We start from the raw sequence: 57,671 nt of genomic DNA, 5'->3' as shown, positions 1-57,671 counted from the left end.
TTCCTAATATTTGCGAAATCTCTCCATGATCATATCCCTCTAACAAAAATAGGGTTAACACAACTCTATATTTTTCTTTTAATTGCTGAATGCAGTTTACAATATCTTGATACGATATAGTAGATGCTACATTCCAATTATCATAATCATCATCTACCAATGTGGTGGTTTCTTCATTTAAAGAAATCAATTCTAGCTTCCTCTTCTTTAAATAATCAATACTCTGATTGATAACAATCCTTTTCAACCAAGCGCCAAACGTTACTTCTTCTTTATACGAATCAATATTTTTAAATGCCTTTATAAAAGCTTCTTGCATTACATCTTCTGCAGTATATGAATCTTTTACATATCGTAAAGCTACTGTATACATAGCTTCACAATACAATTCATACAATTGCATTTGTGCCTTTGCATCGTTTTTTTTACAGGCATCTATAACCGGTTGATGTATCTGTTTGGTTGATTTCATTATTGGTTTCTTACCCTAAAGACGAGTCTTTTTTCGCTCTGTTGCATTTTCCTGCATTTTTATTTCTAAATTTACAGTATTATTCTGTTTTAGCTATACAATGACTGATAAAAACAAATCTGCACTTTCTGAAAAAAGCGGGATTTCTCAACCCGAAACCACTAGCAAATCATCTGCAGAAAACATAAAACGTAGCAGAAGAAAAAATACCTCTACCGAAGAATTTGTAACTCAAATCTTGGCTGGAAATATTCCGTTTTTAAGTAGAGCCATTACCTTGGTAGAAAGTACCAACCCAAAACACCAACAACAAGCGAATGAAATTATAGAAGCTTGTTTACCAAACGCTAATAAATCGGTTAGAATTGGCATTACAGGTGTACCTGGCGTAGGAAAAAGTACTTTTATTGAAGCTTTTGGGAAGCATTTAACTTCGCTAGGTAAAAAAGTTGCAGTCTTAGCAGTAGATCCGAGTAGTTCAATAAACAAAGGAAGTATTTTAGGTGATAAAACCCGTATGGAAGAGTTGGTTACCGATGAAAATGCATTTATCCGCCCTTCTCCTTCTGGAACTTCGTTAGGTGGAGTTGCCCAAAAAACACGTGAAAGTATTATTTTGTGCGAAGCTGCTGGTTTTGATACTATTATTATTGAAACCGTGGGTGTAGGACAATCGGAAACTGCGGTACATTCGATGACCGATTTCTTTTTATTACTGAAGTTAGCAGGTGCTGGTGATGAATTGCAGGGGATTAAGCGTGGAATTATTGAAATGGCAGATGCCATTGTAATTAACAAAGCAGACAGCGGTAACGAGAAAAATGCTAAATTGGCAAAAGTAGAGTTTAACAGAGCCTTACACTTATACCCTGCTAAGGAAAGTGATTGGCAACCTAAAGTTTTATTGGCTAGTGCACTTCATCATCAAGGAATTGATGCTATCTATGCTATGATTGAAGAATACATGAGTTTAGTGAAAAAATCAGGCTACTTTCAACAAAAAAGAAACGAACAGAATAATTATTGGTTGTTAGAAACCATTAATCAGCAACTAAAAAGTAATTTTTATAACAACCCAAAAATTAAAGAATTGTTGCAGCAAGAAATTAGCAAACTAGAAAGCGGAAAAACCACTCCGTTTACCGCTGCAAAACGATTATTAGATAAAAATTATGGATAACAATAACAGTTTAACTTGGAGTGATTTTACAAAAGTAGAAATGCGTATAGGTACGATTATTTCTGCTGAGCTATTTAAAGAAGTAAAAAATCCTGCCTATAAAATGCAGGTAGATTTTGGTGACTACGGAATTAAAAAAACCTCCGCACAAATTACCAAACTATACCAACCTGAAGACTTGATTGGAAAACAAGTCGTTGCTGTAGTGAATTTTCCTAAAAAACAAATTGCGAATATGATGAGCGAATGTTTGGTTTTGGGTGGTTTAGGTGATGATAATGAAGTGACACTTTTAACAGCTGAACGTGCTGTAAAAAATGGGACGAAGGTTGCGTAAGTTTTTACTAAAAGATGTTTTAGTGGCTTTGGTTGAAAGAAACGACAAAACGTTTACCCCTAACGGTTCTACGATTTTAGTAACGGATGATGTACTCACCATACTAGGAGAAACCAAGTCTATTGTAAAACTGTATAAGGGATATATGAGTTATGAAATAGATAAGCTGGATACGGAGGAGACTACTTAATTTTTGGTTTGTTTACTAACTTTTAAAACGATAATTTCGCTATCGGACAATATCAGAAAAATATGATATTGTTTTAAAAAAGCATGAAAATCATTTGCCTCTAGATTTAAACTCTTTTAAGATTACTAAGGCTAAATATTTTGGCTTAAAATGGTATAATGTACTGTGGATTAAATTAAAGAAATATTTTTTGATCAAATTTAAATACCACCTAATGATTTATGATCCCGTTGTTCTATTTGTTACCTTTCAATTATATAAAGCTTTTTATAACTAATTAAACATTGATTATAAATAATATCTAGTTTTTAATATAAATAGAGAATCAATGTCTTACAATACATTAACAAATCATATAAAAACGTATATAGATCTTTCAGAAAAGGAACTCTCTGAGGTTACCTCTTTTTTTTGATTAACAAAACTACTGAATGAAATAATTGATAATTTTAAAAATTAAAAAAATTGAAAGCTGAATTTATTAACCAACCTACTTCTGGTCAATATGAAGAAAAGACCTTTGATTTAGATACTATATGGAAAAGTCAAATTTGGAGCTGGGTTAAGTTTACTACTAATAACGGAATTGATTGGGTTGGAAGTTTTCGAGGAAAACCTAAAAGCGTTGCTGTTGCAGAAAAAATAAATCAAGTTGCGGTTCTTACTAGCGATGGGCTTTTTATTTTAGATATTAATAAAAAAGAAATTCTTTTTTTTGACCCTCAAACGGATATTAAAGATTTAGCAGAAACTCCAACAAAGGATAAATTTATTATAGCCGATTTTGACTCAATCGGAATAGTTGATGTAACCTTCAAAACAGAGTTATTAAATATTGATTATGAAATTGATAATATAAACTTTGGAAGATACTATGGACAAAGGCTAAAAATTAACTTTGAGAAATTACCTAACTATAAAATAATAAATGGATTTTTAAATACTGAAAACTGGAAAATTGAAATGAAGTAATGTCTTAAAACCTCCTCTCCAACCTTTCATAAAATTTCAAATTAACGTATCTTGCAGTCTTATTAAAAGACGCCTATAATGCAAGACAATACTATACGTACTTATATAAAAAATGTGTTAGAAAATATGCCCACTGATTGGCTAAACCTAACCACACACCGACTGGATATTTATGTAGAAGAGCTAGCTAAAACTCAGTTTTTAGAGCAATTTGAAGATTTATATAAAAACAACAATGCAACTGCTACTGTATTGAAGGAATTACCTACTGCATACGATTATATTCGTTTAGGACACCCTTTATCATCTGTATTAGAATGGACGATAGCCAAATTACATAACACAAAAGCAGCAAATGTAATTAGCTTTTCGTCGCAAACTGTTCCTGTATTAGCAGTGTTAAGAGCAAATTTGTTTGCTAACAAAAACACACGAATAGTATACACTAATGAATTACCAAACTCTTTTGATGCAGAAGTAATTAAGAATGTATACGGATATCAATTTGAGTTACAAAAAATTAATAGTACTGAAGATATTACAGAATTTGACGGTAGTACCGTATTGATTGTTGAACAAGAAGCTATTTGCAACTTTACCATTCTACCAAACGTTGATTTTTACATCAACACACACCCAGAATTAGGAAGTATTGTATTCGTAAACGGAGAGCAAAACGATTCTTATATTTCAGACATTCAACATGTAAGAAGAAGAGAAACTATTGCCATGACTCCTGCTAATTCGTTAAAAGCGTTAAAAAGTCTTATCGATGAGCCGTATGAGGTTACGGTTACTGACGTAAAACAAAACAAAGCGAAGGTTGAGAAACTCATCAATGAAATTACCAATACCAGTACAAAAGCGTTAGTAGCATCAAGTGGACTTTCAATACAATACGCCATTTTAATGGGATTGATTGATGATGCTCTTGAAAACCATAAAGGAAAAGCTATTAAAATTGTAGTGCCTCCAAACTGTTATGGTGGTACAAACGACCAAGCAAGACGTGTTGCTGCTTGTTTAGATAATGTAGAAGTAGTTGATTTTGCTGTTGACGGAGACAACAATATGGTAGAAAGTATTGATACGGTGTTAACCAATATTGCAGCACAAGATGCGGTTCCGTATATCATTGCAGAAATTCCGACCAACCCAAGAGTAGAAGTGCCAAACCTTACTGATTTAAGAGATGTTTTAAGTAAAAAACGTACTACTCCAACGGGTGAAACAGCAGTAGGTCCTGTATTTATTTTAGACCAAACTTTCTGTCCGAATGTCCACTTTTTAGGTGATACGGATATGTTAGCTAGCGTTAGAACTATTTCTTTTGCCAGCGGATCTAAATTCCCAAGTGGAGGTAAATGTACTGCTGGGTACTGTGTTGGAAATAAAACAACTAATGCTTTAATCGACAAAATCGAAAAGCACTTACACATTTGTGATAATGAAGCGACTCCGCTTCAATATGAAATATTAGCTGCACAAATGCCTTCGATGACGCAACGAGTTAGTGATGCTTATAAAAATACTCGTGAGTTTGTAAACTTTATCCATGAAGTTTTACCTGATGCTAAAATCAATTTTGTTTCAGAAGAACTAGCAGCACAAGGATTTACGCCATCAGTATTTTCGTTAGATCTTCCTACCAAAGGAAATACTGCGGAAGAAAAAGAAGCCTATAAAAGAATCTTAAACTTGAAGCTTATCAATTTAATGATTACTGAAATTCCTGATGAAAGTAAGTATTGTGTAAGCTACGGACAGTTAAAAGGTTGTTATTGGACAATTCCTGCAACCTCAACACAAGGAACTACCAAAGAAGGTGATAAAGATTATATTGCACGTGTAGCACTTTCTCCTAATATGGACTTAGCGCTTCATAAAAAAGTTTTCCTTGATTTTGTAAATAGTATTTAAGAATAATAAAACGTCATAGCGAGGAGTGATAACGACGTGGCTATCTCACTTTCTACAAAAAGATTACTTCGTTATCACTCATAATGACGACAAAAAACGTCATTTCGAGTGACAACGAGAAATCTCAATAATCAGGGTTACTGTCCTTGGTGAGATTTCTCCCTCCGGTCGAAATGACGTTTTATTTTGTCTTTTCGAACTGAAGTGTAACGAAAGGAGAAATCTTTAAAATAGGAGTCACTCATATTATTAAGACTACTCATATAGTCGAAATGATATTTATTAATCATTTCAGGAAGTTTCTTTCCTTTTCTAAAATCTCCAACACACAATACGTGTTACTTTATTTCCTTGGTGCATAGGAATGATTTTAAATTCTTTCACTCCTAGTTTTTTGCCAGAACTTTGTAAGCTTTCTACGTTTTCTTTTTTAGAAACCAAACTCGTAAACCATTTACTTACTTTCGGATATTTAGAACTCTCGTATAAATAGGTATGTAAAAAAGCTTTTTCTCCACCTATATACCACAACTCATTGGAGTTTCCTGCAAAATTACGTACCGCATTATTTCCTAAGTTTCTCGATTTTCTTCGGTTGGCTCCTCTCGCCTCTTCTGCTGATTTATAAAATGGCGGATTGCACATCGTTACTGTAAATGCGTCACCTTCTTCTATAATTCCTTCTAAGATATGTTCTTCTTTAAACTGTTGTCTTAATTCAACTTTGTCAGTAAAACCATTATCATCTATAATGTCCTGAGCATAATCTAACGAATCTAAATCGATATCGGTTGCTACAAAATTCCAATCGTATACTGCAATTCCCAACAAAGGATAAATACAACTTGCCCCTGTACCAATATCTAACACCGTTACATTTTCCTCACCCGCAACTAAATCGGCTAAATGATGAATATAATCTACTCTTCCCGGTATAGGTGGGCATAAATTATCATCAGAAAAATTCCAATGTTTAATATTATAATGAGCTGCTAATAATGCCTTATTAAACTCTTTTACTGCTATTGGGTCAGAAAAATCAATAGTCTCTTTCTCAAATTTTTCAATGATAAATTCAGAAAGTTTCGGATACTTTTCTACTAATAACGTGAAGTCGTATCCTTGGTTGTGTATGTTTTTAGGATGTAATCCTTTTTTTGTGCTCATTAAAGTGTAATAAGGGTAAACTCTAGTTGTAACGGATGTAAGTTTTCTTTTAGAATTGTAATGAAGTCTGCTCCATACTCTAAATAGAACTCTGAAAAATTACGTTGACGCTCTTCTAAACTTTGATTAGGTAATAATTCGTTTTGCAAAGCTACAATTCTTTCAACCATTTCTTTCTGACGTCGTTTTTCTGCTCGCAACCATCTTTTTTCAAGGTTTTCTAACCCTTTAACCTGTTTTCTTTCTTGTGCATTTACAGCTCCTAAGAAAGAAACATCGGTTTTTTGAGCTAGCTCACGTAAATCATCAAATTGTTGTTGTAAAAACTGTTTTTGCTTAGTAAAATCTACCTTAGTATCACCGTTAGCTAACACTTTTCTTGCTAGTAAGTCGTCTTGTTTTAAAAATAGTTCTTCTTCTGAAACGTTTAGTTTTTCTAACTTACCTAACTGTTTTTCTGAAAATATTTGAGCTGAGTTTCTCAATAATAAAATAGGAAACGGAACATTAACTTTTTCAAAATATGCCTTTAACTCTAACCAGTAGGCTAACTCTCCTCCTCCACCTATGTAACATAAGTTCGGTAAAACTACCTCTTGGTATAGCGGACGCATAATTACATTTGGTGAAAAGCATTCTGGCTCTCTATGTAAATGGTCTAAAATTTCGTCTTTAGTCCAAGAAATATCTGTATTGTTTACTTTGTATGTTCCATTTTCAAGAACAATACGTTCACGAATACTATTAGTAATATAAAACAAGTTTATCTCACGCGGATTTACTTGTATTTTATATGATTGTTCTAGATCTGTAATTGTTTTAGAGACTTCTTTATAAGAAGTTTCGTGTAACAAATCATATTCTACATAAGGCGTTAATGCTCTTTTTAACTCTCTTTCATCAGCATCTAAAATTACCAAACCGTACTTTCCAAAAAGTTTATCGGCTATATATCGAGTCGCATCTGCTAATGTTTGATGTTGTAAGTACCCTTTTTCAAAGAGTTCTTTTATTTGAATGGCATTTTTTGAACTTCCTAAATGTTCAGCAAATACTTCAAAAACATCTTGCAGTCCTTCGGTTAAAAAACGTCCTACAGGTCCTGTTTGATTCGAGTTCCATTGTACTTTTTTCCCTTTAAAGTTAAAGTAATTGATTTCCTCAAAATCATGATCTTCTGTTGCCATCCAATATACAGGTACAAAATTCTCATTAGGAAATTGCATTGCCAAATGCTCGCACATGTTTATGGTTGATATGATTTTATATAAAAAATATAACGGACCAGTAAATAAGTTTAGTTGATGCCCTGTTGTAATCGTAAATGTATTTTCTTCTAGTAAGTTTTCTATATTTTTCTGCGTGTCGAACGACAAATCAATGTCTTTGTATTGTTTTCTCAATACTTCAACTAACCTTTTCCTTTGAGTGCTTGAAATAGGGGTTGCTTTCTTTTCTTCTAACTGTTTTTCAAAGTTTCGTAAACTTGGATAGCGGTTATAAAAAGGTTGAATCTTTTCATCAGCCTTTAAATAGTCATCCATTGTTTTAGAAAAGAATCCTGTATCTCTATAAGGTATATTAGTTACTTTCATTACTTGTTGGCTCTTTGAAATAATGTGTAAACATATGGACGTTCTCCTCCATACGGATTTACAAATGTGTGATTAAAACTATTGACTAAAACAAAATCGTCTCCTAATTTTTCTTGTAACATTTCCGTATTGTAACGTTGTAATTGCAGTCCACAACATTTTTCTGCTCCGTCTAAAGCAAAAACAGCAATAATTACAAATCCATCAACTTTTACAAGCTTCTTTAGTAGATTAAAATAAGCATTTTGTTCTTCGGTTTTTAAAAAAAAGTGTAGTACTGCTCTATCATTCCAAACATCAATTTCTGTAAGTTCTTGTAGTTTTGTTGGAGACACTAAATCATCAGCTATAAAACTCACTTTTGATGCGTCTTCTCCCAATCTATTTTTTACATCGGTTAATGCTTTTTCAGATAAATCATTTGCTATTAAACCTGAATATCCATCGGCTACTAATTCATCAATTAACATAGACGAACCAACACCAACGTTTAAGATTTTAGCGTCTTTTGGTACGTTAGATTCCTTTAATAATTTAATAGTTTCTTTCGAACTTTCTTCGAACCATCCTAGTTTTTCAGTTGGATTTTTTACATAGGCTGCATTCCAGTGTTCTTTATAGTTAATTTCTCCCGGAATGTTACACTCACTCTCTTTTGTAGTCATAGTTCAAAAATAGGAAAATTTAATCCTTTGTCGAAAACTTACTAGACTTCTAACAGATTTTTAACTACATTCTTTTTTTAATCATCTATTTAGGTATTTTTACACTTAGTAAATTATAATTATGCAGTTTAAACATCTTGAGGTTTTATATTTCTTAGCTTTTTTACTTATTCCTATTTTGGTACACTTGTTCCAACTACAGCGATTTGTAAAAGTTCCGTTTACTAATGTAGCTTTTTTACAAAAGCTAGTATTACAAACACGTAAAAGTTCTCGTATAAAAAAATGGCTAATTTTAGCTACTCGTTTACTATTGCTTTCTGCTTTAATTTTTGCCTTTGCACAACCTTATTTCAGTAATCATAAAGCAAATGAAAAGCAACATTTCTTTTTGTATTTAGATAATTCTTTAAGTACAAATGCTATTGGAGAAAAAGGGAATTTACTACAAGTTGCTACGCAAGAAATTATTGAAAATTCAACAGAAAAAACGAGTTATTCATTACTAACAAATAATCACTTTTACGTTAATAAAACAGCTTCTGAACTAAAAGAGATCTTATTAAAGACTACCAGTACTGCTAAAAAAAGAAGTCTTGCTGATGTTTTTTTAAAAATAACCAATGAGCACAAGTCTATAAACTCTTCGACCAAAAATATTATAATTTCTGATTTTCAAAACATCAAAAAAGAAGCAATTGACAATGCTCCCGAAAACACTTCTTTTGTAAAACTAATTCCTGAACAAAAGAGCAATATTTCTATTGATAGTGTTTTTGTAAATGATAATGGTAGTTCTAATTTTAACATACATATTATCGTTAAAAATCAAGGAAAGGCTAAAAACGATATTCCTATTGCTATTTACAACAATAACAAGTTATTGAATAAACAAACCTTTAATATTGAAGAGAATAAGACTACAGAGGTCACTTTTTCTGTTGTAAAAACCCCTGTGTTTTTAGGTAAAATTGATGTTAATTTTAACGACACATACGGTTTTGATAATTCATTTTATTTTACCATAAATGCTAACGAAAAAATTAATGTGTTAGCCATTGGAAAATCAAATGATTTTTTGCAACGAATTTACACGAAAGGGGAGTTTAATTTTACTTCTTCTTCGCTACAAAGCACGAATTATAATTCGATAGATAAGCAACACCTTATTGTATTAAATGAGTTAGAAAATATTCCTGAAACACTTCTTAACAGCTTAAAAAGTTATACTCAAAAAGGTGGAAACCTTGTTGTAATTCCGAGTAAAGAATTAACACTTTCTTCCTATAACATCTTTTTCAATAAACTAAATGTGGGAAAGTTACTTTCACAAAAAAAGGACAGTTTAAAAATTACTACAATTAATTATAATCATCCTCTTTTAAAAAATGTTTTTGAAAAGAAAGTTGCTAACTTTCAATATCCTTTTGTAAAAACTTCCTTTAATGCTACATTTAACAATGCTACTAGTATTGTTTCTTTTGAAAACAAACAAGGTTTTATTAAACAAATTAATTTACCTAATGCTTCTTTGTATTGGATAGCTGCTCCTTTAAAAAAAGACAATAGTAACTTTACGAATTCTCCTTTAATTGTTCCCGTTTTTTACAATATAGGTAAGCAGAGCTTACAACTATCTAAATTGTATTATACAATAGATAAACAAAATACTATTGATATTGATAAGCAACTAGGCAAAGATGAAGTTTTAAGTATTGTTAATTATAAAGAATCTTTTATTCCTTTACAACAAACTTTACAAAACAAAACCCGTATTACAACTAAAGACCAACCTTTGGTAGCTGGGTTTTATGAAGTACAGCAACAAAATAGTGTACTTAAAAATATTGCTTTTAATTATGACAAAAGTGAAAGTTACTTAGAATTTTTAGCTCTTTCAGAAACCAACAACATAACAATATCTACTTCGGTTAAAAACACCTTAGAAAATATTAATAATGAAAATAAAATTCAATGGCTTTGGAAATGGTTTTTGAGCTTAGCTATTGTATCTTTGCTTTTAGAAATTTTGATTTTAAAATTCTTTAAACCATGACAACGCTGCTTAAATCGGCAACAATAATAGATGCTTCTAGTCCTTACCACCAACAAACTAAAGATATTTTAATTACTAATGGTATTATTACCAAAATTGACAACAACATTGCTAGTGAAAAAAGTTATACTATTGTAGAGCTTGATAAGCTTCATGTATCTCCTGGTTGGTTCGATACTAGTGTTTCTTTTGGTGAACCAGGTTATGAAGAACGCGAAACATTACAGCATGGTGTGCAAGTAGCGGCTAAAAGTGGATTTACTCATGTAGCTATCAATCCAAACACAAATCCTATTGTTGATAATAAATCAGCCATAGAGTTTTTAATTAATAAAGTAAGCGGAGCTGCAACTAGTATTTATCCTATTGGAGCTTTAACCCAACAAAGTAAAGGAGTTGAAATGTCTGAAATGTACGACATGCAACAATCTGGAGCTATTGCTTTTGGTGATTATAACAAACCTGTTAGCAATGATAATTTATTGAAAATAGCATTGCTATATGCTCAAAATTTTGACGGATTGGTACTAAGCTTTCCTAAAAACAATTTAATTGCAGGTGAAGGTGTTGCTAACGAAGGAAAAAACAGTACGCTTTTAGGATTAAAAGGAATTCCTGCTCTTGCAGAAGAAATTCAAATTTCTCGCGATTTGTTTTTGTTAGAATATACAGGAGGAAAATTACACATTCCTGCTATCTCAACTGCAAAGTCTGTTCAACTTATTAAAGAAGCTAAAGAAAAAGGGTTAAATGTAACGTGTAGTGTTGCTGTACATAATTTAGTATTGACAGATGATGAGTTACACGGTTTTGAAGCTAATAAAAAAGTAAACCCTCCCCTACGTACAGAAGAGGATAAAAAAGCCTTAATACAAGGATTAAAAGAAGGCGTAATTGATATGATTACTTCAGATCATAATCCTATTGATATTGAACATAAAAAAGTGGAGTTTTCTACTGCAAAAGACGGAACTATTGGTTTAGAAAGTGCTTTTGGAGCTTTAAATACCGTATTAGATTTAGAAACTATTATAAACTGTTTGTCTTGTAACCCAAGGAAACGTTTCGATATTGAATTAGCTTCCATAAAAGAAGATGAAAAAGCGAGTTTATCTATTTTTAATCCTGAAGGAATTTATACCTTCTCTGAACAAAACATTCTTTCTACTTCTAAAAACAGTATCTTTATAGGGAAAAAGCTAGAAGGAAAAGTATATGGTATTTATAATAATAATCAACTCATTTTAAACTCATAAAATTATGGAAAGTCAAACAGTAAACGAAGGTAAAACCGCAGCTATAATTAGTCACTTTACAGTTATAGGACTTATTATTGCTTTTGTTTTAAACATGAATAAAAAAAATTCTTTTGCCAGTTTTTATATTAAACAAATGCTTGGATTAAATATATTGTACATGGCAAATATTTGGTTAGTTTATAAATATTTAGGAAGTACTATTGGCTGGGTTGTTGGAGTACTGATTTTTGTACTTTGGCTAATTAGTTTTTTAGCTGTTTTAAAGGGAGAAAAAAAGACTGTGCCTGTTGTTGGAGATCAATTTCAAAACCTATTTAAAGGAATTTAATACATGTGTTTACATTATATTGTGAGGGAACCTAAAACCTCAAATCCTACCCCTCCTTTATTAATTTTATTACACGGATATGGTAGCAACGAACAAGATTTATTTTCATTTGCTGAAGAATTACCAGACGATTTATTAATTGTAAGTGCTAGAGCTCCTCACGATATGGGCTATGGTGGTTATGCTTGGTATGCTATAAATTTTGATTCCGTTAACGGTAAGTTTTCTGATTTAACACAAGCAGCTGAATCGGTTGATAAAATTGCTTCTTTTATAGATGAAATTAAAGTAAAATACAATACAAACCCTGATAAAACATTTATATTAGGATTTAGTCAAGGAGCTATTTTAAGTTATGCGTTAAGTTTTAAATACCCAAACAAGGTAAAACACGTAGTAGCATTAAGTGGTTATATTAATGAAGAATTATTCCCTGCTGAAATAGATAATTCTATTGTCACAGATTATTACATCTCTCACGGAACTGTAGATCAAGTTCTTCCTGTAGATTGGGCTAGAAAAGCCCCAATTTTACTCAATAACTTTAAGTTAACTAACGTATATTTTGAATATCCTGTAGGACATGGTGTAGCACCACAAAACTTTTATAGTTTTAAGAAATGGATAGAAGAAAGACTATAAACCTGAGTTTAATTAATATTTAGTTAGATTTTTAATAAGATAAATATTGAATTTCAGTTTATTAAGTTAAAAATTTATTTATGATAATATACTCTAGAGTTACAAAAGCATTTTGTTTAGTTGACGAATTTTGTAAAGAATATGATTAAATTGTTGAAAATCATTACTTAGCAACAAATCTAAGCGTTCACCAATAATATCTAAAAGTGAAGTGATGACCATTATGATTATTTTTTCAGCTTAGTGGTTTTAAAACCTTTAAACACTTTTATCTTTTTTCTGTTCAAAAATATATGTAAAGCGAGTTTCCAAATACTGTTTCATATAATCGCTTTACAGAACTTACTCAGCAAAACTTAATACCACTTACTTTATTTTTAAAACCTGTTGTTTAGGTAAATGCTAAGGTATTTCGTTTATCAATTCTACACCAATACGTGTTTGCAAAAACAAGCGTATTTATACTTATAAAGTTTTTAAAAACATTGCTAATACAGGTAAACTCACCATGAGTTAGTTTCTTAGTTTTAAACTTCATATTATCATTAATGAAAAAGGAGAAATATTAAATTTTTGTACACAGGCTAGTGAAGACAATAGAAATCCATTAAAAAAAGAACGCTTTTTAAATAAAATAGTTGGAAAATTTTTACTGATAAAGGTTATATAGGAGAGGAACTAGCATAAATGTTGTTTATTAATGGCGTGCAACTTATAACTCAAATTAAAAACAATATAAAGAATTGTTTAATTACAATATCTAATAAAATACTACTTAGAAAACAATTAGTAATTGAAATGGGTAAACGATGAACTCAAAAATAGTTGTCAAATAGAACATTATAGACATAGAAACTTTGGTAATTTTATAACAAACTTAATCTCCATACTTATTGCATATAGCTTTTTACCTAAAAAAACTTCTATAAAATATCAAACTGTAAATACTCTGCAAATTTATCTCTTTTAATAATCGAGCTCAAGTTATAAGTTTTAACAGTTAGTCTGAGTAGAATTAAATATTTTCGCAACTAAAAAAATAGTATGAGCAACATATTTAATCAAGACACCTTATACTATTGGAGCGCTCCTTTTTTCATTTCGATAATTTTAATCGAAATATACTTTAGCTATCATGCTAGAGCGAGAAATTATGAATTTAAAGATACGGCAACTAACATTTATTTTGCGCTTGCTAATTTGGGATTAGATCTACTAATGAAAGTTACTTCATTTGCTATAATGGGCTTTTGCTACCAGTATAGAGTTATTGACTGGGAAGGTAACATATCATGGACATACTGGTTACTAGCTTTTATTGGTCAAGACTTTCTATACTACATACACCATTATATAGATCACCATTCTAGATTTTTCTGGGCTATACATGTAACGCATCATAACTCAGAATACTACAATATTTCAACAGGTTTCAGATCTCCAGTTTTGCAACCCCTTTTTAGATATATATTCTTCTTACCGCTAGCTTTTCTAGGTATTATGCCTCTACATATTATGTTTGCATATGCTATGAATCAAAACTACGGAACTTTATATCATACCAACTTTATTAAAAGTAAATTAGGATGGTGGGGATATATTTTTGTTACCCCATCACACCATAGAGTTCACCATGCTTCTAACACTAAGTATTTAGATAAAAACATGGGTACGGTATTAATTATTTGGGATCGTATTTTTGGAACTTTTCAAGCAGAAGAAGATGAAACTAAGTATGAAAAATTACGTTATGGTTTAACAAAACCTTTAGAAGATAAAGAACCAATTAACATCATTTTTCATGAATGGAAAGAAGTTTATAAAGACTTTTTCAAACGAAAGAAAGATTTATCATTGGTAACACGCTTAAAGTATGTGTTTATGCCACCAGGGTGGAGTCACGATGGTAGTACAAAAACAAGTAAAGAATTACAAAAGGAATTAAGAACGCTTCACTAAAAGTGATAAAATTATAAAAAGAAAAAATCGAGTACTTACTCGACTTTTTCTTTTTAATAAATATATTCTAATGCTATTATTACTTTAATATTTGATTTGTGTGTTCTTTTGTTTTTACTTTAGTAATCACATCTTCAATCACCCCTTTTTCGTCAATTACAAAAGTAGTACGGTGAATTCCATCATACTCTTTTCCCATAAATTTTTTTGGCCCCCAAACACCAAAAGCATTAATTACATCTTTACTTTCATCAGCTAATAATGGAAAAGGTAATTTATTTTTATTAATAAAGTTTTGCTGACGTTTAGCTGAGTCTGCACTTACCCCTAAAACATCATAGCCTTTTGCTAAAAAAGTTTTGTAATTATCACGTAAATCACATGCTTCCGCAGTACAACCAGGGGTACTTGCTTTAGGGTAAAAAAATAATACTAGTTTTTTACCTTCATAATCAGAAAGCTTTACAGTATTTCCTTTCTCGTCTACTGATTCAAAATTTGGCGCCTTATCTCCTATTTTTAGTGTTGTCATATTATTTTGTTTCAAAGTTATAATGTCAAAGTTACAAAGTTGATTTTGATTATCTATAAAACATACAAAGCTTCTTTGTACCTTTGATTTTATTAAACAATATAAAGCGATGACTAAAGCAGAAAAAGTTCAATTTGTAATCGATACTTTAGAAGAGTTATATCCTGAAACTCCAATCCCTTTAGATCATAAAGATCCGTACACATTGTTAATTGCAGTATTAATGTCTGCTCAAAGCACTGATGCCCGAGTAAATACAATTACTCCTTTGTTATTTGAAAAAGCCGACAATCCCTATGATATGGTGAAGCTTACAGTTGATGAAATAAGAGAAATTATTAAACCTGTTGGTTTATCTCCAATGAAATCAAAAGGAATACATGGTTTGTCAAAAATCTTAATTGAAAAACATAATGGAAAGGTTCCTATTGACATGGAGGCCCTTGAGGAGTTACCTGCAGTAGGCCACAAAACTGCCAGTGTGGTAATGTCGCAAGCTTTTAACATTCCTGCCTTTCCTGTAGATACACATATTCATAGATTAATGTATCGTTGGAACTTATCAAACGGAAAGAATGTTACCCAAACTGAAAAAGATGCAAAGCGTTTATTTCCAAAAGAATTATGGAATAAATTACACTTGCAAATTATTTATTATGGGCGTGAGTATTCTCCTGCTCGTGGCTGGAGGTTAGAAAATGACATTATCACTAAAATAGTTGGAAGAAAATCTATTTTAAAATAACTTCTTAATATTTAATCTTTTATAACTTTTTTTTTATATTTGGGCTTTTAATAAATTTTTAATAAAAACCCTTTCACAATGAAAAAATTATTTTTAAAACCTGCCATGTTTACTTTGGCTTTAACAGTATTAAGCTCTTGTAGCAACAACGAGCAAGAGAATTTAAATGAAATTCAAAACTCAAAAGAAATTCCTCAAGAAGTAATTCAAAAAATGAAGGAAATCAATCTTAACACAGATTATGTTAAGGCAGTTTCATTCAAAAACCTAAATGGAGTAGTTGAAAATATCTACGAAGTTGAAAGTGATGTTACCATTTCTCATGAAGAACTAATGAAAACAGGTAATCAAGATTCTAATAAAGCTGGTAAACAATATAGAACTTACAACCTAGTAAGCTCTCCTTCTAGTATTAGAGTTGTTGGATATACTGGTGGTTATAATGCACTTAGCACAACAGCTCAAAGAAGTTTAAGATATGCTGTTGACAATTACAATTCGTTAAACTCAACAATTAACATGAACTTAGTTTTTGGAACTCAATTTAACGATAGTGATATTGTAGTATACAAAACAAACCCTTCTGATGTTCCTGCAGATGGTATTAGAGGTAGAGCGGAATTTCCTAGAAGTAATGGATTACCTGGACATTGGGTAAGAATTAATGAAGGTGCTAATAACTCTAGTGATGACCAAATAGTTGAAGGATTAATAACACATGAAATTGGACATGCAATGGGGCTAAGACATACAGATTGGGACACAAGACAATCTTGCCGCCAAAGTGGTGAAACTGCTGGCTCTATTGGTGCTGTTTACATTCCTGGTACAGCAGGTGCTAGTAATGATCCTGCGTCTATTATGAATTCATGCTTTCCTGGTTGGGTACAAGGAGAATTAAGCAATTATGATAAAATAGCTTTAGAATACCTATACTAGAAAACGATAAAACATCTGAGTCGTCCTAAAATAGGTTGACTGTTTTATAAACAAATATTTAAACCTTTGAGGCTAAGCTTCAAAGGTTTTTTGTTATGTACAAAATTAGATGTTTTATAATTATGACTCAAATGTGTCTTTTGATATGTTTTCACATAAGTTAAGTGTTGTTCAGACCTTGTTGGTTTCAACTCTTTTTATAAATTAGGGTGTTTCTTAGCTAATGTGTAGAATGTGCTGTTCTAGTGTAATTCTTCTTGGGTTTTATAAGCATTGATTCTCTTCTTAGGTAATAATCCTATGTTCAGATTGACATATAGCTTGTTTAGTAACCTCAAACAATCGACAACAAGCTAAACTTTACTCTTTGCTTTTGTTAGATGCACGTGATGGTTTGGGTGAAAACTCTTTTCTGATTGAGAAGTGCCATATTACTTGTCTGAGATATCGATTATCGTGTAGAGAATTTGATTCTTGAGTTTCTTATCTTTAAGCTCTCACTCTAACGGGTGTTTCTTTAGATTTTGGTATAGAATGGGTTAAAGCGTCATTCCAGCCTAAGTTACCATGTTTTCGTAACCAAACCAAAACGGTACTTCTTCCTTGGATACCATAAGCCTTTTGTGCTTGTTTATGGTTTAAACTTCCTTTTTTCTACCTGAGAAACAACGGCTAATTTAAAGCCTAAGTTATAATCTCGTTGAGTCTGTTTTTTTCTTTTATTTTCTGAGTCATTTATAAATAAGTCGATTTTGTGTCAACTTATTTCAGGACGGACTAAATTATAAAAAAAGCTTCAACAATGTTGAAGCTTTTTCCACTCTTAATTCAAATTCAATTCAATGAGATAGTTTGATTTGGTTTTAACTACTGTTAGCGATTTAGAAAAATTAATCAAATATTGAATTGTTTCTTGTTCTGGTTCCATTTTAGAGTCAGGAGACTTTTTCGAGTAAATTTGCATCATATATAATCCCTTAATTATTACTTACAATCAATGATTTAACGATGCTTTTTTTCAAATATTGTTTAACCTACTAAAATAATTTTATTTTTCTCAATTATTTTTCTCAAGTTAATTAAAGCGTAACGCATTCTACCAAGTGCTGTATTAATACTTACTCCTGTATTTTCAGATATTTCATTAAAACTCATATCGTTATAAATACGCATCTTCAAAACTTCTTTTTGTTCTTTAGGTAGTTCTTCAACTAACTCTTTAACATCGTTTAAAATTTGTTCTTTTATTATTTTACTTTCTGCATTTAACGTCGCATCACTTATAACTGAAAAGATATCAAACTCTTCAGAGTTATTAAATGTAGGTATACGATTATTTTTTCTAAAATAATCTATAATTAAATTATGCGCAATTCGCATAACCCAAGGTAAAAACTTACCTTCTTCATTATAATTTCCTTTTTTTAGCGTCCTTATTACCTTTATAAAGGTATCTTGAAATATATCTTCTGTAGTGTCTCGGTTTTGTACTTTGCTGTAAATAAAACTATACAGCCTCTGTTGGTGACGTTTAATCAATAATTCTAAAGCATATTCATTGCCTTTAATGTAGTTTTTTACTAATACACTGTCATCTACTATGTTTCTCATAATAATTACTTTTTTGAAAACAACTTACTAGCTATTTTCTTGTTAAGGGGATATTAAGTTATAAAAGTAATTATTGTACTATAGGCTTTAAATATTGATTAATAACAAGTTACAAATATTATGCTTTTTATATAGAAATACAAATAATATTTAATTTTTTTATCTAATTTATTGTTTTAATATAAGATATTAATTTATAACATCTCTTTATTTTAATGATTCTGTTTAGCTAAAAGTATTCTTAATTTATAATTCGCTTTATAAAAACTTTAAAACTATGGCTCTAAAAAGCTTAAAACAAAGTTATTATATATCCTCTAGGTATTGATTTACCAATAGAAAATATAACAAAGGTTAAGCATGCTGATAAAATAACCTTTAAAAATACTTTTAATCTGAGTTCGATTATTAAATAAACTACCTTCTCTTGTTTCTTTGCTTAACTATAAAATCGTATTTTTATAGCTTATTTTTTCGAGCATATGAAGACTGATATTTCAACTGTTAATCCTAAAGAAAATATTATAATAAAAGGAGCCAAACTACACAATTTAAAAAACATTGATGTAGTTATTCCTCGCAGTAAATTAGTGGTAATTACTGGGCTTTCTGGTTCAGGAAAGTCTTCTTTAGCTTTTGACACTTTGTACGCCGAAGGGCAACGTAGGTATGTTGAAAGTTTAAGTTCGTATGCACGTCAATTTTTAGGAAAACTACACAAACCTAAAGTAGATTATATCAAAGGAATTGCGCCCGCCATTGCTATTGAGCAAAAAGTAAACTCTACCAATCCACGCTCAACCGTGGGTACTTCTACTGAAGTTTACGATTATATCAAATTACTATTTGCTCGTATTGGTAAAACCTTCTCTCCTATTTCAGGTAATGAAGTAAAAAAACATACCGTTTCTGATGTTATTAGGCATGTAAAAACTTTTGAAGAACGTACTAAGTTATTATTACTCGCTCCTATACATATTAATAAAGACAGGGATATAAAAACTGTGTTACAAGTACTAACACAACAAGGATATGCTCGTTTAAAATATCAAGATACTGTATATAGAATTGATGAATTCCCTATAAAAGATTTCAAAGGAGATGAATTGCAATTAGTTGTAGACAGAATTATTGTAAAAGATGAAGAAGATTTTTACAATCGTTTAGGAGATGCCCTACAAACAGCTTTTTTTGAAGGAAAAGGAATTTGCTTTATTGAAAACATATCAGATAATAGCACTAGTGAGTTCAGTAACAAATTTGAGTTAGACGGAATTTCATTCTTAGAACCAAACACACATTTATTCAGCTTTAATAACCCTTACGGAGCTTGCCCTACTTGTGAAGGCTATGGAAATGTTATTGGTATTGATGAAGATTTGGTAATCCCTAATACAGGACTTTCTATCTACGAAAATGCTATTTTCCCTTTTAAAACAGACAGTTACAAAAAATATAAAAATGATTTAATTTTAAATGCAGAAGAATTCGGAATTTCTATTCATAAACCATGGTTCGAACTTTCTGATGAACAAAAGAACTTAGTTTGGAATGGAACTAAAAAATTCAAAGGAATTAATCATTTATTCAAAAAACTTGAAGAAAAAAGTTACAAAATTCAAAACCGTGTAATGTTGTCTCGCTATCGCGGAAAAACAAAATGTACCGAATGTAACGGAAAGCGTTTGCGTAAAGAAGCCAACTATGTTCAAGTATATGGTAAAACTATTGATGAATTAGTAACCTTACCTTTGGATGAATTGGCAGTATTTTTCAACAACATTCAATTAAACAAATATGAAGAAAAAATTGGTAAACGTTTACTTACCGAAATTAATAATCGCTTACAGTTTTTAACAGATGTCGGTTTAAACTATCTAACTTTAAATAGAACATCTAATACGCTATCAGGAGGAGAAAGTCAACGAATTAATTTAGCCACTTCATTAGGTAGTTCGTTAGTAGGTTCTATGTATATTTTAGATGAACCTAGTATTGGTTTGCATCCAAAAGATACTGAGCGCTTGATTGGTGTGTTAAAAAATCTACGTGATTTAGGTAATACTGTAATTGTGGTAGAACATGATGAAGATATCATGAAAGAGGCCGATTATATTATTGATATTGGCCCTGAAGCAGGAACTTACGGTGGAAATGTAGTTGCAGAAGGAACTTTTGAAGATATTTTAAACTCTAAATCATTAACAGCTAAATACCTATCTTCAACATTAAAAATTGAAGTTCCTACAAGTCGGAGAACTTCAAAAAACTCTATCGATATTATTGGAGCCCGTGAAAACAATTTAAAAAATATTGATGTTTCTTTCCCTCTTAATAATCTCACCGTTATTACTGGAGTATCTGGTAGTGGTAAAAGCACCCTAGTTAAAAAAATTTTATACCCTGCTATGCAAAAAAAACTAGTTGGATATGGTGAAAAACTAGGGCAACATACAAATGTTACTGGAAGCTTTGACTTGTTAAAACATGTGGAGTTTATCGATCAAAACCCTATTGGTCGTTCTTCTCGATCTAACCCTGTAACTTACATCAAAGCATATGATGATATTCGTAAATTATTAGCTAGCCAAAAATTATCTAAAATAAGAAACTATCAACCCAAACATTTTTCTTTTAATGTTGATGGTGGACGTTGCGAGGTTTGTAAAGGTGAAGGAGAAGTTACGATTGAAATGCAGTTTATGGCAGATGTGCATTTAGAGTGTGAAACCTGTGGTGGTAAACGCTTTAAAAAAGAAGTACTAGAAGTAACTTTTGAAGGAAAATCTATTGATGATATTTTAAATTCTACAATTGATGATGCTGTTGCTTTTTTTACAGAACATAAACAAACCAAAATAGCCAGAAAGTTAAAACCTTTGCAAGACGTTGGATTAGGTTATGTACAATTAGGACAATCGTCTTCTACCCTTTCTGGTGGTGAAGCACAGCGTATAAAACTAGCTTCCTTTTTAGTAAAAGGAAACACCAAAGACAAAGCTTTGTTTATTTTTGATGAACCTACTACCGGATTGCATTTTCATGACATTAAAAAGTTATTAGCTTCTTTTAATGCGCTCATTGAAAGAGGACATTCTATTGTTGTTATTGAACATAATATAGAGCTTATTAAATGTGCTGATTATATTATTGACCTTGGTTTGGAGGGTGGTAAAAAAGGTGGAAACTTAATTTTTGCAGGTACCCCAGAAGATTTAGCTAAAAACAAAAAATCATATACTTCTAAATATTTAAAAGAGAAGTTGAGTTTTTAAATGTTCAATTTTCTATTAATAACTCCTTATTCACAAAAATTAAGGGGTCTTTTTATAATTTATAACGAATTCTAATTTATCTACTACGAATTCTAATTAACTCCATATTTACCTGTACATCTGTGGTAATTTTGATCATATAAAAACAACAATTATGTGGTCTAACAACAATTATTCATCAGTATTAAAAATGTATTTGGAAAAATACACAAGCTTAAAATTACAAATAAACACAAGCGGATTCATCGCTTCTGTTGAAAAACAAGAAAACGGTCAGTGGATTAACGACCGAAACCTTCCTAACATTTTAAATAAACTATCATCTAGTATGAGTTTAGGAAAGGATGTGACCATCATTTTACAACAATAACAGTAACTATATTAACCTTAAAACCAAAAAACTATGAAACAAAACATTTTAAAAGTAGGTACAGTAATGGGATTACTACTACTAATCGGAGTATTTTTTAATTGTAACAATACAAAAAGTGATAACAAAAGCCAAGAACTGGGAAACATTGCTACCACAAAGGAAACTATTGATAAGCCAGTTGTAGAATACAGAAAGCCTGTGGTGTTTATTACAGGAAACGACAAAGGGAATAGTCATTTTTACGACAGTGCTAGAGTATATTTTAAAGAAAAAAACTACCAAATAATCAATGGTAAATATTCAATAGAAGAAATTATTTCTTGGATGAATAAAAATGCTACTGAAAATCCTTACGGAGAGATTCATATTGTAAATAACAACAACCCTTTTCGAGCAATGAATTTAGAAACCGTAGTTAACGGTAACAAAGTAACTGCTCAAACTTTACAAGAAACAATTACCAAAGGAAAGCTTCCCTCAGTAAAAAGCAAAGCTATTGAAAGTGATACAAGAATAATTTTTCATACTAATCAGTTAGCAACAAACACAAACCTAGTAAATACCTTAAAAAGTGCTTTTATAACTGAAAATAAAGTTCCACAGGTAGTTACTTCACCATACTATAATATATTTGGAGGAGCGTTTTCTAATCACTATTTAGCACAACCATACTATGTGTTTTATCCAACAGCAAACTCACCTGGAAAAGTAGATTTATCAAAAGAAATTGCTAAAAAATATCCAGAAGAAAAAGAGATATCTTGGTACGATGCATTAAATAATGAAAAAGAACGTTATGTTGGAGAACCTTATACAATTCAATACACTATTCCTATAAATCTAGAATTGGATTACCACAACTCCGACAATGAAATCCCGCATTTTGTAATGCAAGAAGAAATCATGGATTTTATTGCTAGTGAAGAAGGATTAATGAAGGAGGTTGAAAAAACAACTATTCCTGTAGAGAAATTTAGATGGACGTATGTTGTAAAAAACAGTCAGTTAATTATAAAAGGAAAAGCTTCAGCCTTATGTGTTTTAAAACCTTTAACTAAACCTTATGGAGAGTTAGAACATGTAAAACCAGATACTAACAACAAACGTTTATACGCTATGAAGTAACTAATAATTGTTGAGTAAACGTCATTACGAACTTAGGAATCTCCTACTCTTCATAGTGACGTTTAATTAAAGTATGTTTGTTATAATGAATTTTCTAAACCATATATGTATTTTACAAACCAGTTTTGTATCGAGAACTCTAAAACACTCGATACAAAACTTTGTTTTTTTATTACTATACTACTTTTGTTATGGAGTAACCAGTATCTCTGCTCAAAACCAAGCATTAAAAAGCTATACTAAGAATAGCGGATTACCGAGTTTACACATAAACAATACTACTCAAGATAGTACTGGTTATGTATGGCTATCTTCTACCAACGGATTAATTAGATTTGACGGGAATAAATTTACGACCTTTACTGTAAAAGATGGATTAATTTCAAATAACACCAATGTTGTTACTACAAAAGGAAACTCTATTTTTATAGGTACTAACAAAGGTTTTAGCATTAAAAACCATCAAGGTTTTACCAATTTTGAAGGAGATAATATTAACTGTATAGTAACAACTAAAAATTATACTTTTTTAGGTACTAATAAAGGAATAGTTCGTGTTCGTGAAGACTACCTTTCTCCCCTTCGTACCAATTTTCAAATTGATTTAAACCGTGTAAATGACATATTGTTTGATGGTAATTTTTACTGGGTAGCTACAAACAAAGCTTTATGGAAAATTGATAAACTTCTAAATCCTACAATTTTAAAAAGGATTGATATAGCTAATTACACCTCTCTTCTCATACATAAAAAAACCATCATCGCAACTACTTATAACAATGGTATTAAGTTAATTACGACTGATGAAATAAAAACACTTACTACTTCCATACACAAAATTATAGACATTACTAAAATTAACACTCAGTTTTGGATTGTTTCAGAAGATGAAGGCATTGAAGTACTCGATTCTAATTTTAATTTTGTTAAAAACATAAATAAATACAACACGCTATCCACCAATAAAATTACTAATGTTTTCCAAGACAACGAGAAAAACACTTGGATTTCAACAAAAGACAAAGGAGTTTATTTTATTAAAAGTGATAAATCTGTACAAAAAAAACCAACTATTTCTTTTGAAAAAATTGAGGTTGTTTTTACTCCGCTAGACAGTATTAATATAAACAACTACAATAAAACGTTACAATTACCTGCTGATAAAAACCATATTTCGTTTTATTACAAAACAATTAACATTAACAATTCTAACACCTTAGAATATCGGTATAAACTCAACAATAAAACAAGCCCTTGGAGTACTAAAAGCACTATTGATTTGGCATATTTATCTCCTGGTAATTATACATTCTCAACCCAATCAAGAGTAGGAAAAATAGAAAGTGAACCTATTAATTTTCGTTTTTTTATTGATACACCTATTTATAGAAAAGATTGGTTCATTTGGTCTAGTATTGGATTAATCTGTTTGATTTTAACACTCATTATTTGGTTGTATATTCGTAGAATTCAAAACAAAAATAAAGTTAAAGTAGCTAAGCTAGAGTTAGAAAATCATTTAATATCGTTAGAGCAAAAAGCCTTACAGTTACAAATGAATCCTCATTTTATTTTTAATGTTTTAAATGGAATTAAAGCACTAGGTAACTCAGGGAAGTCAGCAGAATTAAATGCCACAATTAGTAAGTTTTCAACACTTTTGCGTGGTATTTTACATAATTCTAGACAAGAAGAAATTAGTTTAGCTGAAGAAATTACTACACTAAAAAATTATATTGAACTAGAGCAGCAAATGAATTCAAATACCTTTGAATATTCAATAACTACAAATCTAACTATTGATACTGAAGAGATTTTAATTCCACCTATGCTTATACAACCTTTTGTTGAGAACAGTATAAAACATGGAATTCCTTCCGTAGAAAATGGAAAAATAGAAATTAATTTCTCTTCAAAAAACAACCTTTTACATTGTGAAATAGTAGATAATGGTGTTGGAATTCAACAATCTAAAAAATTTAAAAAAGTAAGCTCACATAAGTCAGTAGCTTTAAAAGTAACACAAGAGCGAATTCAAAACTTATCAAAAAAAAGTACTTTTTCTATTAGTGAATTATATAATAAAAGAAAAATACCAGGAACAAAAGTCTCCTTTAAAATCCCATTAAAAACTGATTTTTAAAAAATGAAAAAACTTTCTGCAATTTTAGTAGACGATATGGTAACAGCTTTAGAGATGTTACAAAACGACCTTACACAGTTTCATCCAGAAATTGAGATTATTGGCACTGCTAAAAGTGTAGTTGAGGCATCAAAGGTTTTACGAAAACAGCAACCAGATATTTTATTTTTAGATATTATGCTAGGAGACGGCACTGGTTTTGATGTTTTAGAGATTCACCCAAACATATCTTCTAAAATTATTTTTGTAACGGCAAGTGACGAATATGCTATTAAAGCTTTTAAGTTTGCTGCTATTGATTATGTGCTAAAGCCATATTCAAATGAAGATTTAACAAATGCTATTAACAAAGCCAAAGATCAAATAAAACCAGATAAAGAACAACTAACCGTACTACAACAGTCCATTACAAAACCGAATCAACGTCCTAAAAAAATATCATTAAATACTTCTAACAAGATAATGGTTGTAAATTTAGATGATATTGTCCGTTGCCAATCAGATAATAATTACACTGAGTTTTTCATGAATGACGGACAAAAAATATTGGTTGGAAAGACTTTAAAGCACTTTGCCGACATGTTAAAAGAATATGATTTTTTACGAGTACATCAAAGCCATCTAATTAATATTCAATTCATTAAAGAGTTTATAAAATCAGACGGAGGCTACTTGGTTTTAAAAGACAAAACAACAATTCCTATTTCGGTACGGAAAAAAAATGAAGTTATTAACGTTTTAGAGAAAATGTAAAACTATATTTTTTTTCCTGTTTTTACTGGTGTTTTAACATTTTTGTTAAAGTTTTATTAATTTTTTACTTACTTTAGTGTTTATAAACTAAAAAAACATGGTTGAACTTAAACTGGAAAAAGGTAGGTTATTAATTGCTGAACCAGCAATTTTAAATGATAGTTCTTTTAAAAGAGCCATCATTTTACTTACTGAGCATAACGAAAAAAGTTCAGTAGGCTTTATTTTAAACAGGCCTTTAAATCATGTACTTAATGATTTAATTCCTGAAATAGATTGTGATTTTAAAGTATATCAAGGTGGCCCTGTAGAGCAAGATAATTTGTATTTTATACATAAAGTCCCACATTTACTTCCTAATAGTATCGAAGTAGCAAATGGTATTTATTGGGGAGGTAATTTTGATCTCTTAAAAGAGTTACTAAACAATAAGCAATTAAAAGCTTCTGATATCCGTTTCTTTTTAGGGTATTCTGGCTGGGGAGCAAGCCAACTACAAGAAGAACTTTTGATAAACTCTTGGTTTATTGCTGAAAATGACTACGAAAATATTTTAACCACAGATGATCGAAGTTTTTGGAAAGAAAAACTATTACAAAGAGGTGGTAAGTATAAAATTTGGGCAAATGCTCCTGGCGACATTCAAATGAACTAGGTTTAACTAGTTACTGTCGCTAGTTTTAAACTACTTTTTATTTTATTAGTTATATCTTTTGAAAATTCTTTTTTACGATAATTAGTAACTGGTTGAATTCCAACAATAGCGTTCGTTATAAAAACTTCGTCTGCTTTTTGGATTTCAAAAGGAGAAATAGTTGTTTCTTCTATAATATACTCTGGGTGTTTTTCTATAATCTCAATTACTTTTTTTCTTATGATTCCTTTAATACACCCCTCAGTTAAAGCTGGAGTTTTTATTGTGCTTCCTTTTACAATAAAAATATTACCATTAATAGTTTCAACAACACCTTTACGTTCATTTAGTAAAATGCAATTATCTAAATCATTTTCTTTGGCAAAAACAGCAGCTAATGTATTCAATATTCTGTTTGTTGTTTTTATTGTTGAAAGCAATCCTGAATAATTATAAAAATCTTTAAAAACATCCATCCTGTACACTTCTTTTTCTGTGTGTACTAATGGAGTTCCTTCTATAATATAATCTATCTCATTTGTAAGCGGCTCATATAAACCTCCATCTTTTCTATAAACAGTTAAACGTACTCTATAAGTAGAAGATTCTGGTAGTTCTTTTAGTGCTTTTAGTATTTCTTCTTGAAAAAACTCTAACGTAAACTTCATGGGTATTTTCATACGAAGCATTCGCATTGATGCCATCAACCTAAAATAGTGATCTTCAACAAAAACAACTTTACCATTTAACACTTTAATTGTTTCAAAAATAGCATCACCGTACTTAAAGGCTCTATTCTTTGTTGAAATTTGTACTTCGTTATCAGAAATTAAAGTTCCATTAAAGTTTACCATTTCTTAAAAATTTTAATTGCAAACTTACAATTTAGGTAAATATTAGCCACAAAAAAACTCGACAAAATTGTCGAGTGTTTCTTTTGGTTCTTTTCTCTTTATGTGTTAAGCTCCTATTGTATGCTTTAATTCTTCTATTTGGTTTTGCCAAAGCATTTTTGCTTCTTCCGCATCATCTTCATCATCGGCAAAATCTGTAACAATTACAGCAACATCTTTTGTTAATGGATCTACCTGTATTTTAAATTCAAAATAACTATCATCACCTTCACTTTCAGTCCATTTAAACTTAATACGTTCGTCTGCTTTTTTGGTAATTATCTTTGCTTCTTCTTCAGAGTCATCCCACATAAAAGTAATAAGCTTTCCTCGTGAATTTACTCTATCTGCAAACCATTCTTCTAAACCTGCTGGTGTTGCAAAATATTGATATAACATGCTTGGAGATGCATGAATAGGAAACTCTAATTCAAATTTAACTTTGCTCATCTATTTTTTTGTTTAAGTGCCAATATAGATAATTATTTTTTAAAAAAAAATTTAAATGTTTGTTGCCTTAAACCAAAAAGTAATTATATTTGCACCCGCAATCAGGCGAGGTAGCTCAGTTGGTTAGAGCGCAGGATTCATAACCCTGAGGTCGGCAGTTCAAATCTGCTCCTCGCTACAAAACCCAAATCTTTCGATTTGGGTTTTTATTTTTACTTCATTTTCAAACTTTTATATATCGCTTCTTTTACTTTTTCTTCTGTTATCCAGCCATTATAACTTTTATAGTTTTCTGTTATTGTAAGGTTATTTTTAACATCTTCTAAACTTACTCCTTTTTTTATTTCTGATGCAATAGTGTTTTTTAAGTTTTCAAGCATCTTTATATATACTTTCAATTCTTTTTTTGATGATACACTTCCATGCCCTGGAATTATTTGAGTATTGTCATCAGCTATCATCATCATTTTTTGAATTCCCTCAATATACCCATCAATAGAGCCCCCAGATTCTATATCTATGTATGGAAATTTTCCTTGAAAATAGGCATCTCCAACATGCAACACATTACTATTTCCAAAATATACTAATGCATCACCATCGGTATGTGCATTATGAATATGGGTAATCATAATGGGTTCATCATTAACATAAAACTGTATGTCTTCTGAAAATGTAATAATTGGCAATGCTTCTTTTGGTGATGCAGGCTTTTTCTTTCCTCTAATAAACTGTTCTGTACTCATCCGTTTATGCACATTTTTATGAGACACTATTACTGCTCCTTCTTTTTGAAAGTTCGCATTTCCTCCTGTATGATCACCGTGCCAATGCGTATTAAATAAATAAGTTATGGGTTTGTTTGTAATTGTTTTAATTGTTTCTCGTATTTTTTCACTCAAAGAGGCAAATTGATCATCAATCATAAATACACCATCTTCTCCTACAAAAAGTCCAATATTTCCTCCTTGTCCTTTTAAAACATATATATTTTCGGTTAATTTTTCAGAAATAATTTTTACTTCTTTTTGCTGTGAAAAGACACTAAGTGATAAGAATACATATAAAATAAGTAATAATGATGAAGTTTTCATTATATGGCGTTTTAATTTTAGATAGTGGTCGACAAACAAACTACTAGTTTACAATATAATACATTTTATAATGAGGTCCCACTTTTTGAACTTCAAACTCCTCTCCTATAATTATAAAGCCTAAACTTTCATAAAACCCAGTAGCTTCTTTTCTAGCATTACACCATAAAATATCTATATTTTTAGTTTTTAAAATGTTTTTCGCTTCTTCTAACAATAACCTTCCAGCTCCCATTCCTCTAACCTCTGGTAAAGTAGCCATTCCTCTTAACTGGTATTGCTCTCCTTTAATAGCTTCTGTTTTATTCTGAATAAAAGATGCTATACCTACCAATTTATTATTGTAAAAGGCTCCTAAATGAAAAGTATTATCATGTTCATCTTCCTTAAACTTATAAGGTAAATTAATGTTATTTCGTAAAACAGCTAATCGAATATCATAGGTTTCTTGAGCTGATATATTTTTTATTTTTATCATCTGAAATTTCTCTAACTCAAAAATACAGAATGAATATAAATTTTAACCTGATTAGTAAAGAAGATATTCTTATAATTTTTCCTCTTTTACATAAAGCCAATACTACAACACCAAAAGATATTTTAAAAGCTAGAGTTTTAGAAATGGCAGCATACCCTAACTATGAATGCATAGGTGCTTTTGATGATGATAAACTAATAGGTATTTGTGGACTTTGGTACAGTACTAGACACTATATTGGTAAGAGTGTAGAACCTGACCATGTAATTGTTGATGAAAATTATAGAGGTAATAATATTGGCAAACAACTTTTTAAATGGGTGTATGATTATACAAAATCTAAAGGATTTGAAGCTGTTGAACTAAACACTTACACTGCCAACAGGAAATCTCATAAGTTTTATTACAATGAAGGTTTTGAAATCTATGGTTTTCATTTTCTAAAAATTATAAGAGATGAAAAATCTTTCTTTTAAGAATAATAAAACTTCCTAAAAATAATGTAAAACCTTACATACATTATGGTTAATTTTTAAATAGTTTACTTTAAATAATCTAAGTTTGAGAAACTTAAAATTTTTATTATGGTAAAAAATATTTCAAACTTAGGAATTAGTTTAAGCAAAAAGGAACAACAATCTATTAATGGTGGTAAAGCGCAATGTTTATTACCTAACAATACCTGTTCTCGAATTTGGTTTGGTTGTGCAGAACCTCAATGTCAACCTCAGCCCTTTTAAAATACTAAGCGGGTTTTCACGCTTTTTTCTCTTTCATTAACACTTCACTTCAATCATACCAATCTGTACTTTATTATTAGTACTACAAATCAAAAAGATTTGTTTTTTATGGTTAAACCTTACTTATTTTATGCTTTTTTATGCTTTTTTTATTTAAAATATAAGTATATTTGTATCACTTAAGAGACGTCTTAAGTTCTTTTTCATAGCAATTTTCCCACTCATTTTTTTGAGTGGGTTCTTTTTTTTAACTCAGATTCTTTTTTTATAAATTAATTTTGTATATTTATTACACAGTATCTTTTTTAACGGGATGATAGATTAAAAATAATAGTTGGTTTAACATCCCCTTAATAATGCCCACTAATGTGGGTATTATTATTTCAGCTAAAAACAAAGCTATGTTTATTGAGTTAAACTCTATCTTATAGATTGTTCCACCTTTAATTTTTATTGCTTTATATTTCTTTTTAAAAAAGAAATATGTTTAGGTTTTTCAATGCCTTCGACTCGAGTGGTTAGTCACTTAAAACAAACCATTGAAGTTTATGGTAAACCACTAAAAGTACGTGTTGATAATGGTCAAAATTTCTATTTAAGATACTTGTTGAGTTCTGTACTGTTGAGAGTATTGAAATAAACTATGCCTAACTAGAAAAACCATCACAAAATGTGATATGTAGAACAGTTTAATAAAACCTTTAAGAAAGAGATTCTTTTACGCCTATTTATTCAGAAACTTCAAAGAGGTAAGATCACAGTCTGAAATTTTTAGAGAAGATTACAACAAATATAACCCACATAAATCTTTGGGTAGAAAAAGTCTAAACGAAGTTTTGTAAGTGTTCATATTAATATCATATTTTTATTTAAAGACTCAGGGTTCATATTACACAAAGTTAATTATATTTTAGACTAAACATAGATCAATAAAAAAAGCAAAAGAAACATTCATTTCTTTTGCTAATTTCTAGCGAAAAACTTTACCCCATAAAAAGTTAACCTCTAGAAAAATTAAAAAGTATTTAAATTATTATTAAGTTCTTCAATACAAATCATTCTTTATCTTCTAAGTATGTAAAAATTAGAACGTCTATTTAATGAATGCTCTTTTTCACTACATTTTTTTAAATTTTCATTATTACAATGATTTAATAATCTTTCTTCTCCATATCCAATAGCACTAGCAATTCTTTTCTTATTAATCCCCCTAGAAATGAGATAATCTCTGGTAGATTTAGCTCTTTTATTGGATAAAACCTTATTAAATACATCATCTCCTCTGCTATCTGTATGAGACTCTATTTTTATTATCATTTTTGGATTATCTTGCATTACTTGAACAACTTTTTCAAGTTCATATTCTGTTTCTGATTGAATCTCATAACTATTATAATCAAAATAAATTGGATTTAACACTATCTCATTATTAACTATTAACGGGTTTAATTCTAAATCTATATGAAAATCAATAATCTCATTTTTATTAAATTTCACATCTTTTTTTATTGATTCAAAGTTTTCTCTACTTGCTTTTAAAAAGTAGTTCTTATCACAATCTACCTTATAAAAACTAAATTCTCCTAAAGAATCAGATTTAGTTTCTTTTACTACTTTACCTTTTTCATTAATCAACTTTACATTCACTCTTGAAAGGAAAAGACCATTTCTTTTATTTTTGATATTTCCTAAAATATTATTCAGACATTCGTTTTCTTGAAAATAAAAACTATAAATATCATCATCCCCTTTTCCTTTTAATCTATTAGACGAAAAAAATCCAAATTTACATTCTGAGTTAATGTAAAAAGCAAAATCATCTTTATTACTATTAAAAGGTGGTCCTAAATTTTTTATATCAATAAAATCTCCTTCCGAGTTCATCTTTACCTCATAAATATCAAGTAAACCAAACCCTAAATGACCATCAGAAGAAAAATACAATGAGTTATTACCTACAAAGGGAAAAGTTTCTCTTCCAGAAGTATTGATTGTTTCTCCTAAATTTTGAGGAATACCAAAATTATCATCCGCATAGATTTTAACTTTATAAATATCAGTCAAACCAAACCCTCCAGGCATGTCTGAAGAGAAATACAATGTCTTTTCGTCTAAACTTAATGCTGGATGCCCTACAGAATAGTCATCACTATTAAAAGGAAGTTCTGTTATCTTTGACCAAATACCATTAACAAGTTTTGCTCTATAAATTTTAAGGTTTACAACCCTATTTATGTCTTTACCTATTCGTTTACCATTAAAATTATTTCTTGTAAAATACATTGTTTTACCATCATTAGAAAAGATTGGTTTACCTTCATGAAACTTTGTAGTAACAGGAGGTTCAAGTATTTTTGCATCATGCAATACCAATATAGAATCTTTTTCATTCCATTTTAAAGGTTCAATGCTCATTTTTGCCTTGTAAATATTTAAAAAGGGTTGATTATTCCGATTATATATTTGTTGTTGTTTTCCTCTAACTAGAGCAGATGAAGAATAATACACTTTACCGTTAATGATATAACCTCCATAATCAGAGAATTCAGAATTAATATATAAATTATTGATATTTACTTTCTTCCTTTCATCCTTTAGTACCTCTAACATATAATCAGTTCTTTTATCATTGCTATTTAACTTTCTTTTTAAAGATTCTGATAATAATAATATAGAGTCAGATTTTTTATACTTTTTGTTACTTCTCAAAATTTGAATATACTTAAACAAATAATCATCAGAAACATTGTAATCATCAATAAGCCTTTCAAACCAAATTTCGGCATCCTCTGTATTTCCATTATTATAATACGAGTCCACTAATCTTTCTAAAATGTATTTAGAATCCTCTTTTCCACTAAAATATAATGCTTTATAAAACTCCGCCGATTTGGCGTAAGAAAATTCTTCAAAATATCTATCAGCTAATTTTATATTTTGCGAGTATGACAACGAACAAAAAAAAGCTAAAAACACTGATAAACAAGCTATTATACTACATTTCCTCATAAGTAAATTTATTAGAAAAATCTAGGCGATCTATATTTAAGTTTTTCAAAAACCTCATACCTCAGCATTATTTCGTGAGTTCCTGTATTGGTAACATTATAATTAGACGTGGTTAAGTCATAAGCATAGCCAATTAGTAAAGAATCACTCACCTGAAACCCTAAAAGTGCACTCATTGAATCGCCCCATCTCCAAGCCAATCCTGCACGAAACTTATTATTAAACAAAACATTTGCCGAAATGTCTAAAGAAAGAGGTGCGCCCGAAACTACTTTAATCAAAGTAGCTGGTTTAAATCGTATGCTTTCGGTAATATCAAAAACATATCCAGCTATAAGGAAAAAGTGCATTCTTTCAACTGCAGTCGTTTTAATAGACTCTAGATCACCATCGTAATGCTCTGTTCTGATAAAGTTTGGTACAGAAAGACCTACATACCACTTAGGAGTGTGATAATATACTCCTGCTCCCACAGAAGGTAGAAACTTACCGTTTATATTATTTGCAAATAATGATTCATCATCTACTCTGGTTCCTTTACTCCAATCTATATTTAGTAATCTCCCTCCTAACTTAAGTCCAAAAGCTAAATAATTTTCTGTTCCTGTTTCAATAGTATAAGACAAATTTCCATCAAAATAAACTTCATGTGATGGACCAATTTTATCGTTAACTAAATTTAATCCAAGTCCTAGTCCAGAAAACCCTAACGGTGTATCAAAACTTAAATTTTGCGTATCAGGTGCACCTTTAAACCCAACCCATTGAGTTCTTCCTAGTGCTGTTATAACTGTATGACCTTTTGATCCAGCATATGCTGGATTAACACTCATAGTATTAAACATATATTGTGTGTATTGTGGGTCTTGCTGGGCTTTTAATTCAAAAAAACTACACATACTAAGGAGTAAACATATTCTTAATATTATTTTCATATCACTTATTAGATTTGACAATACTTCCTTTTTTAATACTATTATCTATTTAAGTATAACCAGCCTTTTATTAAGTCAGTATCATTTCCTAAATCAATAACATAAAAATATGTTCCAACAGGTAATTTCTTATTTATATTTACTCTGCCTTCTGATATTCCTTTGAAAGAAACATTGTTGTTATTATAGCCTTCAACTTTATATACTGTATTACCCCATCTATTAAATATTTCAACATTATTATTAGGGTAATTTTCAATACAATTTATCTTGAAGAATTCGTTAACACCATCTCCATTCGGACTAAATTCATTAAATACATATAAACAAGGGTTTAAAATTAAAACTGTTGGATCATCTGTTGGATCTGTTCCAATATCTGGACCATCAACAGTTAATGGATCTATGATTTCATTTCCATTTTCATCGGTTCCTGCATCTGACATTATTGTTACATCATTTGTTCCTGTGGTACTATCTCCAGTTGCCGTAGCAGAGTTACTATAACTCTCACCATCAATATCTGACTGAGTTAACGTATAACTCGCCATCACTGTAGCTGATTCTCCTACTGCTAGACTAGCAATAGGGTTTCCTGATGTAATTGTTGCTCCTGAATCAATTACTTCAATATTAGTTAAGGTAATTGTACCTGTATTAGTAACGATTAACTCATAAGTTAGTGTAGAACCCACCGTGTATGGACCATTAGAAGTAACACTTTTAATTAACACCATACTTGGACTTTGTCCACTTGACAAATCTATATCTGTTGAATCGTTTGTTGGGTCAGTATCAGCATCTGGGCCATCAACAGTTAATGGATCTATGATTTCATTTCCATTCGAATCTGTTCCAGCATCTGAAGTCGATATTACGTCATCTGTTCCATTAGGGCTATCTCCTGTAACGGTTGCTGTATTACTATAACTACCATTATCAATATCTGCTTGTGTCAATGTATAGCTTGCAGTTACTATAGCAGATTCTCCAACTGCTAAATTAGCTATAGGATTACCTGATATAATTGTAGCTCCTGAGTCGGTTATTTCAATATTAGTAATTTGTTCATTTCCTGAATTGGTAACTTCAATTTCATAATTAATTACAGTACCAACAGAAAATTCAGATGGTAAACTAACTACTGATTTAATAACTTCTAGTGCTGCTCCTGATGTATATGTAAAGAAACTTGTGTTTCCAGATGCATTGGTAGTTGTACCTAGTGCTGTAACATTTGCATTAAAACCATTAAAGCTATTACCTTGTGAAGAGTTTTGAGTAACCACAATAGGGAAACTGATTTCTTCGTAAAGATCTGCTGGGATATTTTCTTTTTGAACAAATTCAAGAATATTCTGACTTGTTGAATATGTTATAGTAAATAATGATAACACATCTACATCATTTGACGTTCCAGTAATTAGCGTTATATCAGCATTTTTTAAAGCGATATAATCTCCTAAGTCAATAGTTACTGTAACATTAGGCTGACCTCCAAAGACAAATGAATCGATATCTGTTCCCGAGGTTTCCTGTATTTTAAAACTTGCTACTCCTTCTCCTGAATTCTCAACGGTTCCCAATGGTGCAGGGTTAATAAAACCATCCTGCAAACTAATAGATTGAGAAAAACCAATCTGAGAACACATCAATAATAGAAAAGTACATAACTTAACTATCTCCCTCATATTCATTGTATTTATTTTTTTTGTCTCCTTACTTAAATAAAACTCCGTTATTAAAAGAGTGATTTTTTGTCCTCTCAATCTTTTAATAACGCCAGCGCTAGCTTTAAACTAGCACCAGCGTTTCTTGGGGAATCTATTGATTATTACTATAACTTATAGTATCAGAATCATTATCGTTTCCTCTAAATACCTGTCCTCCAGAGTCACCTCTAATGGTAGCTTTTAATGGTCTCTCTCCTCTTGAATTAGCAGGTGAAATAAACTTCGCCTTAATTCCTACTCTTGAGAAAGTGTTCCCTTTAAATATTCCACTATTTCCTACATAGGTAAACTTATGAAGTCCTCTATCTAGCTGATAAGTCCAATCTGAATTGAAAACTGTTTGACCATTCAATGTTGTTAATGTATTATCAAAAGTGAATTCGAAATTATCACTATCTGAAATTCTGAATTCTACGGTATCTAAACCATTTGCGTCGAATCCATTTCCTTCACCTACAAACACTACAAAGTCAATATTTCCTTCAGCACCTACAACATTAGTTTCTCTAGTAATTACAGAAACTGTATAATCTGGGGCCATGAATTTCTTCACTAAAAGAATTACTGTAGCAGTATCACATGCTTGAGGTATTCCATTATCACAAACTTGGTAAGTGAAGCTGTCTTGACCTGTGAATCCTACATTCGGCTGATAGCTAAATGTACCATCAGCATTCAATGTTAAACTACCATTACTTACATTACTTACTGGTGTTGTATTTACTGTTTGAGTATCTCCTTCTGGATCAAAATCATTTGCCAATACATTACCAGTTATATTATTATTAGCTGTATCTGCTATTGTATCAAATGCATCATCATTGGCTACTGTAATGTTTCCTGAATCTTCATTAACATGAATTTCAACGGTAGCAGTATCACATAATGGAGTTGGACTTGCGTCGTCACAAACTTCATATGTAAAGCTATCAGTTCCTGTAAATCCAGCGTCTGGAACATAGCTAAATGTACCGTCAGCATTTAATGTTAAAGTACCATTACTTACATCACTTACTGGTGTTGTATTAACTGTTAATGGATCTCCATCTGGATCAAAGTCATTGCTTGCTACATTTCCTGTCACTGTTGTTCCTTCTTCTGTTATTACAGTATCAGGGTTAGCAATTGGAGCATTGTTCGATGAAGTTGCATCTGGTAATACTTCTATAAATACTGTAGCTGTATCACATGCTTGAGGCGTTCCATCATCACAAACTTGATAAGTAAAACTATCTTCTCCTGTGAATCCTGCATTTGGTGTATAAGTATAGCTACCATCATCATTTAAGGTTAAGATACCATTGCTTACACCACTCACTGGAGTCGTATTAACCGTTTGAGTGTCTCCTTCTATATCGTAATCATTTGTTAAAACATTTCCTGCTAACGTAGTTCCTTCGTTTGTATTTCCTATGTCATTAACAGCGATTGTTGAATTCACTAATCCTCCAACTGTAATTACAACTGTACCTTCGTCACATACTTGAGGTGTACCGCTATCACATACTTGATACGTAAAACTATCAGTTCCTGTGAACCCTGCATTTGGAACATAGGTAAATGTACCATCAGCATTTAACGTTAATGTACCATTGCTAACATTACTTACTGGAGTCGTATTAACTGTTTGTGTATCTCCTTCTGGATCAAAATCATTCGCTAAAACATTTCCTCCTGTTATTGTTACATCTATTCTAGTTGTATATGCGTCATCATTTGCAACTGTAGTGTTTCCATTATCTCCAACTACCATGATCTCTACTAATGCTGTATCACAAGCTGGTGTTGGTGTTGCATTATCACATACTTGGTATGTGAAGCTATCAGTTCCTGTGAATCCTGCATTTGGAACATAGGTAAATGTACCGTCAGCATTTAATGTTAATGTACCATTAGTAACACCTGTTACTGGAGTCGTATTCACGGTTAATGGATCTCCATCTGGATCGAAGTCATTGCTTGCTACATTTCCAGTTAAGGTTGTTCCTTCTTCAGTAATTGCTGTATCAGCATTTGCAATTGGTGCTTCGTTAGCAGCTGTACCAGAATCTAATACCTCAATAAATACTTGTCCTTCATCACATGCTTGTGGGTTTCCATCATCACAAACTTGGTAAGTGAAACTATCTTGACCTACAAACCCTATTTTTGGAATATATGAATAACTACCATCAGCGTTTAATGTTAATGTACCATTACTAACGTTGATTACTGGTGTTGTATTTACGCTTTGAGCATCTCCCTCTAAATCATAATCATTCGTTAATACATTTCCGTTTACTGCTATATCTTCATAGGTATTGTTAATATCATTAACAGCTACCGTCGTATTCGCTAATCCTCCAACTGTTAATACTACAGTTGCCTCATCACATGCTTGAGGTGTACCGCTATCACATACTTGATACGTAAAACTATCAGTTCCTGTGAACCCTGCATTTGGAACATAGGTAAATGTACCATCAGCATTTAACGTTAATGTACCATTGCTAACATTACTTACTGGAGTCGTATTAACTGTTTGTGTATCTCCTTCTGGATCAAAATCATTCGCTAAAACATTTCCTCCTGTTAATGTTAAACCTGGCGTTGTGGTAAATGCATCGTCATTGGCTACTGTTATGTTTCCAGTATCTTCATTTACATGGATTTCAACGGTAGCAGTATCACATAATGGAGTTGGACTTGCGTCGTCACAAACTTCATATGTAAAGCTATCTGTTCCTGTGAATCCTGCATTTGGAACATAAGTAAATGTACCGTCAGGGTTTAATGTTAACGTACCATTAGTAACACCTGTTACTGGAGTCGTATTCACGGTTAATGGATCTCCATCTGGATCAAAGTCATTGCTTGCTACATTTCCTGTCACTGTTGTTCCTTCTTCAGTAGTTACAGTATCAGCATTTGCAATTGGGGCTTCATTTGCTACAGAACCATTTGGTAATACCTCAATGAATACAATTCCTTCATCACATGCTGCTGGACTAGCATCATCACAAACCTGATAAGTAAAACTATCTTCACCTGTAAATCCTGCATTCGGTGTATATGTATAACTACCATCGGCATTTAATATTAACGTACCATTACTAACGTTGATTACTGGTGTTGTATTTACGCTTTGAGCATCTCCCTCTAAATCATAATCGTTTGTTAATACATTTCCGTTTACTGCTATATCTTCATAGGTATTACTAATATCGTTAACAGCAATTGTAGTATTAACTAAACCTCCTACTGTTACCACAGCTGTTGCTTCATCACATGCTTGAGGTGTACCGCTATCACATACTTGATACGTAAAACTATCAGTTCCTGTGAATCCTGCATTTGGAACATAGGTAAATGTACCATCAGCATTTAACGTTAATGTACCATTGCTAACATTACTTACTGGAGTCGTATTAACTGTTTGTGTATCTCCTTCTGGATCAAAATCATTCGCTAAAACATTTCCTCCTGTTAATGTTAAACCTGGCGTTGTGGTAAATGCATCGTCATTGGCTACTGTTATGTTTCCAGTATCTTCATTTACATGGATTTCAACGGTAGCAGTATCACATAATGGAGTTGGACTTGCGTCGTCACAAACTTCATATGTAAAGCTATCTGTTCCTGTAAATCCTGCATTTGGAACATAGGTAAATGTACCGTCAGGGTTTAATGTTAACGTACCATTGGTAACACCTGTTACTGGAGTCGTATTCACGGTTAATCGATCTCCATCTGGATCAAAGTCATTGCTTGCTACATTTCCTGTCACTGTTGTTCCTTCTTCAGTAGTTACAGTATCAGCATTTGCAATTGGATTTTCATTTGCAGCAGTTCCTTCTGGAATTACTTCAATAAATACCTGAGCTTCATCACATGCTTGTGGATTTCCATCATCACAAACTTGGTATGTAAAACTATCTTCACCTGTAAATCCAGCATTTGGAGTATATAAGTAACTACCATCAGCATTTAACGTTAATGTACCATTACTTACGTTACTTACTGGTGTTGTATTTATGCTTTGAGTATCTCCCTCTAAATCATAATCATTCGTTAACACATTTCCACCAACTGCTGTATCTATGTAAGTGTTATTAATATCATTTTCAGCAATAGTAGTATTTGCAACACCTCCAACAGTAAGAGTTACAGTTGCCTCATCACATGCTTGAGGTGTACCGTTGTCACATACTTGATACGTAAAACTATCAGTTCCTGTGAACCCTGCATTTGGAACATAGGTAAATGTACCATCAGCGTTTAATGTTAATGTACCATTACTTACGCTGCTTACTGGAGTCGTATTAACTGTTTGTGTATCTCCTTCTGGATCAAAATCGTTTGCTAATACATTACCTCCTGTTAATGTTAAATCTGGCGTTGTGGTAAATGCATCGTCATTGGCTACTGTTATGTTTCCAGTATCTGGATTCACATTAATTTCTACGGTAGCTGTATCACATAATGGAATTGGACTTGCGTCATCACAAACCTCATAAGTAAAGGTATCAGTTCCTGTGAATCCTGCATTTGGAACATAGGTAAATGTACCGTCAGGATTTAATGTTAGCGTACCATTAGTAACATCTGTTACTGGAGTCGTATTCACCGTTAATGGATCTCCATCTGGATCAAAGTCATTGCTTGCTACATTTCCAGTTACTGTTGTTCCTTCTTCAGTTAAAACGGTATCAGCATTAGCTATTGGAGCTTCATTTGCTACAGAACCATTTGGTAATACCTCAATGAATACTGTTCCTTCATCACAAGCTGCTGGACTAACATCATCACAAACCTGATAAGTAAAACTATCTTCACCTGTAAATCCAATATTCGGTGTGTATGTATAGCTACCATCTGCATTTAAAGTTAGTATACCATTGCTAACATTAGTTACAGGAGAAATACTTACTGTTTGCGTATCTCCCTCTAAATCGAAGTCATTTGTAGAAACATTACCACTTACAGCAACTCCTTCATAAGTATTGTTAATATCATTAACTGCTGTAGTTGTATTTGTTGTCCAGGTAAAGAATGCTGCATTTCCTTCAGCATTAGTATCAGAACCTAATGCTGCAATATTCGCATTGAATCCATTACTTACCTCTGATTCACTTGAGTTTTGAATTACTTTAATGGGGAAAGTAAATTTTATGTTTGCATCAGCAGGAATATCATTATTCGTCTGCTCAAACTTTAAAATTCTACTTACTCCATCATAACTTATTGTGAATAAACTACTCATATCAGTTCCATCAAAGGAGTCTGCTATGGTAATATCACTTAAAGAAGCTACTCCGTTTGGTAAATCAATATAATCACCCAAATCAACCGTAATTGTAATATTTGGCAAAGAACCAAATACTGGTGATGAAACTGGGCTCCCCGAAGTTTCTTGGAGTCTAAATTCAGCTGAACCAGAACCGTTTGCTTGCGCTGAAGGTAGTGGAGCTGGAAAAATTAATGCGTCTGTTAAGTTTACAGACTGGCTATATCCTAAATAAATACAGCTCAAAAACATTATTAAAAATGTAATTTTTTGTTTCATAAGAAAGGTTTTGATTTATTGTTAAAAAGATTACTCTACTCTAAATAATATGTTAGTTAATAAAAAAGTGGTATGCTAATATTTACCAATGTTGTTATATTCTATGATGTCTTCATCATTATCGTTTTTTATATTTATTTGCCCCCCTGAATCATATTTAACAGTAACTTTCAATGGTAATTTACCCTTTGCATTTTCTGGGGAGTTAAATACTGCCTTTATTCCAATCTTTGAAAATGTATTACCTGTAAACACTCCTCCATTCCCTATATAGGTAAACTTATGTAAACCAAGCTCTTTTTTATATGACCATAATGAATTATCGATATCTACTCCATTTATGGTCACTAAACTTGGAACAAACTCCATTTTTAACCTATCACTGTCAGGAATCCTAACTTCTACAGGTATTGACTCATCAGAATCACTGCCTTTTGCTTCTCCAACGATAATGTAAAAATCAATCGAAGCACTCCTCCCTATTACCAGTGTTTTACCTGTAAAAAGCGTAGGATAAAAATCAGGAAACACTGGATTACATATGGAGGAATTAAAATCTCTATCTATTACTTTTTCTACATCTCCAGTATCATATAATGCAGCAATTACTCTTCCATCACTATCTACTCCATTAGTTATAGTAAGTGGTTCTATCAAATCATTTGGGTTATAATATTGATTCCCTATTCCATCTGAATTAACATTTTTATAAGCTTCATTTGCATCACTACAACCATCATTATCACTATCAGAGCTTAAATAATCCATAACACCACTAATTGTTTCCCTAGGAGTTGTTCCTGTATCATTCCCATTTATTGTTTCTACTGAATCTGCTAGCCCATCTTCATCAACATCTAGATTTACGGTATTATTATCCATATTATCAATTCGACCATCATTGTTTGCATCTAAATATGATGTTCCTACTTCAACTATGTCATAAATCCCATCATTATCACTATCTAAGTCTAGAGAGTTAGGAACCCCATCTTCATCAAAGTCATTAGAACCTTCAACAACATCTAATATTCCATCATTATCATCGTCCAAATCAATTAAATCCTCAACTCCATCTCCATCAGTATCTTTTTCTAAGACATTTAATACTTCTACCTCAACATTTTGAACATCGCACAACCCTCCTTGATCACATAGTGATACAGTTAAATGATAAACATTATTTAAGTCATCATCTGTAGGAGCCTCAAAGTCTGGAGAAGTTTTAAAAGTTATTTCACCTGTATAAGGATCAATATTAAATACATCTGCATCTACCCCTCCAACTATACTAGAAGTTAAAACTGCACCTAAATCTTCGTCAACCCCTTCAACTTTCAACACAACTTCAGTTGAATTTTCAAAATACTTAACGCTTGATGATGAAGTTATTAAAGGTCTGATATTACATTGCCCAATTCCTTGATCACTTACCTTTAAGCATTGTTTTGAACTACCAAATGCAAACTGTATTCCTACATTACGTAAAACACCAAAATTTGTTGAATACAAACATGGGTCAGGTACATTTGTAACCGCATTACAACGTAATCGAATCCAACCTCCAACCGCACCAAATCTTAAGTCTGGACCATTTATTGAAATTGTTCTCGAATTTAGTCTTGTTACAGACCCAGAATAAGGAAAGTTAAATGTTTCCCAGTATACTAAGGGATTAAGAGGCCACTCTAAACCAATAGGCAATATTACTGTATGCTCAAAAGTTCCTCCATTTGCTCCCCCATCATCATTCTTATAATTAATTTCAAAAATTAACTCCCCATAATCCCCATAGGGGGCATCGGGTGGAACACATAAGTTCGGGGAACTTTGAGTTATATAATTTATAAACAGCCCTTGTCCTTTAACCTCAAGAGATATAAAAATAAGCAAACAAAAAAACAAGATTAGTTTTGAGTTAAGTATATTCATGATTTTTGAACACTTTTGTTTTGTTAATTGAAAACACTTTTTCGATTTCTTTTCTTAACCAAAAAAATTAGATGCATAAACCTATTACATCTTCAAACACAAAAACAAAAAAATGATATCATAAAAAATAATATTACATCTCATTAAGTATCTCAACAAAGCTACAAGTCACTAAAAAAGGGCTTTATCTTTAAATAGTTGTTACCCCTTTTTAATAAAAACTAACCCTTATTTATACCCAAAACTCATAAAAATGTAATAATTATTAAAGCAATAATTTTTAAAAATGAAACTAAAAAATATTTTTATTATCCTTTTAATAATAAATCAAGCATTCTTTACAAAAAATATAGATTTAACGATTTTAAAAGCTTCCTGTTTTTCGTACAGTTTAAAATCAATTATTTTTAGATTATGAAAAATAGGGAAGCCTTCAAGAAGGTTACTACCAATATCACCCACATAAATCTTTGGTAGAAAAGAGATAAGTATTCAAATCTTATAAACTAGCCCCAAAACCTACTATTGAAAGATTTAATAATCTGTTTTTCTTTCTATAAACGTTTGTCAACTCTATTTTTATAACCTGGGTTCAATTATTAAAAGAGACCAATTTGCTGAGTACTTACAGTTTGATTTTTTTATGGGAGGTTTTTTTAGGTAAAAAGCTATATGTAATAAATCTGGAAATTAAGTTTGTTATATAATTACCAAAGCTTTTACGTCTAGAATTTTATCATTAAACAATTCTTCATATTCTTTTTAACTTGAGTTATAAGTTGCACGCCATCAATAAACAGCATTTGTACTAGTTCCTTTCCTATATAACCCTTATCAGCAAAAAGTTTTCCAACTATTTTATCTAAAGAAGCGTTCTTTTTTTAACAGACTTCTATCATCTTCACTAGCCTGTGTTATACAAAAAATTAATATTTATCCTTTATCATTAAGGACATTATGGAGTTTAACACATGGTAGATTTATCTGTATTAGCAATATCTTTAAAAACTTTATGAGGATAAATACGCTTGTTTTTGCAAACACGTATTGGTGTAGAATTGATAAACGAAATACCTGAGCATTTACCTAAACAACATTTTTTAAAAATAAGTGGTATTGAATTTTGCTAAGTAAGTTCTGTAAAGCAATTATATGAAACAGTATTTGGAAACTCGTTTTACATATGTTTTTGAACAGAAAAAAGATGTTTGCTAATTGTAAGTTGGTTATAATCTTTAATTTAAAGGGTTCGTTGTATCCTCTAATTACTTTGTCGTTTTTTATACATAATTAATAAAATTATGTAGCTTTTATTCAGGGCGGAACAAAAACGTAGTTACGTATGTAAATTTATAATTATTAATTTAGCGTTAATATTATAAATAAATCAAAATCTCATTTTTTTTAACTCTTCTATCATCCCCAAAGTACTCATATGTTTTAAACCTATTTTATTTCTTATAACTGATCTGTTATTATTTATTGTTAAATGAGAAATATTCAAAATACTTGCTATCTTCTTCGATGAATATCCTTTACTTAAATAAAATAAAATTTCTCTCTCCTTGTCTGAAAGAAAATTGTTTGGGTATGTTTTATTTAATAATAAGGTAAACTCTTCTAATTTAAATTCTAAATCTTTCTCTTCTTTTTTATCAAAAACATTTATTTCTTCCTCTTCTAGTATTTCTTCCTCTTCTAGTTTATTTGAATTATATAGCGGTAAACTTATTAATTCTTTAGTATTAGTAGTTAACCTCTTGTTATTAAACATCGCCATGAAATAAATAAAAAAAGTCATTATTACAACAAAAGCTAAAAAGATTAACTTATCATAATAAGCAACCTTTTCTTTTAGCAAAGCCATTTTTTCAACCGTATTCTTATTTTTAAATTCAATATTTAACACCTCATAAGACAGTTTTCTGTTCTCATTTATTAAACTATCTCTCAACACTTCACATTCCTTGAAATACAATTGTCTTTTTTTTACATTATTTACTGTATTATAAAAAGTATATAATTCCTTATAAAATTCCACTTTATGTTCTAGCCAAATATCGTTATCTAATAAAGACAATCCTTCTATCAAAACTTTTTCAGCAGAAATATAATCTTTATAGTAAAGTTTAACTTTTGACTCTAAGACACAAATATCTATTAATAAACAACTTGAATAGTGGTCATTTAAAACTAAGGGTTTTAATTCACTAAGCATCTTTTTTCCTAAAGCATAATTATTATTTAAAAGAATTTCAGCTTTTATAATTAAAAATTCGTTTTCATTAATAATAGTGGGGAAATTTACTTTTTTAAACTTATCTCTTGCTTTTTTTAAAAAATGGATTGACTTCTCATAGTTTCCTTTCATTAAATATGCTTCACCTAAACATAGGTTAAAGACTCCTAAATTGTAATTAGAATCCTTTGCTTTTCTTCCATTTTCTAAAGATAATTTATAATACTTAATAGACTCTTCAAACAACTTTTTTCTTAGAGATATACTCCCCATTAAATTGTAAGCATTTGCCTTTAGTGAATATGACTCTCCAAACCTAATTGTTTCTCTTAATTTTTCTAAAGCTAAATCATGTTGATTAACTTTAACATAAATATCTGCAATATCACAATTAATATTCAAAATTAAATCCCTACTAGTTTCAAATGGTAATAACTTTAAAAGATTTTGTGCTTTTATATAGTTAATGAATGCTTTTTTATCATCTCCTTTATCTCTATAGTAATTTGCTTTTATAACAAATGGTTTATAACTCTTTAACTGAACTCTAGGAAACTCTTCATAGTTTAGTATTGACTTATTTAGATAATACATTCCTTTAATTGTATCTCCTTTTTGCAAAAAGCAATACCCTAAATTACATAGAGCTTCACTTTCAATCTCTCTATTCTTATACTTACTAGAAAGCGATAGGACTTTCTTAGTATATTTTTTACAAAGTTCTATATTGTTTCCTACATAATGATTTGACAATTTAAAACTAATTTCAAATGCCTCTAAATCTTTAATCTCATTTGAAACTAGCTTATTTTCTAACTCTAAAAGTTTTTCTTCAGAAAGCATTTGTCCATTCAAATTTGCTCCAAAAAATAAAAAAACAAAAAAGAAACAAATTCCAACTTGGTATTTAAAAGAATTAATAATCATCCCCCGATTTTTCAATTACCTTAAAGTAACAAAAAAAAATTAAAAAGAACTATATGAAATAATCATTAATTATATTTTATTAAAATAATTTTTAAAAGCAGTACTACTGGTATTTTTTAGCCCTAACTTTTTTCTGATTGAATAACGATAGTTATTCACTGTTAAGTAAGAGATACTCAGTATATTTGCTATTTCTTTAGATGAATACCCTAACCTCAAATAAAATACAACTTTTTTCTCTGTATCACTTAACCTATTGTTAGGTATTTTTTCATTTAACCTTTCAATAAAATCTGTTAAATGATTTTCTTCATTTATTAACATTCCATAAACCCTATTATTATCAATGTTTTTAACAGATAAACTCTCCTCTCCTTCCTTTTTTGTACTGTTAAATAATTTCATCACATCAGAAATAACATTTCTCTTTCTATTGAGTTCTCTTAATTCCTCTTCCCTTTTTCTAACAAAAAAATAAATCATAGCAATGAGTATTACTACAACAATAAATGAGATTATGAAAACTTTTTTTAGTAATCTATAATTCTTTAAATTCTCATTTTTTAAACTATCTACCCTTTCTTGATAAAAACTAATTTCATCTAAATACTTTTTTTTGTTTAGTTCTATTTCAAGTAAACCTGTTGTGTTTTTTTTACTAACTAAAGCCAAACTGTCCTTTAGTTTATCATATTTTTTTAAAAAGAACTCTTGCTTTTCTGAACCTTTTAGTTCATAAAGGTTAATGAGCTCCTGATATAAAGATAATTTTGTGCTCTCCTTTACACCTTTTTTATCTATCATTTGCAAGCTTTGTATCAAATGTTTTTCTGCCAACTCTATTTCTCCTAACCTTTTATTAATAATAGCTTGAAGTATTATTGATCCGACAATTACATTTGAGTACGCTAATTTATCTTCTATATTGTCTCTTAACTGAACCAATTCAACTACTTGTTTAGGATTTGCTCCTTCTAATTCTAAATCTATCTTTATTTTAAATAAGTGTGCGTCATAAATACCATCCAAGTAATTTATCTCTTGCCAATATGCCAATGATTTATCAAAAAAATGAGAGCTCTTATTAAATAATTTTTTCTTAAAATAAATTCTTGCAATACCGAAGTTATAAATTCCCAAATTAATTTTCCTTTCATTTCCTTTTTGGGCAAACTCTAACGATTTAATAGCCAACTGCAATGCTTTTTCTAAATCATTTTGTTCTTCATATATACTCGCCATCAATTTATAAGCACTAGCCTTTGCTGTTAATGAAGTACTAAACCTAATAGCTTCAGATAATTTTTGATGAGCTAAATTATACTCGCCAACCATTATATAAATATCAGCTATATCGCAATTCAACCACATTATAAGATTTATATCTCCTCCAACAAGCTTTAAATACTCTTGTGCCTTAACATAATTTTCGAGAGCCTTTAAGTTTTCCCCTTCTTTTGCATAATATCTTCCTAAGGTTGCATAAGGCTTAAACCCCATAGGGTTAACCTCTAACTCCCTTTTAAATGCTTTTATTGATTCATTAAGGTAAAACAATCCTTTTGTTTTATCACCACCAGTTACGTTAATAAAGCCTAGTATATAATAAGCTTCACCTAAATTATCATTTATATTACTCTTTCTACTTTCGTCTAATATCTCAATAGCCAGTTTTTCTGCCCTTTTGTTATCGCTTCCCAAAAAATGGTTTGCCATTTTAATTTTCAAGCTAATTATTTCTGAAACTTTAAGCTCTTCCTCATTAATTCTTTTTTGTATGTGTAAAACTTCTGGTTCTGTCAAAACTTGACTTTGAATAATTGTAAGGTTTAAAAAACAAAAGAATAAAATTAATTTTTTCATAATATTTATAATTATTTAATCTTTAAGAGATACTAAGATAATAAGCTATTAAACATGATGTGATACAATATTATAATAATACCTAATCACATTTAATCATATTTAATAATATTTAATAATACTTAATTGAAATTATATATAATTACATGCATACAAATCAACTTAGACATAATATTATTACCATAAAACATAATTAAGCGCAGATAAAACAAATATTAATAATAAATTGAATACATCAGCTAATCTTAAAATATATGAATATGTTTAATAAATTAAAAAAAATTCTTCTTGTAGGTCTTATTATTTACTCTAACAATCATTTTTCTAATACAGTTAACAAAATTAAGGATGATTCATATCAGGTAAAGGTTATGACGTATAATGTACATTTAGATTTACCTCTTAAAGAGAAAGACGATGAATTGCGTGTAACAGAAATAAGTAAGAAAATTAACATGGATAGCTCTGAATTTGATATAATTATTTTTTCAGAAGTATGGACAAACAGCTATGCTAAACTTATTATTGAGAGTACTAAAAAAAAGTTTCCTTATAATATGTATAGCAATATGTATTCAGCTAAAATTGGTGATGGTTTATTAATTATTTCAAAAATCCCTTTAGCTCAATCTACATTTTATCCTTTCGATTCTTATTCTTCATTATTTCAATCTACCGATTACTTTGCAAATAAAGGTTTTTGGGTTGTACAATGCTTATTTGAACATAAATATGAATTTTATGTTATAGCCACCCATGCACAATCAGATGAATCTTCTAAATATAAAGAAGAATATAAAAGGATAAGAAAAGAACAGTTTACTCAAATTAAAAATGTAACAAAGGGTATTTCTTCTCCTGTAATTATAGCTGGTGATTTTAATATTATTGGAGATAGTGATGAATATAATACACTAAAAGAAGAAGTTTTAATTAATTACAAAGATTCTTATCACATGTCGAAACCTGATGATTTTGGGTATACTTTTAACAATTTAGATAATACGTTAGCTAATTATTATTATAATAATAAAGAAAGTCAATACAAGCAACGACTTGACTATATTTTTCACTCTAATAATATTACAACTGTTGAATCTAAAGTTTTAAAAGAATTCAAATATTACAACAAAGAAGTCAATGAGTATTGGGACGCTTCTGATCATTATCCTGTACTTTCTACGTTGTTGATTACTGATAAGGTTATAGGTGTAAATAAAAATATTTTAAATAATATTGATGAAGCCAAAGCTAGGCTTGAATCTTTAAAAAATGGCTATGGTACAGGGGTTTCGGCTAAAATAATAATTTCTAATAATTCATCTAAAACTTTATATTTTAAAAGTAAAGATTGTTGGTATTATAGCATATTTTATAGTCTACCTCCGTCAATAATACCTTCAGGAAAAGTAGGTGTAGCCTTTGCTGTTCAGAAAAAAGGAGAATCAACAGGTGTTTTTAATAGAATTTCTTATGATGTTTCAAACGACTCGAGTTTAACTTTTAGCTTTGGTTCATATATTCCTTGGTCTTTTTGGTACACAAACAATATTTTAATTAGTGATTCAGAATTCTCTCTTAATGATTTAAATAAAAAGAGTTCTAAGTCTTCTGAGAAAACTTTTGAAAACTATAAAATTTCAGCAAAAATAGATTCTGGTACTTCTCCATATGTTTTTTTTACTATTAATGATATAGAATAACGTAATAAAGCAAAAGCAATATGAAAACAAAAACAATTAACAATATTAAACTAACTTTATTAGTTCCTTTTCTGCTTTTGTCTTTAAAAATATATTCACAAGCCAAATTTACTTTAGAATATGACTTTAGAAACAATCGGTTTATTTGGCTTAAATATAATTCAACTCAAAAAAATTACATTGAACTAGAAGAAGATCCTTTTATTCCAATAGGAGAAGAGGTTGATATAAGAATTTCAAATATTAACCCTCTATTTTTTCAATCAAATATATCTGTTAAAGAGTCTAACTCTAATAATAGTAATAGTAAACAGCCCATTGTACAAAATATTAAATCTATTTTAAATCCTTTAAAAAGCCTAAACCTAAGCACGTTTACTCAAAATATTACAGGTATGAATAGCAAAGGGGCACGATCTAATATGCTGCTTAAAGAGATAAAAGAGTATAATGTCATTTCAGATTTAAACAAAAAAACATATATAAACCTTAACTCTAATGTGAACAATATTTATAAAAGTAAAAAAGACATAATTAATGCTTTTATTGAAGATATAAAACAATATAAACATTTTCTTATTTCTGATAAAATTAACAGAAACAACCTCTCCTTGTCTTTATTTGACTTAAAACGAATACTTAGTTATCATAAAAATACAATAATAGGAATACAAAAAAACAATTCTAGCTCTATGGACTATGATACCTCTACATTTAAGCTAGCAATTGATGATATTGAAGAAAATGAAAGAATTATAGAAAACATTTCACAATTAATTTCTAAGGTTAGTTCTATACATGAGAATAATGTTTATACAACAGTTATAAATAATAACTCCATGATTGTAGATATTGAAATAATACCAAATCAAAATAACAACATTAATAATAATGAAAAAGAAAATACGAAAATTAATAACTTTTCTAAAAAAATAAAGACTAAGGAATTTATAATTGACACTGGAATTGCTATAACCTTTAATTCATATGGAGATAAATCAAAGTCTTTTTTTGTGGCAAGAAATAATTCAACAATTAATTTCGACGTAAATAAATCATTTACACCAAACCTAGCAACTACAATTCGGTTTAGGTTTTCAAATTCAAATACCATTCATATAGGCGGAAATTTCGGAATTTCGATACCTATTAATGGTAGTTTTTCTGATGTTTCCTTTCTTTTTGGTCCGTCTATAAGTTATGGAAAAAAACAAAATATTACTTTACTAGGGGGAGTTTCCGTTGGTCCTGTTTACCAATTATCTAATGGTTTACAAGTAGGAGATAAAGTTGATTTTTTTGATTTATCTCCTTACCTAAATAAAACTTACGCCTTAGGTGCATTTTTTGGAATATCCTTTGACTTATTTAAACTCAATTAAAAATGAAAACATATTCTAATTATTACGGTATAGTTTTACTTTTTATCATTTGGGGAGGTTTACCTTTTGATGTTTTTTCACAAAATCAACTAAATAAAGAAATAAAGGTTTGGGAAGAAGTTAACCAAAAAGCTGAAAAAGCTCTAGAAGAAATTAATTTTACAAAAGCTAACAATTTATACAAAAAAGCTGAACAATATGCTTTAAACCTTTTAAATGATTCTATATTACACTTGTCATACATAAACCTGTGTAAGAGTTACCATTATAGTATATTACCTGAAAAGTCTAACCTTTATGCAAAAAAAATATTACATAAAGAGCCTTATAATTTCGAAATAATACTAACTCTAGTTGAAAACTTAATAATTGAGCAAAAATACGAAATAGCCTATAAAACAGTTGATAAAACAGTTGAGATTTTAGAGCTAGAAAAAGTGAACAAAGAAATTTATTGGAAATTTCTTTGTGTTAAATTACGTTTGATGTCGATTCTTAGTTCTCAAGAAGAACATGCTTTAACTCTTTTTGAAAAGCTAAATAAAAAGTTTTCCAATAAAAATAGACCCGCTTATTATATAGAAGCATTGATTAATTTTTCATCCTCCTATCAAAATGATATGGCTTTAATAAAAAAATATATTAAGGAGCTCTATCAAATTCGAAAAAATAAAATTCATTATACTAACTACTATAGGTGTATAAAAACATTTTTAATATATGCCCAATATACTGATCAGCAAGATGATTTCGAGTCAATAGTTAAAGAAGTTGAAAAAATGACTCTTTTAGCATTCGGTAATAATCAAAAATTAAGCTTACTAATAAATAACTCAATTGGTCTAATATATCTTCATAAAGATCTCTATAATAAAGCAATCACATACTTCTTGTATGAGGAGAAAGTTAAATCTGAAAATTACTTTAATTTTTATTTAGCTGAATGTTATATACAAATTAATGACTTAAAACGCTTTAACGCTCTAATTGACAAATACGTAAGCTATTTAATTAAAGAGTATGAAACTAAATTTAATTCTACAACTGAGCAAGAAGTTATTACACTAATTCAAAAAGAGAAGTTAGCTATAGATTACTTGCTAACTAATCATAAAAAACTTCAAAATGATATATTTAAAAAAGTGATAGAACTAAAGCTTAATATAAAATACACAAATTTAAGAATACAAAAGCTTCTTAAAAGTCAGAAGCAAAACATGGACAGGAGAATTTCTAGAATTAATAACTTTTTAGAATCTTCAGTTAAGAAAAAGATAAATACTGATTCTCTACTACAAATTAAAAAACAATTGGAAAGACTGCAAACTAAAAGTTTTAAAGGAGTGGGATACATTAGTATGAAAGAAATTATGAAAAAAATTAAAAAAGATGAGTGCTTATTAATATTCAGCGAATACATAGACAAAATGAACTTTCTCAACAATCAACAATCATATTGTTTAATAATTACAAATAATGATGTTAAAATAGTATTGTTAAACCTCAATAGTATTAATACGTTATCAGAAGACAAAAAACTGTCAACTACAGAAACTACAGAAACTAGAGGCACTTCAATAAACAAAAATATGGATAGACATAATTTATACCTAAAAATTTGGTTACCTCTCGAGCCTTATTTAAAAGAAATGAAAACCATAAATTATATTACCGATGGTTCCTTTAACAACTATAATTTTGATTCTTTTAAAATTAACAATTCAAAGTATGTTATTGACTTATATAATTTAAACAAAAAACATTCAATTTATAGCCCATTCAAAGAAATAAAGATGAAAAAATTAAATAATTTAAACTTTTGTTTAATTGGTAATATTTTTTATTCATCTGATAAAAGTGATAGACTAGATTCGGAAATCTTACCTAACCTTCCTTTTTCCAAAAAAGAAATCTATTCCGTTAAAAAAATTCTTTCTAAAAAGAATATTAAAGCTGAAATTTTTGAAGGTAAAGTAACTGATAGTCTTTTAAAAAACCATGTGCTTCTTAAAAATGATGTTATCCATATTGCTGCTCATAGTTATATTGGTGAAACTTCAAAAAGTAATCAAAGCACAACCGTTTCAAATTCAGGAATTATTCTATCTCTAACAAATAATATCGATGAAAAATATAACAAATTAGAATACTCTGAAATAAAAAATTCAGTATTCAAAGAAAAAGAATTGGTTATCCTTAACAGCTGCTTATCAGGAAAAGGAGACCAAATACCTGGTGAAGGTTTAACAGGACTTCAATATGCTTTTTTTGCCTCTGGAGCTAAAAGACTAATAGTTACAAATACATCTGTAAAAGATAATTTTGCTTATGAGTTTATAAAATTATTTTATCAGAATTGGATAACTGAAAAAAACAGCATACGAAAAGCTTATAAAAAGGCTAAACTAAAAATGAGGGTAAAGTACCCTGATAACCCAGAAAATTGGGAAAGCTACATGCTAATAAACTAATTAAAAAAACACAATGAAAAAATTCCTCCCCTATTTATGCTTTATTATTTGTTTTTATAGTTTTTCTTTTGAAAAACATGCCTTAATAATTGCTGTAGGAGATTATCCTACATATTCAGGGTACCAAAAACTACATTCTGAAAATGATGCAATTTTGTTAAAAAAAACGCTTTTAACCATAGGTTTTAAAGAATCCAATATAACAGTCCTATTAAATGAAAATGCAGACAAAACTGGAATATTAAAAGCTTTTGAAAAAATTCTAAGCCTGATAAAGCCTGATGATATACTATTTCTTCACTTTTCAGGTCATGGACAACAAGTTCAAGATACTAACAACGATGAAGCCGACTATTTAGATGAAGCTTTTGTTCCTTTTGGAACATTACTAAATGAAAGTAGTTCTTATAAAGGAGAAAATCATCTTATCGACGATGAGGTTGGTTTTTGGATTCATGAGTTTCGTTTAAAATTAGGGAAAAATGGGCATTTATTTTTTTTGATTGACACTTGCTTTTCAGGCTCCATAAACAGAGGCGAAAACCTTATTAGCAGAGGTGGGTATCCACACGTTAAAATATCAAAACCAAGTAACTCAAAAACTTTACACACTACCAACACATTAAATAGTAACTTATCTAATTATGTTACTATCAGTGCTAGTAAAGGAAATGAACTTGCCTATGAATATAATGAATTTGGGGCATTAACCTATGCCTTTACAGAAACTTTAAAAAGCTTAAATGGATCTATTAACATCTCGTACGGTTTTTTAATAGAAAGAATTAGAGAAACCATTCGGAAAATAAGCCCCAAGCAAACTCCTTTATTAATTGGTAATGAAGAAACAATCTTTCTCAAAAACTTTGATCATGAAAGTTATTTACATTACCCATTCTACCAAAAAAAACTAGAAAACACATATCTAATTCCAGCTGGTAGTCTTAATGGGATTAATGAACACACAGATGTTGAGATAATTAACTCAAACCCTAAAAACCAACCAGAAACAATAAAAGTTAACTTAGATGAAATAAATCTTGTTTCTTCTACTTTCTCTCATAAAAACGAGTTAAACACAAAAGATTTGATAGTGCGAGTAAGTAAGGATAATCTATTTAAAAAACTTAATAAAGTATTTATTGACAGCTCTGCTCAAAGCGTTATAAATATAGTTACTTTAGGCAAAAAAATTCCAACTCTAAATTTTGTTAACGATAGGTTTAATGCAGATTTTATTATAAAAAAGAACAATAATCATCTTCAATTACATTATTTAAAATCAAATAAAACTTCGTTTTTGCCTATTAAAAACAATGCTAATATTATTAGTTTTTTAAAAACACAAATAGTAAATTATAATAAAGCTATTGCATTTATAGAAGTTCCTAACTCTTTAAAAAAAGATAGCCTTTTAAAAATTAAACTTTTAAAAAAAGAAATCAGCCTAAACAATATTTTGGATCTTCAGAATAAGGCAACAGTAACCCCTGATTTCAACTATGAATTGGAAATTATTAATTTAAGTTTATCACCAATTTATCTTCAAATTTTTGAAATTGATAGTAACTATAATATTAAAAGACTTGTTCCAAACGTTGATTATAACGATTACTATAGTTTACAAGAAACATTTGTGGAAAAAAATAAAAGTTTTATTTTACCTTTAAGCTTCTCCCCTCCCTTTGAAAATATAACATTAAAAGTAATTGGTTTATCTGAACCTATCTCTATTCCTTTATCCAATAATATGTCACGAGGAACCAAAGTTTCTTCTAACTCGTTTCATAATGTTTTAGAACATGTAAATACGCTTAACCTTAGTATAAAAAAAGTAGAATAATTTTTTTATAAGCTCAAAATAATTGACTTTTAAACTGTATGAAAAACAGGGAAGCCTACAGCATAACAGGTGTAAATTATTATGTTCTAAAACACATCCAAGATAATACTGACATTAAAAAAACTGGAATTATAGCAATGGACTTTCCTGGAGATAAATTAATTAATGAAATAATTAATGTAAATAAAAGGTGAAAGTAACATCAAAAAAACTATCTAAATAGAAAATGAGGTGGGGTTTGAACCCCACCTCATTTTTTTGTACAATTTTAAAATACCTTTTCTTATGAAAAAAAAGATTAAAACACTTATCTAAGATTACAGCCTTAAAGAGGTATACACACTAAACAAACCTGTATAAAACTCATAAAAAGCTTCCTAAAAGGAAAGATAATCTCTTTCTAAAAAATTAAAATTTTAAAAGTCTACTCAAAAAAAGTAGCCCTTTTTTATATAAAAACAAAAACTTAATAAAACCTATTTTAAGATTAACCATAAATAACATGAGAATTAATGATAATTAATAGTATTAAAAAGGAGATAGCATTAAACTACAAACACAGAACATCTTAATACATTTAATATCAACAACTTAAAACACAAACAAAATGAAAAAAATGACTTTATTAAAATTGGCGAAAATATATTTTTTCCTTTTTACCTTTCTTTTAACCTCTTTATCTTTTTCACAAGATAAAACAATTGATTATTACAATTCTTCAACAAGTACCAGTAACGAAAATGCTGATTGGATGAAATCATTAAGTAATAGTAAGACTGTAACTACTCTATCAATTCCAGGCACACATGATTCGGGGGCACTTTATGGAGGAGATTTAGCAATTTGTCAAACATTAAGCGTACTCGAACAATTAAAGGCAGGAATAAGGTACTTTGATATTAGATTAAGCTATTATCCAAATGAAAAAAAATTTTATGTTTACCATGGAATAACATATCAACATTTAACACTAAAAGATGTTTTAGATAATATTAAAAGCTTTTTAGATGATCATCCTAGTGAAGCTGTATTTGTAAGAATAAAAAGAGAGAGTGATAGTAATACTGACGATGTATTTGTAACTGGTTTTAAAGAAGTTATGAACTCCTATGGAATAAATTATTTTTATACTAAAAGTAGTGTGCCTATTAAACTTGGAGATATTAGAAAAAAAATTGTTATTATAGAAAACGTTTCTGGATTACCAGGTATTAAATGGGGGGCAATTCCTAAACAAGACGAATACTATGTATCAGCCATTTGGAATAGATGGTGGAAATTTGAACAGGTTAGAAATTTCATAGATAAATACAAAACAGACACTTCAAAATTAGTCTTAAATCACTCAAGTGGAAGTTCATCTGGATGTTACCCATATACTACTGCTAAATATGTAAACTATTATGTTCTAAGATACATCCAAGATAATACTGACATTAAAAAAACTGGAATTATAGCAATGGACTTTCCTGGAGATAAATTAATTAATGAAATAATTAATGTAAATAAAAGGTGAAAGTAACATCAAAAAAACTATCTAAATAGAAAATGAGGTGGGGTTT

Annotated in this window: 45 protein-coding genes, 1 tRNA gene and 3 pseudogenes (1 of these 49 running past the window's edge); 30 read left to right on the top strand and 19 right to left on the bottom strand. The window is 30.0% G+C overall.

The window, feature by feature from the left end; genetic code table 11:
• Positions 1-472, bottom strand: partial view of an RNA polymerase sigma factor gene (locus ACKTSW_RS09905; RefSeq protein ID WP_408025098.1) — the 5' portion only. Its footprint begins 83 nt before the window's first position; only the first 472 of its 555 coding nucleotides appear in the window; its start codon is at positions 470-472; its stop codon lies off the left edge, out of view.
• A 100-nt stretch (positions 473-572) separates the two neighbouring features.
• Between ACKTSW_RS09905 and meaB the strand changes: the two genes are divergently transcribed.
• The 6 genes from meaB to ACKTSW_RS09875 all read left to right on the top strand — a co-directional run bounded on the left by meaB (position 573) and on the right by ACKTSW_RS09875 (position 5,071).
• Positions 573-1,652 (top strand): methylmalonyl Co-A mutase-associated GTPase MeaB, encoded by a 1,080-nt coding sequence (meaB, locus tag ACKTSW_RS09900; RefSeq protein WP_408025097.1) that lies wholly within the window; start codon positions 573-575, stop codon positions 1,650-1,652.
• Positions 1,645-1,989, top strand: coding sequence for a tRNA-binding protein (locus ACKTSW_RS09895; RefSeq protein ID WP_408025096.1), 345 nt, complete (start codon positions 1,645-1,647; stop codon positions 1,987-1,989). Before meaB ends, ACKTSW_RS09895 begins: the two co-directional genes overlap by 8 nt.
• The gene (locus tag ACKTSW_RS09890; protein WP_408025095.1) at positions 1,970-2,179 is read left to right on the top strand and encodes a TrkA C-terminal domain-containing protein; all 210 of its coding nucleotides are present in this window, start codon (positions 1,970-1,972) and stop codon (positions 2,177-2,179) included. Before ACKTSW_RS09895 ends, ACKTSW_RS09890 begins: the two co-directional genes overlap by 20 nt.
• Before the next feature lie 49 nt (positions 2,180-2,228).
• Positions 2,229-2,456: a hypothetical protein gene (locus ACKTSW_RS09885; RefSeq protein ID WP_408025206.1), complete on the top strand. Its 228-nt coding sequence runs from the start codon at positions 2,229-2,231 to the stop codon at positions 2,454-2,456.
• Positions 2,457-2,644: 188 nt separating this feature from the next.
• On the top strand, positions 2,645-3,151 hold the full coding sequence (locus ACKTSW_RS09880; protein ID WP_408025094.1) for a hypothetical protein: 507 nt from the start codon (positions 2,645-2,647) through the stop codon (positions 3,149-3,151).
• Between the two features lie 78 nt (positions 3,152-3,229).
• Positions 3,230-5,071: a PLP-dependent aminotransferase family protein gene (locus ACKTSW_RS09875; RefSeq protein ID WP_408025093.1), complete on the top strand. Its 1,842-nt coding sequence runs from the start codon at positions 3,230-3,232 to the stop codon at positions 5,069-5,071.
• Positions 5,072-5,383: 312 nt separating this feature from the next.
• On the opposite strand, the gene rlmF is transcribed toward ACKTSW_RS09875, so the two are convergent.
• From rlmF to ACKTSW_RS09860, 3 genes are read right to left on the bottom strand one after another with little or no spacing between them, the layout of a single operon-like run.
• Positions 5,384-6,238 (bottom strand): 23S rRNA (adenine(1618)-N(6))-methyltransferase RlmF, encoded by an 855-nt coding sequence (gene rlmF, locus ACKTSW_RS09870; RefSeq protein ID WP_408025092.1) that lies wholly within the window; start codon positions 6,236-6,238, stop codon positions 5,384-5,386.
• A complete protein-coding gene (gene bshC / locus ACKTSW_RS09865; protein ID WP_408025091.1) occupies positions 6,238-7,833 on the bottom strand; it encodes a bacillithiol biosynthesis cysteine-adding enzyme BshC in 1,596 nt (531 codons plus the stop codon). Before bshC ends, rlmF begins: the two co-directional genes overlap by 1 nt.
• Positions 7,833-8,498 carry a class I SAM-dependent methyltransferase gene (locus ACKTSW_RS09860; RefSeq protein WP_408025090.1) on the bottom strand — a complete coding sequence of 222 codons (666 nt, stop codon included), beginning with the start codon at positions 8,496-8,498 and terminating at the stop codon, positions 7,833-7,835. The genes bshC and ACKTSW_RS09860 overlap by 1 nt, the downstream gene beginning before the upstream one ends.
• Positions 8,499-8,619: 121 nt before the next feature.
• On the opposite strand from ACKTSW_RS09860, the gene ACKTSW_RS09855 reads away from it, so the two are divergent.
• From ACKTSW_RS09855 to ACKTSW_RS09825, 6 genes and pseudogenes are all read left to right on the top strand, one after another.
• Positions 8,620-10,554, top strand: a complete 1,935-nt coding sequence (locus ACKTSW_RS09855) for a BatA domain-containing protein (RefSeq protein ID WP_408025089.1) — start codon at positions 8,620-8,622, stop codon at positions 10,552-10,554.
• The gene (locus tag ACKTSW_RS09850) at positions 10,551-11,810 is read left to right on the top strand and encodes a dihydroorotase (RefSeq protein WP_408025088.1); all 1,260 of its coding nucleotides are present in this window, start codon (positions 10,551-10,553) and stop codon (positions 11,808-11,810) included. Before ACKTSW_RS09855 ends, ACKTSW_RS09850 begins: the two co-directional genes overlap by 4 nt.
• Before the next feature lie 4 nt (positions 11,811-11,814).
• On the top strand, positions 11,815-12,141 hold the full coding sequence (locus ACKTSW_RS09845) for a hypothetical protein (protein ID WP_408025087.1): 327 nt from the start codon (positions 11,815-11,817) through the stop codon (positions 12,139-12,141).
• A 3-nt stretch (positions 12,142-12,144) separates the two neighbouring features.
• Positions 12,145-12,783 carry an alpha/beta hydrolase gene (locus ACKTSW_RS09840; RefSeq protein ID WP_408025086.1) on the top strand — a complete coding sequence of 213 codons (639 nt, stop codon included), beginning with the start codon at positions 12,145-12,147 and terminating at the stop codon, positions 12,781-12,783.
• A gap of 80 nt (positions 12,784-12,863) precedes the next feature.
• Positions 12,864-13,753: pseudogene (locus tag ACKTSW_RS14335) on the top strand (IS982 family transposase).
• A 74-nt stretch (positions 13,754-13,827) separates the two neighbouring features.
• Positions 13,828-14,742, top strand: a complete 915-nt coding sequence (locus ACKTSW_RS09825) for a sterol desaturase family protein (RefSeq protein ID WP_408025084.1) — start codon at positions 13,828-13,830, stop codon at positions 14,740-14,742.
• 79 nt (positions 14,743-14,821) lie between these two features.
• Here the strand turns inward: ACKTSW_RS09825 and bcp are convergent, their stop codons facing one another.
• On the bottom strand, positions 14,822-15,274 hold the full coding sequence (gene bcp, locus ACKTSW_RS09820) for a thioredoxin-dependent thiol peroxidase (RefSeq protein ID WP_408025083.1): 453 nt from the start codon (positions 15,272-15,274) through the stop codon (positions 14,822-14,824).
• A 109-nt stretch (positions 15,275-15,383) separates the two neighbouring features.
• Between bcp and ACKTSW_RS09815 the strand changes: the two genes are divergently transcribed.
• Entirely contained in the window at positions 15,384-16,019 is a 636-nt protein-coding gene (locus ACKTSW_RS09815; RefSeq protein WP_408025082.1) for an endonuclease III domain-containing protein, read from the top strand.
• Positions 16,020-16,097: 78 nt separating this feature from the next.
• Positions 16,098-16,958 carry a M57 family metalloprotease gene (locus ACKTSW_RS09810; RefSeq protein WP_408025081.1) on the top strand — a complete coding sequence of 287 codons (861 nt, stop codon included), beginning with the start codon at positions 16,098-16,100 and terminating at the stop codon, positions 16,956-16,958.
• A gap of 540 nt (positions 16,959-17,498) precedes the next feature.
• Here the strand turns inward: ACKTSW_RS09810 and ACKTSW_RS09805 are convergent.
• Positions 17,499-17,697: pseudogene (locus ACKTSW_RS09805) on the bottom strand (IS3 family transposase); the annotation flags it as partial.
• Between the two features lie 290 nt (positions 17,698-17,987).
• Entirely contained in the window at positions 17,988-18,569 is a 582-nt protein-coding gene (locus ACKTSW_RS09800; RefSeq protein WP_408025080.1) for an RNA polymerase sigma factor, read from the bottom strand.
• Positions 18,570-19,051: 482 nt separating this feature from the next.
• Between ACKTSW_RS09800 and uvrA the strand changes: the two genes are divergently transcribed.
• The 6 genes from uvrA (at position 19,052) to ACKTSW_RS09770 (ending at position 26,893) form a co-directional block, all read left to right on the top strand.
• On the top strand, positions 19,052-21,844 hold the full coding sequence (gene uvrA / locus ACKTSW_RS09795; RefSeq protein ID WP_408025079.1) for an excinuclease ABC subunit UvrA: 2,793 nt from the start codon (positions 19,052-19,054) through the stop codon (positions 21,842-21,844).
• A gap of 154 nt (positions 21,845-21,998) precedes the next feature.
• Positions 21,999-22,214 carry a hypothetical protein gene (locus ACKTSW_RS09790; protein WP_408025078.1) on the top strand — a complete coding sequence of 72 codons (216 nt, stop codon included), beginning with the start codon at positions 21,999-22,001 and terminating at the stop codon, positions 22,212-22,214.
• Positions 22,215-22,247: 33 nt separating this feature from the next.
• Positions 22,248-23,342 carry a hypothetical protein gene (locus tag ACKTSW_RS09785; RefSeq protein ID WP_408025077.1) on the top strand — a complete coding sequence of 365 codons (1,095 nt, stop codon included), beginning with the start codon at positions 22,248-22,250 and terminating at the stop codon, positions 23,340-23,342.
• A gap of 85 nt (positions 23,343-23,427) precedes the next feature.
• On the top strand, positions 23,428-25,485 hold the full coding sequence (locus tag ACKTSW_RS09780; RefSeq protein ID WP_408025076.1) for a sensor histidine kinase: 2,058 nt from the start codon (positions 23,428-23,430) through the stop codon (positions 25,483-25,485).
• A gap of 3 nt (positions 25,486-25,488) precedes the next feature.
• Positions 25,489-26,238 (top strand): LytR/AlgR family response regulator transcription factor, encoded by a 750-nt coding sequence (locus tag ACKTSW_RS09775; protein ID WP_408025075.1) that lies wholly within the window; start codon positions 25,489-25,491, stop codon positions 26,236-26,238.
• A gap of 97 nt (positions 26,239-26,335) precedes the next feature.
• Complete coding sequence (locus tag ACKTSW_RS09770; RefSeq protein ID WP_408025074.1) at positions 26,336-26,893, top strand: YqgE/AlgH family protein; 558 nt, start codon at positions 26,336-26,338, stop codon at positions 26,891-26,893.
• 2 nt (positions 26,894-26,895) lie between these two features.
• Here ACKTSW_RS09770 and ACKTSW_RS09765 read toward each other — a convergent pair whose 3' ends face one another.
• Entirely contained in the window at positions 26,896-27,726 is an 831-nt protein-coding gene (locus ACKTSW_RS09765; RefSeq protein WP_408025073.1) for an aminotransferase class IV, read from the bottom strand.
• A gap of 105 nt (positions 27,727-27,831) precedes the next feature.
• On the bottom strand, positions 27,832-28,215 hold the full coding sequence (locus ACKTSW_RS09760; protein WP_408025072.1) for an START-like domain-containing protein: 384 nt from the start codon (positions 28,213-28,215) through the stop codon (positions 27,832-27,834).
• Positions 28,216-28,319: 104 nt separating this feature from the next.
• Between ACKTSW_RS09760 and ACKTSW_RS09755 the strand changes: the two genes are divergently transcribed.
• Positions 28,320-28,393, top strand: a tRNA-Met gene (locus tag ACKTSW_RS09755).
• 34 nt (positions 28,394-28,427) lie between these two features.
• On the opposite strand, the gene ACKTSW_RS09750 is transcribed toward ACKTSW_RS09755, so the two are convergent.
• Positions 28,428-29,309: an MBL fold metallo-hydrolase gene (locus ACKTSW_RS09750; RefSeq protein ID WP_408025071.1), complete on the bottom strand. Its 882-nt coding sequence runs from the start codon at positions 29,307-29,309 to the stop codon at positions 28,428-28,430.
• A 43-nt stretch (positions 29,310-29,352) separates the two neighbouring features.
• Complete coding sequence (locus ACKTSW_RS09745) at positions 29,353-29,787, bottom strand: GNAT family N-acetyltransferase (protein ID WP_408025070.1); 435 nt, start codon at positions 29,785-29,787, stop codon at positions 29,353-29,355.
• A gap of 29 nt (positions 29,788-29,816) precedes the next feature.
• Here ACKTSW_RS09745 and ACKTSW_RS09740 point away from each other — a divergent pair, with 29 nt between their 5' ends.
• From ACKTSW_RS09740 to ACKTSW_RS09730, 3 genes are all read left to right on the top strand, one after another.
• The gene (locus ACKTSW_RS09740) at positions 29,817-30,263 is read left to right on the top strand and encodes a GNAT family N-acetyltransferase (protein ID WP_408025069.1); all 447 of its coding nucleotides are present in this window, start codon (positions 29,817-29,819) and stop codon (positions 30,261-30,263) included.
• A 108-nt stretch (positions 30,264-30,371) separates the two neighbouring features.
• Positions 30,372-30,527, top strand: coding sequence for a hypothetical protein (locus ACKTSW_RS09735; RefSeq protein ID WP_408025068.1), 156 nt, complete (start codon positions 30,372-30,374; stop codon positions 30,525-30,527).
• A 692-nt stretch (positions 30,528-31,219) separates the two neighbouring features.
• Positions 31,220-31,369 (top strand): integrase core domain-containing protein, encoded by a 150-nt coding sequence (locus ACKTSW_RS09730; RefSeq protein ID WP_408025205.1) that lies wholly within the window; start codon positions 31,220-31,222, stop codon positions 31,367-31,369.
• A 220-nt stretch (positions 31,370-31,589) separates the two neighbouring features.
• On the opposite strand, the gene ACKTSW_RS09725 is transcribed toward ACKTSW_RS09730, so the two are convergent.
• The 8 genes and pseudogenes from ACKTSW_RS09725 to ACKTSW_RS09685 form a co-directional block, all read right to left on the bottom strand.
• Positions 31,590-33,536, bottom strand: coding sequence for an OmpA family protein (locus tag ACKTSW_RS09725; protein WP_408025067.1), 1,947 nt, complete (start codon positions 33,534-33,536; stop codon positions 31,590-31,592).
• An 11-nt stretch (positions 33,537-33,547) separates the two neighbouring features.
• Complete coding sequence (locus tag ACKTSW_RS09720; protein WP_408025066.1) at positions 33,548-34,471, bottom strand: PorP/SprF family type IX secretion system membrane protein; 924 nt, start codon at positions 34,469-34,471, stop codon at positions 33,548-33,550.
• Between the two features lie 41 nt (positions 34,472-34,512).
• Positions 34,513-36,162, bottom strand: coding sequence for a DUF7507 domain-containing protein (locus ACKTSW_RS09715; RefSeq protein WP_408025065.1), 1,650 nt, complete (start codon positions 36,160-36,162; stop codon positions 34,513-34,515).
• 133 nt (positions 36,163-36,295) lie between these two features.
• Positions 36,296-41,749, bottom strand: coding sequence for an Ig-like domain-containing protein (locus ACKTSW_RS09710; protein ID WP_408025064.1), 5,454 nt, complete (start codon positions 41,747-41,749; stop codon positions 36,296-36,298).
• A 75-nt stretch (positions 41,750-41,824) separates the two neighbouring features.
• The gene (locus ACKTSW_RS09705; RefSeq protein WP_408025063.1) at positions 41,825-43,681 is read right to left on the bottom strand and encodes a cadherin repeat domain-containing protein; all 1,857 of its coding nucleotides are present in this window, start codon (positions 43,679-43,681) and stop codon (positions 41,825-41,827) included.
• Between the two features lie 599 nt (positions 43,682-44,280).
• A pseudogene (locus ACKTSW_RS14330) lies at positions 44,281-44,888 on the bottom strand (transposase); the annotation flags it as partial.
• Positions 44,889-45,068: 180 nt separating this feature from the next.
• Positions 45,069-46,847, bottom strand: a complete 1,779-nt coding sequence (locus ACKTSW_RS09690; RefSeq protein WP_408025062.1) for a LuxR C-terminal-related transcriptional regulator — start codon at positions 46,845-46,847, stop codon at positions 45,069-45,071.
• 69 nt (positions 46,848-46,916) lie between these two features.
• Positions 46,917-48,710 (bottom strand): tetratricopeptide repeat protein, encoded by a 1,794-nt coding sequence (locus tag ACKTSW_RS09685; protein ID WP_408025061.1) that lies wholly within the window; start codon positions 48,708-48,710, stop codon positions 46,917-46,919.
• Between the two features lie 260 nt (positions 48,711-48,970).
• Between ACKTSW_RS09685 and ACKTSW_RS09680 the strand changes: the two genes are divergently transcribed.
• From ACKTSW_RS09680 to ACKTSW_RS09655, 6 genes are all read left to right on the top strand, one after another.
• Positions 48,971-50,413 (top strand): endonuclease/exonuclease/phosphatase family protein, encoded by a 1,443-nt coding sequence (locus ACKTSW_RS09680; protein WP_408025060.1) that lies wholly within the window; start codon positions 48,971-48,973, stop codon positions 50,411-50,413.
• Between the two features lie 20 nt (positions 50,414-50,433).
• Positions 50,434-51,795 (top strand): hypothetical protein, encoded by a 1,362-nt coding sequence (locus ACKTSW_RS09675; protein ID WP_408025059.1) that lies wholly within the window; start codon positions 50,434-50,436, stop codon positions 51,793-51,795.
• A 233-nt stretch (positions 51,796-52,028) separates the two neighbouring features.
• Positions 52,029-54,266: a CHAT domain-containing protein gene (locus ACKTSW_RS09670; protein ID WP_408025058.1), complete on the top strand. Its 2,238-nt coding sequence runs from the start codon at positions 52,029-52,031 to the stop codon at positions 54,264-54,266.
• 13 nt (positions 54,267-54,279) lie between these two features.
• Complete coding sequence (locus ACKTSW_RS09665; RefSeq protein ID WP_408025057.1) at positions 54,280-56,109, top strand: caspase family protein; 1,830 nt, start codon at positions 54,280-54,282, stop codon at positions 56,107-56,109.
• Positions 56,110-56,147: 38 nt separating this feature from the next.
• On the top strand, positions 56,148-56,303 hold the full coding sequence (locus ACKTSW_RS09660; protein WP_408025056.1) for a hypothetical protein: 156 nt from the start codon (positions 56,148-56,150) through the stop codon (positions 56,301-56,303).
• A 413-nt stretch (positions 56,304-56,716) separates the two neighbouring features.
• Positions 56,717-57,625 (top strand): phosphatidylinositol-specific phospholipase C, encoded by a 909-nt coding sequence (locus ACKTSW_RS09655; RefSeq protein ID WP_408025055.1) that lies wholly within the window; start codon positions 56,717-56,719, stop codon positions 57,623-57,625.
• Positions 57,626-57,671 lie beyond the last annotated feature (46 nt).

The organism is Tenacibaculum sediminilitoris (assembly GCF_964513795.1).
Taxonomy (GTDB): domain Bacteria; phylum Bacteroidota; class Bacteroidia; order Flavobacteriales; family Flavobacteriaceae; genus Polaribacter; species Polaribacter sediminilitoris.
Note: the sequence above shows the minus strand (reverse complement) of the source record. Positions and strands in the feature narration are given on the sequence as shown.

Coding starts and splice junctions, on each gene's coding strand:
- meaB (WP_408025097.1), top strand. CDS start 573: ATGACTGATAAAAACAAATCTGCACTTTCTGAAAAAAGCGGGATTTCT.
- ACKTSW_RS09895 (WP_408025096.1), top strand. CDS start 1,645: ATGGATAACAATAACAGTTTAACTTGGAGTGATTTTACAAAAGTAGAA.
- ACKTSW_RS09890 (WP_408025095.1), top strand. CDS start 1,970: ATGGGACGAAGGTTGCGTAAGTTTTTACTAAAAGATGTTTTAGTGGCT.
- ACKTSW_RS09875 (WP_408025093.1), top strand. CDS start 3,230: ATGCAAGACAATACTATACGTACTTATATAAAAAATGTGTTAGAAAAT.
- rlmF (WP_408025092.1), bottom strand. CDS start 6,238: ATGAGCACAAAAAAAGGATTACATCCTAAAAACATACACAACCAAGGA.
- bshC (WP_408025091.1), bottom strand. CDS start 7,833: ATGAAAGTAACTAATATACCTTATAGAGATACAGGATTCTTTTCTAAA.
- ACKTSW_RS09860 (WP_408025090.1), bottom strand. CDS start 8,498: ATGACTACAAAAGAGAGTGAGTGTAACATTCCGGGAGAAATTAACTAT.
- ACKTSW_RS09855 (WP_408025089.1), top strand. CDS start 8,620: ATGCAGTTTAAACATCTTGAGGTTTTATATTTCTTAGCTTTTTTACTT.
- ACKTSW_RS09850 (WP_408025088.1), top strand. CDS start 10,551: ATGACAACGCTGCTTAAATCGGCAACAATAATAGATGCTTCTAGTCCT.
- ACKTSW_RS09845 (WP_408025087.1), top strand. CDS start 11,815: ATGGAAAGTCAAACAGTAAACGAAGGTAAAACCGCAGCTATAATTAGT.
- ACKTSW_RS09840 (WP_408025086.1), top strand. CDS start 12,145: ATGTGTTTACATTATATTGTGAGGGAACCTAAAACCTCAAATCCTACC.
- ACKTSW_RS09825 (WP_408025084.1), top strand. CDS start 13,828: ATGAGCAACATATTTAATCAAGACACCTTATACTATTGGAGCGCTCCT.
- bcp (WP_408025083.1), bottom strand. CDS start 15,274: ATGACAACACTAAAAATAGGAGATAAGGCGCCAAATTTTGAATCAGTA.
- ACKTSW_RS09815 (WP_408025082.1), top strand. CDS start 15,384: ATGACTAAAGCAGAAAAAGTTCAATTTGTAATCGATACTTTAGAAGAG.
- ACKTSW_RS09810 (WP_408025081.1), top strand. CDS start 16,098: ATGAAAAAATTATTTTTAAAACCTGCCATGTTTACTTTGGCTTTAACA.
- ACKTSW_RS09800 (WP_408025080.1), bottom strand. CDS start 18,569: ATGAGAAACATAGTAGATGACAGTGTATTAGTAAAAAACTACATTAAA.
- uvrA (WP_408025079.1), top strand. CDS start 19,052: ATGAAGACTGATATTTCAACTGTTAATCCTAAAGAAAATATTATAATA.
- ACKTSW_RS09790 (WP_408025078.1), top strand. CDS start 21,999: ATGTGGTCTAACAACAATTATTCATCAGTATTAAAAATGTATTTGGAA.
- ACKTSW_RS09785 (WP_408025077.1), top strand. CDS start 22,248: ATGAAACAAAACATTTTAAAAGTAGGTACAGTAATGGGATTACTACTA.
- ACKTSW_RS09780 (WP_408025076.1), top strand. CDS start 23,428: ATGAATTTTCTAAACCATATATGTATTTTACAAACCAGTTTTGTATCG.
- ACKTSW_RS09775 (WP_408025075.1), top strand. CDS start 25,489: ATGAAAAAACTTTCTGCAATTTTAGTAGACGATATGGTAACAGCTTTA.
- ACKTSW_RS09770 (WP_408025074.1), top strand. CDS start 26,336: ATGGTTGAACTTAAACTGGAAAAAGGTAGGTTATTAATTGCTGAACCA.
- ACKTSW_RS09765 (WP_408025073.1), bottom strand. CDS start 27,726: ATGGTAAACTTTAATGGAACTTTAATTTCTGATAACGAAGTACAAATT.
- ACKTSW_RS09760 (WP_408025072.1), bottom strand. CDS start 28,215: ATGAGCAAAGTTAAATTTGAATTAGAGTTTCCTATTCATGCATCTCCA.
- ACKTSW_RS09750 (WP_408025071.1), bottom strand. CDS start 29,309: ATGAAAACTTCATCATTATTACTTATTTTATATGTATTCTTATCACTT.
- ACKTSW_RS09745 (WP_408025070.1), bottom strand. CDS start 29,787: ATGATAAAAATAAAAAATATATCAGCTCAAGAAACCTATGATATTCGA.
- ACKTSW_RS09740 (WP_408025069.1), top strand. CDS start 29,817: ATGAATATAAATTTTAACCTGATTAGTAAAGAAGATATTCTTATAATT.
- ACKTSW_RS09735 (WP_408025068.1), top strand. CDS start 30,372: ATGGTAAAAAATATTTCAAACTTAGGAATTAGTTTAAGCAAAAAGGAA.
- ACKTSW_RS09725 (WP_408025067.1), bottom strand. CDS start 33,536: ATGAGGAAATGTAGTATAATAGCTTGTTTATCAGTGTTTTTAGCTTTT.
- ACKTSW_RS09720 (WP_408025066.1), bottom strand. CDS start 34,471: ATGAAAATAATATTAAGAATATGTTTACTCCTTAGTATGTGTAGTTTT.
- ACKTSW_RS09715 (WP_408025065.1), bottom strand. CDS start 36,162: ATGAGGGAGATAGTTAAGTTATGTACTTTTCTATTATTGATGTGTTCT.
- ACKTSW_RS09710 (WP_408025064.1), bottom strand. CDS start 41,749: ATGAAACAAAAAATTACATTTTTAATAATGTTTTTGAGCTGTATTTAT.
- ACKTSW_RS09705 (WP_408025063.1), bottom strand. CDS start 43,681: ATGAATATACTTAACTCAAAACTAATCTTGTTTTTTTGTTTGCTTATT.
- ACKTSW_RS09690 (WP_408025062.1), bottom strand. CDS start 46,847: ATGATTATTAATTCTTTTAAATACCAAGTTGGAATTTGTTTCTTTTTT.
- ACKTSW_RS09685 (WP_408025061.1), bottom strand. CDS start 48,710: ATGAAAAAATTAATTTTATTCTTTTGTTTTTTAAACCTTACAATTATT.
- ACKTSW_RS09680 (WP_408025060.1), top strand. CDS start 48,971: ATGTTTAATAAATTAAAAAAAATTCTTCTTGTAGGTCTTATTATTTAC.
- ACKTSW_RS09675 (WP_408025059.1), top strand. CDS start 50,434: ATGAAAACAAAAACAATTAACAATATTAAACTAACTTTATTAGTTCCT.
- ACKTSW_RS09665 (WP_408025057.1), top strand. CDS start 54,280: ATGAAAAAATTCCTCCCCTATTTATGCTTTATTATTTGTTTTTATAGT.
- ACKTSW_RS09660 (WP_408025056.1), top strand. CDS start 56,148: ATGAAAAACAGGGAAGCCTACAGCATAACAGGTGTAAATTATTATGTT.
- ACKTSW_RS09655 (WP_408025055.1), top strand. CDS start 56,717: ATGAAAAAAATGACTTTATTAAAATTGGCGAAAATATATTTTTTCCTT.